The sequence below is a fragment of the Kitasatospora sp. YST-16 genome, assembly GCF_026802215.1.
Lineage (GTDB): Bacteria > Actinomycetota > Actinomycetes > Streptomycetales > Streptomycetaceae > Kitasatospora > Kitasatospora cineracea.
Genome location: NZ_CP113837.1, coordinates 1,076,786 through 1,134,456, shown reverse-complemented (window position 1 = coordinate 1,134,456; position 57,671 = coordinate 1,076,786). Strand labels below are relative to the sequence as shown.

Sequence of the window (57,671 nt, the reverse complement as noted above, 5' to 3'; positions counted from 1 at the left end):
CTTCGCCCTGACCGGATGGTCCAAGGGCGAGCTGGCCCGGCTGGTCAACCGGCGGGGTGCCGCGCTGGGCGAGCAGCAGCTGTCCACCGACACCTCCCGGGTGCGGCGCTGGATCGAGCACGGCGAGATCCCGCGCGACCCGGTGCCGAGGGTGCTGGCCGCCGTGTTCACGGAGCGGCTCGGCCGTGTCGTCACCACCGAGGACCTCGGTCTCGAACGACACCGGCCCACCAGGCACGGCAGCAGCAGCGCAGCACCGCCGAAGGAGCCCTGGGCACCGGATCGGACGGCCGCGGTCCTCACCGAGTTCACGGGAATGGACCTCATGCTGAACAGACGCGGACTGGTCGGCGCCTCGGCCGCCCTCGCGGCGGGCGCGGTCATCGCCGACAACCTGCACGACTGGCTCACCGGCGGCGCGGTCGCCGAGGCGGCCGCCCGCCCGGGCCCCCGCCCCGTCCTGGTGCAGGGCGGGGCGCACCCCGTCCTGGACGTCTACGAACCCGGACCGGTCGGCAACGACGAGGTCGCCGCCCTCGAACGCGCCGTCGACGTGTTCCGGGCCTGGGACGCCTCGCGCGGCGGCGGACTCCAGCGCAAGGCCGTGGTCGGCCAGCTCAACGAGGTCGGCGGCCTGCTCACCCACGGCCACCCGCCCGCGCTGGAGCGCCGGTTGTGGACGGTCGCCGCCAACCTCGCCGTGCTGGCCGGCTGGATGTCCCACGACGTCGGCCTCGAACCCACCGCCCAGCGCTACTTCGTGATCGCCGCGCAGGCCGCCCGGGAGGCCGACGACCGCCCCCGGGCCGGCGAGGCGATCTCCCGCGCCGCCCGCCAGATGCTCCACCTCGGCCGGGCCGACGACGCCCTCGAACTCATGCAGCTCGCTAACGCCAGCGCCGGTCCCCGCGACGGCACCCAGCCGCGCACCCGGGCCATGCTGCACACCGTCGAAGCCTGGGCGCAGGCCTCGCTCGGCCGCTCCGAGGCCACCCACCGGGCGCTCGGCGAGGCCGAGGAGCTGTTCGTCCAGGACAGCCCCGAACCCCCGCCCAGCTGGATGCAGCTGTTCAACGAGGCCGAACTGCACGGCATGCAGGCCCTGGTCTACCGCACCCTCGCCGAGCACGACCCCGGCGCCGTCCCGCTCGCCCTCCGGCACGCCCGGGAGGCGATCCGGCTGCGCCAGACGACCGGCCGGGAGCGGTCCGCGCTGCTCGACCGGATCACCCTGGCCTCCGTCCACTGGATCTCCGGCGAACCCGACGAGGCCCAGGTGCAGGCCAAACTCGCCCTCGCCTCGATCAACGACACCTCCTCCAAGCGCACCTGGGACCGGCTGCGCGAGATGTACCGGCTCTCCACCCGCTACCGCGGACTGCCCGAGGTGGCCGAACTCCGCGACCGGATCCACGCCGTGCTGCCCGCACCCCGCGGACCCCGCCCGATCTGACCCGGTCCGATCCGACCCCGTCCGATCCGACCCTGCCCGATCCGACCCGGTCCGCACCGGCTCCGTCCGCACCGGCTCCGGACACCTCCGGCCGGGGGTGTCCGAATGCCGAACAACGGGCTGATTCGCGCCCGAACGCACCGCACATTCCGGAAGGGGTCGATCCGGTACGGACGGACCCGGTTTGGCGCGGTCACCGGGCGGAAATCCGTTGCCCTGTGTGCGGATCGGCCACCCAGGCGGTAACCTTCGGTGATTCCGGCGCCCGGGCGCCTGAGCTGTGCCAACCGACCCCGGCGACGGAAATCCCGTTGCCACGACGACCGCCGCAACGGATGCTGACCTCATGTTCGAGCCAGTGATAGCGCCCAGCGCCAGCCTCCTCGGCCTCCTCCAGAGAGGCCGCGGAGACGGGCAGCTGCATGCGTTGGCCGCAGACCGCGACGAGGCGATCGCCGCCGTCGAGACCTGCGTCACCAACGACCCCCGCGCCGACTGGCAGGTCGAGAACCGCTCCTTGTACTACGCCCGCCTCTACATGGAGCTCGAAGCCCCCCTCACCGGCATCGAGCTCCACCTGCACTCGCCCGAGGACAGCCTCGACACCGACGAGGCCCGCACCGGCCTCGCCCTCGCCGTCCTGGGCCACCTCGCCGGCTACGGCCGCCGCGACGCCCTCGACCTGCTGCGCGCCTACACCACCACCGGAACCAACTGGGCCTGGGCCCTCGACGAACTCGCCCTGCGCGACACCGACGAGGCCCTGCTCGCCCTCGCCCCCGCCGTCCTCGACCGCTTCCCGGCCGACCCGGAGGGCGACGCCGACCTGCGCGAGACCATCCGCGCCGCCTACGAGCCGCGAGTATGGCGGCTGTGGGCCCCGCACCACCCCAGGGTGGCCGCCGCCACCGAGCAGTCACCGTTCGACCTGTGGCAACGGCAGCTCAACCGCCCCGGCGTCACCCCCGGCTGGTCCACCGCCGACGTGCTCGCCTGGGCCGACCAGGGCGAGGGCACCGCGCCCGACGCCCTCGCCCGCCGCGCCGCCGCGGCCGCCCGCTGCCTCACCGCCGTGGTCCGCCCCGAGGACGTCCCGCTGCTGCACGACGCCGCCGCGCACGGCCCGGCCGGCGCCCGCTGCGCCGCGCTGCGCCACCTCGTCGAACAGCGCGACCCGGCCGCCGCCGGATTCATCGAGACCGCCGCGGCGGACCTGGACCACCGGGTGGTCCGCGCCTCGCTGGAACTGCTCGGCCGGATGCGAGGTCCCGAGGCGCTCGCGCACGCCCGCCGCTGGGCCGACCCGGCGACCGGCGGCGCGGACAGCGCCCTCGCCCAGGCCGCCGTCCGCCTGCTCGCGGACGCCGGTGAACCCTGCGACGCCCCGCTGGTCGTCGCCGCCCTGCACCAGTGGATCTCACTGAACGGCGTGGCCGGCGCCGCCCTCGGCAGCCTGGTCGACGGCGTCGGCCGGCTGCACGCCACCGCCGCCGTCCCCGCCCTGCGGCACGTCTACGGCGAGGCCGCCTCCTCCGAGCTGCGCGGCCGCGCCGCCCAGGCGCTCGCCGTCACCGACCCCAACTTCGGGGCCGGCCCCGCCGTCGAGTGCCTGTGGGACTGCGAGGAGTCCACCCGCGAGCTCGCCGCCACCCACGTCACCACCACCGGCGACGTCCGGGTCCTCGAACGCCTGCGCCGGCTCGCCGCCGACCCGGCCGAGGAGGCCGAGGTGCACGCGGCGGTCCGCGGCCGGCTGACGGCCCGCGACCGGTAGGGTTCCCGCCATGCGCCCACGACTCCGCCACCGCTCCGCCGCGCCCCTCCTCGCGCTGGGCCTGGTGCTCGGCGCGGCCGGCACCGCCGCGGCGCACGTCGAGGTCGGGTCGCCGACCGCGCAGGCGCTCGCCGTCGACGCCGAGGTCGCCTTCTCCGCCGAGGGCGAGTCCTCCACCGCGGGCATCACCGACGTCAAGGTCGTGCTGCCCGCCGGGCTGACCCCGGCCGACCTCACCCTGGCCAAGGCCCCCGCCGGCTGGACGCTCACCCCCACTGCCGAGGGCTTCACCGTGGCCGGCCCCGCGCTGGCGCCCGGCACGGCCGCCGAGTGGACCGTCCGGGTGCTCCAACTCCCGGACGCCGCCTCGCTGGTGTTCAAGACCCTGGTCGACTACTCCGACGGCCACACCGACCGCTGGATCGAACTCCCGCAGGGCGACACCAAGCCGCAGCACCCCGCGCCGGTGCTCGCCCTCACCCCGGCCGCCCCGGGCGCGAGAGCGCTGCCGACCGACGGCGTGACGCTGTTCGCCTCCGCGTCCGCGTCCCCGCCTGCGTCCGCGTCCGGGTCTCCGTCCGCGACCCCGTCCGGGTCCGCGTCCGCTCCCACGGTCGCTGCCGGGGGCGGCGAGGACGGCGGCGGCACCACCGCGGTGGTGCTCGGCGGCGTCGCGGGCGTCGCGGTCCTCGCCGCGCTGGTCGTGCTGGTGCTGCGCCGCCGCAAGTCGGCCTCTTAGCGCGGTAGTTCGTCGCCCCCGCGCTCGTTCCGGCCCGGCCGGGGCGGGCGCGGGGGCTTCGTCGTGCCGGGGGTGTCCGGGTCAGGCCGGGACGGGGGCCGGGGTCTCGGGCCGGTGCGGGAGGTGGCGGACGGTGGGGGAGAGCAGGGGGAGCAGGGTGAGTGCGGCCTGGGCGAGGGCGGCGGTGGCGGCGAGGGCGGGGGCGCCGAGGCGGGTGGTGAGCGGGGCGCAGGCCAACTGGCCGAGGGGGATGGCGAGGTAGGAGAGGGCGTCGGCGTTGGCGGAGACCCGGGAGAGGACGTCGTGCGGGAGGTGTTCCTGGACGGAGGTGTTCCAGGCGGTGGCGGAGAGGGCGAGGCCCAGGCCGGAGGCGAGGGCGGCGGCGAACAGCCAGGGGACGGGGGCGCGGAGGCCGAGGGCGAGCAGCGGGAGCGGCAGGAGCAGGCCGGCGAGTTGGCCGGTGGCGAGCAGGCGGCGGGGGGCCAGCCGGTAGGCGGCGGTGTCGGCGAGCAGCAGCCCGGCGCCGCGGGCGGCGAGCAGGGTGCCCCAGAGGGCGGGCCCGGCGAGTTGCGGGCCGAGGATCTGCCAGGGGCCGACCAGCAGCAGGTTGGTGGCGCAGAACGACCAGGTGGTCCACCAGACCCAGCGGGTGCGGCGGAACATCGTCCAGCCCTCGCGCAGGTCGGTGCGGAGGGCGGCGCGGAGGGCGGTCGGGCGGCTGCGGGCGGGTCCGGCGGGCAGCCGGGCGAGCAGGTACGCGGCGGGCAGGTAGCTGAGGGCGTCGAGGGCGACCGCCCAGCCGGGGCCGACGCCGGCCACCAGCAGGCCGGCCAGCGGCGGGCCGAACAGCTTGCTGCCGTTCGCGGCCATGCCCAGCAGGGCGTTGGCGGGCCGGAGCCGGTCGTTCGGGACGAGTTCGGGGAGCACGCCGCGCAGGGCGGGCGAGGTGAACGCGGTGAGTGCCCCGTTGAGGAACTCCAGGGCGGCGAACGGGCCGAGCGCGTAGTGGCCGGTGAGCAGCAGGGTGGCGGCGGCGCCCTGGCTGAGGCCCGCGCCGAGGTGGGTGGTGAGCAGGACGGTGCGCCGGGGCAGCCGGTCGGCGACCGCGCCGCCGAGCAGCAGCAGGGCGAGCAGCGGGAGCATCCGGACGGCGAGGACGGTGCCCAGGTCGGCGGCCCGGCCGTGGGCGGCGTCGAGGACGGCGAAGGCGAGCGCGACGGGGGCCATCGAGCTGCCGAGCAGGGAGATCGCCCGGCCGGTGAAGAAGCGGCGGAAGCCGGAGTGGTGAAGGAGTGGTGGAAGCACCCGCAGAGTGTGCGAGCGGTCGTGCCGGGGCCTCTATCGTTTCGGGTTCCACCGAAAGGTCACCGGAGGGAGGGCGGCGCGTGGTCGTGCTGCGTCTGGATTCGCTCGCGCTGTCGCGGTCCCGGTTCGCGCTGTCGCCGTTCGCCGAGACGCTGGCGGCGATCGTCCAACTGGCCCGCCCGTACAGCGAACCGTGGGCGGTGCCCTGGCGGGAGCGGCACCGGCCGGCGTTCCTGGCGCGGCTGGCGGAGGACGGGTACGCGCGCGGGCTGGTGGAGCTGATCTCGGCGACCAAGTACCTGCCGGGGCACCTGACGCTGCCGCCGGGCGGCGGGATGGAGACCGCGCTGGAGGCGGAGCTCGCCGAGGTGGCCCGGGTGCCGGACGAGGTCGCGGTGGCGGGGCTGCGCACCGCGCAGGAGCACGCCTGGGCGGGCCAGCGGCTGGACTGGCTGGGCGGCCGCGGCCACGGGGCGCGGGCGGCCGCGCTGTTCCGCGAGGTCTGGGACGCGCACCTGGCCGCGGACTGGCCGGCCCGGCGGGCGGGCCTCCAGCGCGACGTCACCTACCGGGCCGGGCTGCTGGCCGCGCACGGCTGGCCGCGGGCGCTGCACCTGATGAACCGGACCAGCGCCTGGGTCGGCACGGACGCGATCCGGTTCAGCGACCGCCCGGGCCCGGACCGGCTGGTCGGGTCGGACGGCCTGCTGTTCGTCCCGGTCACGGCGCAGCGCAGTTCCTGGCTGTGCGAGGCGCCGGGCCGCCCGTTCGCGATGGTGTACGCGGCGCGCGGCTCCGGCGGCGGGACGGGCGGGAGCGGTGACGGGCGGGCGCTGGCCCGGCTGCTCGGCGGCGGGCGGGCGCAGATCCTGGGCCAGTTGGAGACGCCCGCCACCACCAGCGAACTCGCCCTGCTGCTGGGGCAGTCGGTGGGTACGGTCGGCGGCCACCTGGCGATCCTCCGGGACACCGGCCTGGTCGACCGGACCAGGGTGGGCCGCCGGGTGCTCTACCACCGCACCGAGCTGGGCGACCGGTTGGCGGCGGGGCCGGGCCCCGGCTGAGCCCGGCACCGGTTGGGCCGGGCACCGGCTGGGCCCGGCCGCCGGTTGGGCCCGGAACCGGCTGGGTCCGGCGCTGGCTGAGCCCGGCACCGGTTGGGTCCGGAACCGGCTGGGTCCGGCTCCGGTTGGGTCCGGCCGCCGGTCAGGCGACGCAGAACTCGTTGCCCTCGGGGTCGCGCATCACCCACCAGTGGCCGGCCGGGCCCTGCTGCTGCTCCTCGATCCGGGTGGCGCCGAGCCCCTCCAACCGGGCGACCACGGCGTCGAGTTCGCCGCCGGAGTGGACGTCGAGGTGCAGCCGGTTCTTGCCCTGCTTGGCCTCGGGGACGTCCTGGAAGAGGATCCGGCGGCCCTGGCCGATGCCGCTCACCGGGTCGTACGGGTCCTCGGGGTGGCGGACGGCCGAGTAGCCGCGGAACAGCTTGCGGCCGCCGCGTTCCAGGACCGCGGCGGCGGGGAGCCGGCCGGCGGCGAGCAGGCCGTCGATCAGTGCGGTCGGGTCCTCGACCTCGTACCCGAGGGCGGCGGCCCAGAACTCGGCGAGTGCGGCGGCGTCCCGGCTGTCCACGACCAGTTTCCAAGTGAGCGTCATGCCAAGGGATTCAATCGCACGTCAGATCGAGCGGCAACGATCTCCGGGGGGTCGGTGCGTCGCCCGACGAGGGGCGGGGACGGTCGGCCGGGGGCTCCGGCGGACCGTCCCCGCGGGACGTCGGCGGCGTCAGTGCACGGCGCCCGCGTCCGGGGCCAGGGTGCCCGCGGTGACCAGGGCGATGATGGTGATGCCGAGCAGGATCCGGTAGACCACGAACGGCGTGAAGCTGTTGTGCGAGATGTACTTCAGGAACCAGGCGATCGCCGCGTAGCCGACCGCGAAGGCGATCAGGGTGGCCAGGATCGTCGGCCCCCAGGCGGGCGCCGGGCCCTCGCCGATCTTGAGCAGTTCGAGGCCGCCGGAGGCCAGTACGGCGGGGATGGCGAGCAGGAAGGAGTAGCGGGCGGCCGCCTCCCGGCTGTAGCCGAGGAACAGGCCCGCGCTGATCGTGCCGCCGGAGCGGGAGACGCCCGGGATCAGGGCGAGTGACTGGGCGGCGCCGTAGATCAGGGCGTGCCTGAAGTTCAGCGACTCGATGCTGCGGGCGTTGCGGACGGCGCGGGAGCGGTCGGCGACGGCCAGGACCACGCCGAACAGGATCAGCGTGGTGCCGATCAGCCGCAGGTCGCGCAGGGTGGTCTCGATGGTGTCCTGGAACAGCTTGCCGAGGATGCCGATCGGCAGCGTGCCGATGATCACGTACCAGCCGAGCCTGGCGTTCTGGTCGTGCCGCCACTCGGCCCGGAACAGCGAGAGCGTCCACGCCTTGATGATCGCGCCGATGTCCTTGCGGAAGTAGATCAGCACCGCGGACTCGGTGCCCAGCTGCGTCACCGCGGTGAACGCCGCGCCCGGGTCGTCCCAGCCGGCCAGGGCGGAGAAGACCCGCAGGTGGGCGCTGGAGGAGACCGGCAGGAACTCGGTCAGCCCCTGCACCAGGCCGAGCACGGCCGCGTGGAACCAGTTGATCACCGGACACCCGCCGCGGATATCTCTCGGAGGTTCGGCATGGCGGTTTCCTGTTCGCTCGTGGGTGGTCCGGCGGCCGGGGAGCGGTCCGGTGCGGGCAGATGATAGGGGCTCCGGATGTACTGAAGATCGCAATGGGGCGGATGGGGACGAACCGGACCACCCGGACCGTTCGCACCGGCGGGCGTCAGGGCGTTCGCCCCGGCGGGCGTCAGAGCGCGGCGGCGGCCCACTCGGCGCGGGTCAGCGCGTACACCACGTCGCCGTGCTCGCTGCCCGGGATCGGGTCCGGCCAGTCGGCGGAGAACGTCCGGACGTGGCGCAGTCCGGCCCGCTCCAGGACGCGCCGGGAGGCCGTGTTCACCGCCATGGTGGTGGCCGCCACCCGCTCGGCCCGCAGCTCCTCGAACGCGGCGCGGACCAGGGCGGCCGCCGCCTCGGTCGCGTACCCGCGGCCCCGGGCGGCGGGCAGCAGGCGGTAGCCCAGCTCCAGGCCGTCCGCCGGGTCCAGGCCGACCGAGGACGGCGGGCGCAGCGCCGCCCAGCCGAGGAAGCGCCCGTCCGCCTCCAGCGCCCAGCAGCCCAGCCCGTCCGGCAGTTCGGCGTACTCGCGCAGCAGGCCGGGCAGCAGCTCGTCCGCGACCCGGGCGGGCGGGACGGGGCGGCCGTCGTCGATGTACCGCATCACCTCGGGGTCGCCGCACAGGGCGGTGACGGCGGGCAGGTCGGCGGGGGTGAGACGGCGCAGGGCGAGCCGTTCGGTGCGCAGGCGGACGTGCGGGGGAGGGGTGCTCGTCGGGGGAGGGGTGCTCATCGGGCGAGCAGAGCACCGGGGGCGGCGGTGCGGCAAGCGGGTTTCGGGGCGGCCGGAGAGCGGTGGGCGGGGGAGCGGTGGGCGGGGGAGGAGCGGGCGGCGGGGAGCGGTGGGCGGTGACGGGAATGCCCCGCCAGATCACTGTGTTGCTCTGCTCGATTCATTCTGTTGTACCGTTGTGGTTGTTCCGGCCTACTGATGGGGAAGTGCCATGATCGCCCTGCTGCTCGCCCTCGGCAGCTCCCTCGCCTACGGCTGCGCCGACTTCCTCGGCGGCCTCGGCGCCCGCCGCGCGCACGTGCTGCGCACCGTGCTGGTCGCCGCGCCCGCCAGCCTGGCCGTCGAGCTGCTGCTCTGGCCGCTGCTCGGCGCGCGGTTCGAGGCCGGGGCGGTCGGCTGGGGCGCGGCCTCCGGGGTGGCCTCGGCGGCGGCGTTCGCGCTGCTGTACCGGACGCTGGCGATCGGCCCGATGAACGTGCTGTCGCCCGTGACGGCGCTGATCTCCGCGATGCTGCCGGTGGCCGTCGGCCTGCTGCAGGGCGAACACCTGGGCGCCGCGGGGCTGTTGGGCCTGCCGCTGGCACTGGTCGCGGTGGTGCTGGTGAGCGCCGGGACGGCCGACGGCCGGGCCCGGGTGACGCGGCCCGCGCTGCTGCTGGCGTTCGGCGCGGGCGCCGCGATCGCCGTCCAGCTGGTCTGCCTGCACCAGGCCCCGTCCGGCAGCGGCGTCGCCCCGCTGATCGTCGGCCGGGCCGTCACCTCCGCGCTCACCCTCACCGCCACCGCCCTGTGGCGCCGCCGCCTCGGCCCCGAGCGCCCCGCGTACGGCCTGGCGGCCGCCGCCGGGGTGCTCGACTCGGCCGCCGGGGTGCTCTTCCTGCTGGCCGCCCGCAGCGGCGACCTGGCGGTGGTCGCGGTGATCACCGCGCTCTACCCGGCCGGCACGGTGCTGCTGGCCCGCGCCGTCCTGGCCGAACGCATCCACCGCGGCCAGCTCGCCGGCCTCGGCACGGCCGCCCTCGCGGTCGGCCTGCTGGCCCTGACCTGACCCTCCCGTTCGAAAGGACCCCCGTTGACCGTCCCGCACCTGCACCCCGACGTCGCCGCGGCCTTCCCCGCCGCCCGGATCGCCGTCCTCACCGCCCGCGGCGTCCGCGGCACCGAACCGTGGCCCGCCACCGCCGCCGCGCTGGCCCGGCTGGAGGCCCGCACCGCCGAGGGCGAGTGGCGCCCCGCCGACGAGCACGACCCGCGGATCGCCGCCTGGCACGCCGCCTACCGCGCCTTCGGCACCAACCCGCGCCGGATCCGCCCCAGCGTGGACGCGCTCGGCCGCCGCCTCGCCAAGCGGGGCGCGCTGCCCCGGATCAACCCCGCCGTCGACTCCTACAACGCGGTCTCCGTCCGGCACGCCCTCCCCGCCGGGGCGTTCGACCTGGCGGCGGTCGACGGCCCCGTCGAGATCCGGTTCGCCGACGGCAGCGAGCACTTCACCCCGCTCGGCGAACCCGACACCACCGAGCACCCCGAGCCCGGCGAGGTCGTCTACGCGGACGCGTCCGGCGTCCTCACCCGCCACTGGAACCACCGCGACGCCCACCGCACCCGCGTCACCGAGCACGCCACCGACGTGCTGTTCGTGCTGGAGACCATGGACGGCGCCGAACTCACCGAAGCGGCAGGCGAGTTGCAGGCCCTGCTGGCACCGCACAGTGCCGAGGTGACGGTGCGCTACCTGGGCTGAGCCGGTCAGTCCCGCCCGGCGTGCCAGGCCTCCACCGCGTGCCGGACGGCCGCTGCGACACAGGGGCGGACGGCGCCGTTGTCGAGCCGGCGGCGGGTGGCGCCGTTGAACTCCGGGGCGTCGAGCTTCACCGAGACGACGGCCGTCAGCCCGGCGGGCAGCTCGGACCGGCCCAGGGCGGCGGCCAGGCCGTCCCGGACGCCCAGGAGGTGGGTGCTGTGCTGCTCGTCCGTGCGGCGGCTGTTGGCGTAGCCGTGGAGGCCGCCGCCACCGGTCCAGCTGAGGGCGAGGTCGAGGGTGCCGCCCATCCGCTCGTCGGTGGCCTCGACGGTGAGGGTGGCGGCGGGGTCACCGCCGAGGCGGGTGGTGAAGTCGATCAGTCCGGCGGGGTGGTGCAGGCGCTCGGTGCGGTGCGGGGTGGTGCGCTCGTCGGTGAGGGTGAAGTCCAGGGTGCGGTTCAGCAGGGCGAGTTCGCGCAGGTGGTCGACCAGCGCACCGGCGTCGAGCGCCGTCGTCCCGAAAACCTCCGGGTCCGGGTGGAAAACGACCGTGGTGCCGGTGCGATCGGTGGGGCCGGTCACGGTGGGCGGGGTGAGCAGCCGGCCGCGAGCGTACTCCTGACGGTGCGTCACGCCGTCCCGGTGCTCCTCCGCGACCAGCCGGACGGAGAGCGCGTTGACCACGGCCAGGCAGGAGGCGGCCCAGGCCAGGAGCTTCCGCCCGGCGGGGTCGTCCCAGCAGGTCGGCAGGACGGTCAACGCGCGGGCCAGATCGGCCTGCTGGACGCCGTCGTGGCTCACCCGCACACCGCCGTCTGCCGTCAGCACGACCTCGACGCGGCTCGCGCGGCCGGACAGCACCTCGTTCGCGGCGCCCTCCAGCACCTGGATGCGTGCAGCGTCGTACTCGCTCACGGCGGTCCCCACTGACGGTCTCCTGTGGTGTTGCCAACCCTAGGGGAAAATCAGGAAAATGCCAGGTCAGGGGCCATTTGGTGAAGCCGCGTACGGCCCGCGGCGGGGGGTTTCCGGGCGGCCAGGGGAATGGGAATCCGGGGGCGTGACGGGGCGTCGGGCGGGCTCAGGTGAAGGCTTCGACGCGGACGCCCGCGGAGGCGAGGGCGCCGCGGATCCGCCAGGCGAGTTGGGCGGCGCCGGGGGTGTCGCCGTGGACGCAGAGGGAACGGGCCCGGACGCTGATGGGCTCGCCGCCGACGGCGGTGGCGGTGCCGTCCCGGGCGATGCCGACGGCGCGGGCGATGACCGCCTCGGGGTCGTGCACGACGGCGTTCGGTTCGCGGCGCGGGACGAGGGTGCCGGCCCAGGTGTAGGCGCGGTCGGCGAACGCCTCGGTGACCACGGGCAGTCCGACGCCCTCGGCCACCGCGAGCAGCCGGGAGCCGGGCAGGCCGAGCAGCGGCAGCGGGCCGTCGCAGACCGCGCCGGCCCGCAGCACGCCCGAGACCACCGCCTCCGCCTGCTCGTTGTCCTGCACCACCCGGTTGTAGAGCGCGCCGTGCGGCTTGACGTAGGAGACCCGGGAGCCGGCCGCCCGGGCGAACACCTGGAGCGCGCCGATCTGGTAGGCGATCTCGTCGGCGAGTTCCTCCGGCGGGACGTCCATGGCGCGGCGGCCGAACCCGGCGAGGTCGCGGTAGGAGACCTGGGCGCCGATCCGCACCCCGCGCTCGGCCGCCAGCGAGCAGACCCGGCGCATCGTGGACGGGTCGCCGGCGTGGAAGCCGCAGGCGACGTTGGCGCTGGTGACCACCGAGAGCAGGGCGTCGTCGTCGGTCAGGCTCCAGCGTCCGAAGCCCTCGCCGAGGTCCGCATTGAGGTCGATCACCGCGTCGGCCACTTTTTTCCTCGTCCGCCCTTCCGCGCGGGCCGATCCGGGCCCGGGGTCCGCTCCTGGGGGTGATCGTAGGGCCTGATCGTTTCGGCCGGGGCGGGGGTCGCGGTCCGGGCGGCAGGTTTTACCCGCCAGGTCGCGCGGGGGCGTCCGGACGGCCACCCGCTCGGCGCAACGCCGGTGGTCGGCGGGCTTGCGGTCGGCCACGCGGCCAGGGGTCTGCGGTCAGCCGCGCGGCCAGGGGCGGCCCTGGATGCGTTCGATGTCGCGGTTGAAGCGTTCGAGCACCTCGGCGAAGTCGGCCAGGTCCGCGGCGGTCCAGTCGGTGACCACCCGGGACAGGCCCTGGATCGACCAGTCGCGGTCCTGGCGCAGGCGGCGCAGGCCCTCCTCGGTGATCCGCAGCTTGCGGGCCACCCCGCCGTCCGGGTCGGGGATGCGGTCGACCAGCCCGGCCCGGAGCATCGCGGCGCTCTGCCGGTTGACGGTGGAGGTGTCCAGCCCGAACGCCTCGGCGAGTTGGCCGATGGTGAGCGGGCCCTCGGTCTCGATCCGGCTGAGCAGGGTGTAGGCGCTGCGCTCCAGGGCGTCGGGGCCGCCGTTGGTGCGGGCGGTGGCGAGCACCTGATGGCGGGCGAGCAGCATCATTTCCCGTTCGATCAGGGCGAGTTCCTTGTCGCGCCGCATGCTCCTCCGTCCCTTGCGTCACTTTTCGGCAGCATATCCCGCGAGGGGGCTATATGTATGGTACACATTGTGTGCATCATGCATATCTAGCTGAAGAGATGAGAAGTACCCCATGAGTCAGGCACGCACCGGCCCCATCGTCGGAGTGCTCGCCGGCGCGGGCATCGTGGTCTCGCTGATGCAGACCCTGGTCGTCCCGCTGATCCCGGACCTGCCGAACCTGCTCCACACCACGGCCGCCAACGCGTCCTGGGCGATCACCGCCACCCTGCTGGCCGGTGCCGTCGCCACCCCGGTGCTCGGCCGACTCGGCGACATGTACGGCAAGCGCCGCATCCTGCTCGCCAGCCTCACCATGCTCGTCATCGGCTCGCTGATCTGCGGCTTCAGCAGCTCGCTCGCCCCGATGGTGATCGGCCGCGCGCTCCAGGGCGTCGGCGCCGGCGTCATCCCGCTCGGCATCAGCATCATGCGCGACGAACTCCCGCCGCAGAAGCTCGGCTCCTCGATGGCGCTGATGAGCTCCTCGCTCGGCATCGGCGGCGCGTTCGGCCTGCCGCTGTCCGCCGTCATCGCCCAGAACGCCAGCTGGCACGCGCTGTTCTGGATCTCCGCCGCGCTCGGCCTGCTGGTCGCCGTCGCCGTGTTCTTCCTCGTCCCCGAGTCCCCGGTCCGCTCCGGCGGCCGCTTCGACGTGGTCGGCGCGATCGGACTCACCATCGGACTCGTCGCCCTGCTGCTCGCCATCTCCAAGGGCAGCGACTGGGGTTGGGGCTCCGGCACCACCCTGGGCATGCTCGCCGCCGCCGTCGTGGTGCTCCCGGTCTGGGGCTGGTGGGAGCTGCGCACCCAGCAGCCGCTGGTCGACCTGCGCACCAGCGTCCGCCGCCAGGTGCTGATGACCAACCTGGCCTCCGTGGTGATCGGCTTCGCGATGTACGCGATGAGCCTGGTCTCCCCGCAGCTGCTCCAGATGCCCACCGCCACCGGCTACGGCCTCGGCCAGTCGATGGTCGCCGCCGGCCTCTGGATGGCCCCCGCCGGCCTGGTCATGATGCTGCTCTCGCCGATCTCCGCCAAGCTCTCCCGGGCCAAGGGCCCCAAGGTCTCGCTGCTGGTCGGCGCCGTCATCATCACCGCGGGCTACCTCTCCGCGCTCGCCCTGATGGGCCACGCCTGGGGCGTGCTGCTCTTCTCCTGCCTGATCAGCGGCGGCATCGCGTTCGCCTACGCGGCCATGCCCGCCCTGATCATGGGCGCCGTCCCGGTCTCCGAGACCGCCGCCGCCAACGGCCTCAACACCCTGATGCGCTCCATCGGCACCTCCAGCTCCTCCGCCGTCATCGGCGTGGTGCTGGCCCACATGACCACCGACTTCCACGGGCACACCCTGCCCTCGGAGGGCGGCTTCCGCACCGCCTTCCTGATCGGCGCCGGCGCGGCCGTTGCCGCCGCGCTGGTCACCCTCGCCATCCCCGGCATCCGCCGCGCGGTGGCGGGCGGCGCGACCGGTCCGAAGGACGGACCGCAGCTGTCCGTCGTCACCGAAGGCGTCACCGACGGCGCGACCGCCAAGTAGCCCCCGCGCCCGCCCGGGTGGGCCGTTCGTCCCCGCGGGGAGGAACGGCCCACCGCCGTTTCCGGGCGGAGGGACTGGTCTGCGCGCGGACGAACGCTCCGCGGGGCCCTCCGGGTCGGCGGTTCATCCGTGCGCAGATGAACGCCCCGCGGGGTCCTCGGGCGGGCAGTTCCTCTACGCGTAGACGAATACGCGTAGACGAACGTCCGGCGGCGTTCCCGGGCGGAGGGTTCGTCCCTGCGCGGAGGAACGGCGGCCGGGCGTCGTCGGGCCATGGCTTTCGCGCAGGTCACGGCAGTAGGGTGCGCGGATGGCGACCCACGAGCGAGAGATCACCGGCCCCGTCGACCTGTGCGGCCCCGACGGGCGGCTGCACCGCGGGGCCGTCGGCTGGTCGCGCACCCCGCTGCACCGCGGCAACCTGCGCGGCTGGGGGCGCACCAAGCGGTGGGAGTACTGGTGCGTCACCACGCCCACCCACCTGCTCGCGCTCACCGTCAGCGACCTCGACTTCCTCACCCTCGACACCGTGTACTTCCTCTCCTGGGACGAGCACGGCGTCCTCGAGGACCACGAGCGCACCGCGATCGCCCCCGGCCTGCCGCTGCGCCCCACCGCCTTCCCCGCGGGCATCGCGGGCTCCGGCGGCCCGCACGGCGCCGACCTCACCGTCGGGCCGGAGCGCCCCGGCCGCCGCCGGGTCCGGATCTCGATCACCCACGAGCCCGGCGGTACCCGGCTGCGCGCCCGCGCCCTCACCGCCGACCTGCGCCCGCTGGAGGCCGACCTGCTGGTCGCGCTGCCCGACGGCCACGAGACCCTGTCGGTGGTCGTCCCCTGGGACGACAAGCGCTTCCAGTACACCTCCAAGCACACCGCCCGCCCCGCCACCGGCACCGTCCGGCTCGGCGACCGCACGTACGAATTCGGGGACGACGCCTGGGGCGTGCTCGACCACGGGCGCGGGCGCTGGCCGCGCTCGCTCGGCTGGAACTGGGGCGCCGCGTCCGGCCGCACCGACGGGCACACCGTGGGCCTGCAGTTCGGCGGGCAGTGGACGGTCGGCACCGGCAGCACCGAGAACGCGCTGTGCGTGGACGGCCGGCTCAGCAAGATCGGCACCGAACTGGCCTGGCACTACGACCCCGCCGACCCGCTCGCCCCCTGGCGGATCACCACCCCCGGCAGCGATCAGGTCGACCTCGCCTTCCACCCCTTCCACGACCGCCGCACCCGCACCGAGGCGGGCCTGATCGCCAACCGCACCGACCAGTGCTTCGGCCACTACCGCGGCACCATCCGCACCGACGACGGCCTGCGCGTCGCGGTGGACGGCCTGCTCGGCTGGGCCGAGGACGTCCGGATGCGCTGGTGACCACGCCCACCGGTCCCGCCGCGCCCGCCGCGCCCCCGATGTGCCCCGCGCACGGGCCCGGCCCCGACCTCGCCGCGCTGGTCGGCCGCCGGCTGACCGGCGTGGTCGCGTCCTGGTACAGCCACGAGGGCGAACGCGCGGCCGACCCCGTGGTGGTCTGGCTGCGCGACGACCGCGGCGGCTGCACCTTCGTCGGCACCGGCAGCGACTGGTGCCTGATCGTCGCCGAGGACCGGCCGCACGCCGACGTCGACCTGGGCGAGTGGGGCCGCCTCGACGTCCGCGACGCCCCGCACGACACCCCCTTCGCCCCGCATCTCGGCCACCCCGTCCTGGCCGCCCGCGAGGAGCACACCCCGCTCACCGGCCGCACCGCCCTCGAACTCGACTTCCCGGGCGGCACCGTCCGCTGCGAGTCCTGGGACGGCGACCTGCGACTGACCGCGACCGGAGACCCGCGATGACCGAACTCCCGCACCACCGGGCCCTGCTGGCGGCCGTGGACTGGCCGTCGCTGGAGGTCCCGCACCCGACGGAGCGGCTGGACGCGGCGCTGCTGGCCCGGATGACGGACCCCGATCCGGCGGAGCGGGCCCGGGCCCTCGACCGGGTGTTCCACCTGGTCGACCACCAGAACACCATCTACGGCGCGACGCCGCCGGTGGCCCGCTACCTGGCCGCGATCCTCGGCGAGTTCGCGGACGCGCCACGGCTGCGGTTGCGGTTGCTGACGTGGCTGGAGGCGATGGCGTACGACGCGGACGACGCCCGCGTGGCAGCCATGCGGCGATGGCTGGGCCAGGGCCCCCACCCGCCCCTGCGGGAGTTCCGCGCCCTGCGGCCCGACCTGTTCGCCGCCGTCCGCCCGTTCCTCACCGACGCGGACCAGGACGTCCGGGAGGCCGCCCTGATCGCGGCGCTCCCGCTGTCCGAGCACCCCGACCTGGCCGACCTGCGCCCCGAACTGGCCGGCCACGCCGAGCGCCTGCTCGCCACCTCCACCGACCGCCGCCGCCGCGACCGGGCCCTCGACGCCCTACGCGGTTGGGGCCGGGACACCGCCGCGCTGGAGAACGCCGAGGACCGGGCGGCCCAGGAGCGCTACGCCCGGCTGCGGGCCGAACGGGAGCGGGGTGACGGCGAGCGGGGTGACGGCGAGCGGGCCGGGTGGGGCAGCGCCGAGTACTCCGAGCAGCCGCCGTTCTGACCGTCCGGCCGGGCTGTCCGCCACCGGCGGTAGCGTGTCCCGCATGGACGACACCCAGCTCGACGCGCTGACCCTGGCCTGTGCCGACGTGCTGCCCTACCCGGGGGAGTGGCGGCGGGCGCCGTACGAGGAGTGGGAGGTGGACGGGGCGCGTTACCACCTGGTCGCCGTCGATCCGGGGGTGAGCGCGCTCGGGGTGCGGGTCGACGGCGGGCCGGTGATGGTGCTGCCGGAGGAGGAGGGCGAGCCCGGGCTGCTGAACTCCGGTCCGGGGCAACTGCTCGCGTTCCTGGAGCTGTACCGGGAGGCGGCGGCGGAGGCCGAGCGGTACGAGGCGGGCGAGGAGCCGGACGAGTCGCTGGCCGCGGCGGAGGAGCTGACGGACGCGCTGCTGGCCCGGTTCGCGGCGGTGGACCCGGCGGCGGTGGCGGACGAGAACGCGTACTGGTGCATCGCCGCGGAGGAGTTGGGCTACGGCATGGAGTGCTGAGCCTCCCCCCGAAGGCTCAGCACTCCCGTTCCGGGCCGGAGACCCGTTTCCCCGATCTGTGGCACCGGCCGGGATCCGGCCCAGGCCGGATGCCCGGCTCCCGGCCCCCGGTGGGTCAGGGGGAGGGGACGACGCGGGCGAAGTCGTGGTGGGTGCGCAGGGCCTGCTGCCACTCCAGGGTGCGGATCAGGCGGTGGACGATCAGCAGCGGGACGACGCCGAGCACGCCGAACGACATGTCGATGAATCGCCAGAACAGCGGGATGTCGCGCAGCGGGCCGCAGATCAGGGCGAGCGGGATGACGCCGCCGCAGGCGAGCATCGCCCAGCGGATCACCCAGACGTTGCGGACCGGGTCGCGCAGCGGGCCCCAGAAGGCGGCGGCGATCACCAGGTGGGCGAAGGCCAGCCAGTCGGTGCCGTAGGCGAGGAACGGGTGGTCGCCGTAGCCGTCGGCGACGCCCTCGCGGACCCGGTGGACCCAGGCGTCGAGGGCGGGGAGCAGGGAGTCCAGGCCGGTGGCGTCGACCAGGTGGGCCAGCAGCGAGGTCTCGCTCTGGAGCGGGAAGGCGGTCAGGCCGCTGAGCACCAGGCAGGTGATGAACAGCCAGAGCCAGCGCCTGATCCGGCGGCGGACGAGCGCGGTGTCGGCGGTGGGTGCGGAATCCGGGCCGGCGGTGGTGGAACCGGCGGGGACGGTGGCGATGTCGGACATGGGGAACCCCCCTCATGGCGCGGGTGCCGGAGACGGCACGCGGTGTCGCGCCTTGGACTCTAGACCTGAATTTGAACGTGTTCAACACGCCGGGACAGGCCGCCCGAAAGGGGCTTTTCGGACCTGTCCGCGGAAAGCCCTAATCTTGTCCACCGTGACCGCCATCGCAGACCAGCCCACCCGGCCCGCCCCCGGCCCGGCCGCCGACGAGGGACTCGCCCGCCGGCTCAAGGCGCTGGCATGCACCGCCCCGCTGCACGACCTGGACAGCCGGAAGGTCAACCTGGCCGGCGAGTACGCCTCGTACGCCATGGCCGAGGTCGGCCTCGCCGCGATCGACCTGGTCACCCTCAACATGGACTTCGACACCGGCGCCGACCGGGACATAGTGCTCGCCCGCCTGCTGCCCCGGATCGCCGCCCAGAACCCGCGGCGCACCGCCGCCGAGCACGAGCGGGTCGCCCGCTGGGTGCTGGAGTCGCTGATCAACGTCGGCAGCGTCGACCGCGGCTTCCGCGCCGTCTACGGCACCTTCGGCCCGGACGGCGAGTACACCCGCCGCGACTACGACTTCAAGCTGATCGAGGAGGTCCCCGGCCAGGACGGCGGGGTCTACCTGCGCACCACCGACGAGGCCGTCAACGTGCTGGTCGGCGCCCTCGACACCGACGTGACCAGCGCCCAGATCGCCGCCGAGGTCAAGCTGGAGGTGCTGATCCGGCGCGGCCGCCTCGCCGACGCCCAGCTCGCCGCCGAACAGGCCCGCTACCGCACCGTCCAGTACGCCGAGACGCTGCGCCGCGCCCTGGAGGCCACCCGGCGCAACGTCCGCGCGGTCGACTGGATGGAGACCGTCCCCGACCTGATCGACGAGGCGCTCGACCACATCGCCGACCGCTACCGGCACGAGAACGCGATCCTCACCAACATCCGCAAGGCCCGCGACGAGAGCACCGACGGCGAGCACAAGCGCCGCGCCGCCGAACTCGTCGACATCGTCAAGGACTGCATCCGCCGCCACACCCAGCTGCAGACCCGCCTGCTGGAGGCCGGCCCGCTGTTCCGCGCCGAACAGGACCGGCAGGCGTTCGCCGCGCCCACCGCGCGCAGCGGCATCGACCTGTACGGCCAACTGCTCGCCCCCGTGCTCACCCTGCCGCTCGGCGACGCCACCCGGCCCACCGACGCGTTCTTCGCCCGCGCCACCGGCCTGCGCACGCCCGTCTCGGTCCGGGTCGCCGACCTGGTCGACCTGCTGCTCACCCCGCCCGTCGAACGCGAGCACCTCGGCGCCGAGCTCCCCGAACCCGACCTGGTCGCCACCCCCGACGACAGCCGGTTCTCCGAGGCCCAGCTGGAAGCCGCCCTCGACCTGCTCGACCTGCCCGCCGACGCCCCCCGTCGGCTCTCCGGCCTGCTCGCCGACGCCCGTGCCCGCGGCACCGGCCCCGGCGGGGACGGCGACGGCGAGGAACTCGCCTACCTGGTCGCCCTGCTGGCCGTGCACGCGGCCAGCCCGCCGGTCGGCACCGCGTACCGGCAGGGCGAGGAGCGGCTGCTGTTCGCGGTCGACGACGGCACCCGGCTGGACGACCCCGGCTTCGGCGGCGCCGACCTGATCGTCGGCAGCGCGCTGCTGGACGCGGTGGGCATGGCCGCCGACCGCAAGGACGCCGTGTGACCGGCAACCCCCCTCCTGCTCGCACCGCCCGCACCACTCGTAGCACGTGCACCGCCCATACCGCCTGCACCACCCGCACCACCCGTACCGCCCGCACCGAAGGAGCCCTCGGATGACCACCACCAGCGAGGCGTGGACACCGCCCGAGAGCGAACCGGCCGCCGCCCCCGCGCCGATCAGTCCGGCGGACGTCGCCGAGGCCGCCCGGCTGGTCTCCTTCGGCCTGCAGGCCAAGCTGCTGCCCGGCCGGGACGCCGAGTACGGCGAACTGGTGCGCCGCTACCGGGAGGACCCGCCGTTCGGCCGGCTCGCCGACGCCGTCGCCACCGGCATGGGCCTGGTGGTGCTGGAGGTCTCCGCCCGGGCCGGGATGGCGGTGGCCGCCGCCGGGGACTCGGTGTTCGCGGTCCGGATGGGCGACTACTCGCGGCGCGCCGCCTCCGAGTCCACCGACCGCTTCCTGCACGGCCTGGCGCACCTCGCGGTCGCCGCGCTGGCCTTCCCCCGCCCCGAGGACCTGGCCGACGACGGCTACCTCGGCCGGGTCACTGTCAACGGCGTGGACGCGTTCGTCCGGCAGGCCTGCCGCCGCCTGGAGGAGCGCGCCGAGGCCGAGGGCGCCAACACCGACCCGGCCAGCGACGCCCCCGGCCTGGAGGCCGCCTGGCGGGTCTGGGCCCGCCGCTCCGCGACCGGCGCCACCAAGGACGCCCGCCGGCTGGCCGGCTCCACCACCGGCATCGTCTCCAAGGCGGTGTCCTTCCTGGTCGACTCCGGCTTCCTGCAGAAGACCTCCGACGACTCCGGCGGCACCTACCGCACCACCGCCCGCTACCAGTTGCAGGTCCGCGACCTGGCCGGCGGCGCCGCGATGGCCGAACTCCTCGACCTGGGCGTCGTCCCGGTCAGCGACGGCACCCCCACCCTCGCCCCGCCCGACGAGAGCGACGAACTGGTGGCCGACGCCGGCCTCCCGTTCCACGCCCTCTGACCCACCCACGGCACCGCCGCAACCGCTCCAGGAGAACCACCGCACATGTACGAGCTGAACCGGGTCCGCCTGTACTCGATCGGACCGGCCGGTGCCCGCTACGCCGACACGGTGCTCGACCTGCGCGGAGTCGGCGAGCCGGTCCCCGAGCCGCAGCCGCAGCAGATTGGCCTGTTCGGCGAGGAGCCCGAGGGCCCGCAGCGCCGCCCCGCGCCCGCCGGCGTGCTGTTCCTGGAGAACGGCGGCGGCAAGTCCGTGCTGCTCAAGCTGATCTTCTCGGTGATGCTGCCCGGCCACCGCAACACCCTGGGCGGCGCCTCCTCCGGCGTGCTGCGCAAGTTCCTGCTCGCCGACGACTGCGGCCACGTCGCCCTGGAGTGGCAGCACACCGTCACCGGCGAACTCATCGTGGTCGGCAAGGTCAGCGAGTGGCGCGGCCGCCAGGTCTCCTCCGACCCGCGGAAGTTCGCCGAACTCTGGTACTCCTTCCGGCCCGGCCCCGGCCTCACCCTGGACGGCCTGCCGGTCGCCGAACGCCCCGCCCTCACCGGCGACCAGCAGACCCGCGGCCGCCGCCGCACCATGAAGGGCTTCCGCGACGCCCTCACCGAGGCCGGCAAGGCCCAGCCGCACCTCGACGTCACCTTCGAGGAGATCCACGACCGCTGGATCGAACACCTCGGCGCCCTCGGCCTCGACCCCGAACTCTTCCGCTACCAGCGCGAGATGAACGCCGACGAGGGCGAGGCGGCCGGCCTGTTCGCGGTCCGCAACGACGCCGACTTCACCGACCTGCTGCTGCGCGCCGTCACCGACACCCGCGACACCGACGGCCTCGCCGACCTCGTCCACGGCTTCGCCGCCAAGCTCGGCCGCCGCTCCGAACTCGCCGCCGAACGCGACTTCACCGCCGGCTCGGTCGACCTGCTGCAGCGCATCGTCGACGCCACCGCCGCCCGCGAGACCGTCCGCGAGGGCCACCGCGCCGCCGAACGCCGCACCCGCAAGCTCGCGCTGTCGCTCGCCGCCCGCTCCGCCGTCGAACGCGACCGGGTCCACGACCTGGCCGTCGAGGTCGCCGCCGCCGCGAGCGCCGTCACCGCCGCCGAGACCGACCGCACCCGGCACTCGCTGATCGTCTCCGAACTGACCTACCGGCACGCCACGTTGGGCCTGGAGGCGGCCACCGCGGGCGCCGCCCGGCTGCGCCGCGAACTCACCGACGCCCGCGCCCAGTTCGCCGCCTGGCAGGCCGCCGAGGCGGTCCTGCGGCACCGCGCCGCCGCCGACCGGGCGGCCCGGGTCGCCGCCGCCATCCGGGAGGCCGAACTCGACGCCGCCCCCGCCCTCGCCGCCCGCGACCGGGCCGCCGGCGCCCTCGCCCGCGCCCTGGAAGCCGCCGCCGCCTCCGCCGAGACCCGCGCCGACCAGGAGGAGCTGCGGGCGGCGAACTCCAGGAGGACGGCGCCGCTGCCCAGTCCGAGGCCACCGCCGCCGCCACCGCCGCCCAGAAGGCCCGCTCCGAGGCCGAGCACCTGCGCCAGCGCCTCGGCGAGGTCGAGCAGGAGACCGCCGCCGCCGTTGCGGCCGGCTGGATCGACGACCCCGGCGCCGAAGCCGACCCGGCCCGCGCCGCCCTCCAGGCCGCCGACGCCGGAGCCACCGCCACCGAAGCCCTCGACCGGGCCCGCACCGCCGCCGACCAGGCCGCCGCCCGGGCCCGCGAAGCCGCCGCCGCCGAAGCCCGCGCCGACCTCGCCGCCGCCCGCGCCAGCGACGCCCGCGCCGCCGCCGACCGCGCCCTGGCCGCCGAACAGCGCACCGCCGCCCAGCTCGCCGCCGAACCCCGGCTCGCCGAACTGCTCTCCCTGACGCCCTACCAGGACGGCGCCCAGGAGTCCGAAGGCTTCCTGACGCCCCGTCAGCTCGACGCCTCCGCCGAGGACCTGCGCGAACTGCTCGACCAGTCGGTGGCCACCGCCGAACGCACCCTGTTCGACCTGCGCACCGCCGCCGCCGACGACTCCCGGATCCTCGCCGCCCTCGGCGACGGCGGCCTGCTGCCGCCCGGCCCCGACGTCCTCGCCACCGTCGAACACCTCGGCGAGCAGGGCATCCCGGCCCTCCCCGGCTGGCGCTACCTCGCCCAGTCCGTCGACCCCGCCGACCACGAGGCCATCCTCGCCGCCCGCCCCGAACTCGTCGACGGCGTCGTGGTCACCGACCCCGCCTCGCTCGACCGGGCCCGCGAAGCGCTCGCCGCCGCCGCCCTGCTGCCCCGCTCCACCGTCGCCGTCGGCACCGCCGCCGCCCTGATCGCCCCGATCGAGGGCGAACCGGCCTACTTCCTGGTGCCGCCGAACCCGGCCATGCACAACGAGACCGCCGCCGACGACGAACGCCGCGAACTGCGCACCCGCGCCACCGCCCGCGAGGAGCACATCCGCGAACTCGCCGCCCGCCTCGGCGGCGACCGCGCCCTCGCCGCCCGGCTCGCCTCCTGGCACGCCAGCTGCCCGCCCGGCACCCTCGCCGAACTCGCCGAGAACGCCGCCGCGGCCGCCCTGCACGCCGAGACCACCGCCGCCGAACTCGCCACCCTGCGCGCGGAGCGCGCCGACGCCGACACCGAGCACCAGGCCGCCGCCGCCCGCCACGAGGAGTGCCGGGACGCCGCCCAGCGCGCCCGCCGCCGCGCCGACGCCCTCGAAGGACTCGCCTTCCGGCTGCGCGAACGCCCCAACTGGACCCGCCGGCTGCGCGAACTCGCCGACGACGTCGCCGAGTGCGAACGCCGCCAGACCCAGTGCGCCGAACGCGCCCGCACCTGCGACGAGGACCGCCGCGCCGCCCAGCGCGCCGCCGACGACGCCCGCCGCACCGCCCGCACCCTGCGCGGCGAACGCGCCGAGATCGCCGCCGTCGGCGCCGGTGCCGAACCCGACACCGCCGTCGCCCCCGCCTCGCTGCCCGCCCTGCGCGAGGCGTACCGGGCCGCCGCCCAGCTCTACGAGAAGGTCGGCGTCGGCGCCGACCTGCGCGCCGAACAGGCCCGCGCCGAGAGCGACGAGACCGCCTCCGCCGCCGAGCTCGACCGCCTCAGCAACAAGGTCAAGGCCCGCGCCGAGGAACTCCTCGCCAGCCCCGACGGCGCCGACGGCCCCGCCCGGCAGGCCGCCGCCGCCCGCGCCGAGGAACTCGTCACCCTGATCGAGGCCCGCTCCGGCGCCGCCTCCGAGGAGGTCGGCCGGCTGCGCGGTGACGCCGAACGCTCCGCCCCTGCGGGCGGCGAGGCGCACACCGAACTCCCCGAGGACCTGCTCCCCGCCGACCCCGAACACGCCCAGGCCCTGCTGCGCACCGCCACCGCCCTGCTCGCCGAACGCCGCGAACGCGTCGAGGCCGCCCGCGCCGAACACGGCGACCTGCAACGGACGTCCGACCAGGCGCAGGCCGCCGCGGGCGACTTCGAGGAACTCGCCGGACAGCTCCGCGACGCGCTGCGCGACAACGGCGAGGAGACCGACCCCGAGGCCGACGCCTACCTCGGCTCGCTGGCCGCCGCCCGCTCCGCCGTCACCGACACCCGGCGCGCCATGCGCACCGCCGCCACCGAACTCACCGGCGCCGAACTCGCCGTCCGGGACGCCTCCGACGCCCTCGTCCGGCACGCCAACGCGGCCCGCTACGAGGCCGTCCGCACCCCCGCCCGGCAGCAGATCCGCGAACTGCCCGCCGCCGCCCTGCCCGACCACGCCGCCGCCTGGGCCGCCGCGTTCGCGCCCCGGCTGCGCGTCCTCACCGACGAACTCGCCCAGCTGGAGCGCAACCGCTCCTCCATCGTCGACCGGCTGCGCGGCCTGGTCGAGACCTCGCTCGGCACCCTGCGCGCCGCCCAGCGCCTCTCCCGGCTCCCCGAGGGCCTCGGCGAGTGGTCGGGCCAGGAGTTCCTCCGGATCCGCTTCGAGGACCCGGACCACGCCGTCCTGGTCGAACGCCTCAGCGAGGTCATCGACGAGGCCACCCGCTCCGCCGTCAGGAAGAACTCCGACCTGCGCCGCGACGGCATGTCCCTGCTGCTGCGCGGCGTCGCCGCCGCGATCGGCCCCAAGGGCGTCTCGGTCGAGATCCTCAAGCCGGACGCGGTGCTGCGCGCCGAACGCGTCTCGGTCGGCCAGATGTCGGACGTCTTCTCCGGCGGCCAGCTGCTCACCGCGGCCATCGCCCTGTACTGCACGATGGCCGCGCTGCGCGCCAACGACCGCGGCCAGTCCCAGCTGCGGCACGCCGGCACGCTGTTCCTGGACAACCCGATCGGCCGCGCCAACGCCACCTACCTGCTGGAGCTGCAGCGCGCCGTCGCCGACGCGCTCGGCGTCCAACTCATCTACACCACCGGCCTGTTCGACACCACCGCACTCGCCGAGTTCCCGCTCGTCATCCGGCTGCGCAACGACGCCGACCTGCGGGCCGGCCTCAAGTACATCTCGGTCGAGGAGCACCTGCGCCCCGGCCTCCCGGCCCCGCAGGGCCCGGACGGGCCGACCGTCCACGGCGAGATCACCGCGACCAGGGTGTTCCGCAAGCCGGAGTAGCCGGACACGCGCCGGGGCCGCGGTACCGGACGGATCCGTCCGGTACCGCGGCCCCGCGGGTTCGTCAGCCCTTCGTCGAGACGGTGACCGAGGCGACCTTCATCGGGTGGCCCGGTTCCGTCGCCTCCGTGGGCGAACTGCCGTACGCGGCCGGGAGGTTGCCGCCGATGGCGACGTTCAGGATCAGGAAGATCCCGTGGTGGACGGCCTGGTCCCAGGCGGCCGGGTCGACCTGGTCGGCGGTGACCTCGAAGTACTCCCGGCCGTCGCGCAGCCAGCGGACCCGTTCGGGGCTGGTGGAGCGGTCGACCTCGACGGTGTAGGTGTGGAAGGCGCCCCAGCAGTCCGCGCAGGGCTGCTCGCCCGAGCCCAGGCCGTTCGGTTCCTTGCACGGCCCGCCGGGGGTGGTGCCGCAGTGCAGGGTGCCGAACACGCCGCGCCCGCCGACGGATTCGAGCACGTCCAGCTCGCCGACGCCGGGCCAGCCGGTGTACCCGTCGCGGAGCTTGCCGCCGAGCGCCCAGAACGCGGGCCAGTACCCGGCCGCGGCCTTGCCGTTGACGGCGGGGAGCGCCAACTCGGCCTCCACCCGCAGGACTCCGCCCGCGGGGGCGGCGAGGTCGGCCCGCCTGGACTCGATCCGCCCGGAGGACCAGCGGCCGGCCGGGTCCCGGGTCGGGGTGATCTCCAGCGCGCCCCTGCCATCCAGGCGGACGTTCTCGGCGGAGTCGGTCATGGTCTCGACCTCGCCGGTGCCCCACTGGGCGGCCGGGCAGCCGGGGTAGCAGGTGCCCAGGTCGTACTGCCAGGTGGCGGGGTCGGGCTTGGCGCCGGCCGGGCCGTCGAACCCGTCGTGCAGCAGGGTGGTCCACCCGGTGCCGAACACGCCCGCGTCGGTGAGGAGTTGGTCCAGTCGCGGGGTGAGGACCACGGCCGCGGCGTTGGTCAGGTGCGAGTCGTCGCGGTACAGCAGTACGTGCTCCAGGACGGCCGGGCAGCTGCGCCCACTGCCCGGGCAGAGCACCGAGTTGACCTCGACGGCCTTGACGCCGGGGAACCTCCCGGCGGCGATCTCCTCGGCCAGCGGGTCGGCGTACAGGCCCTCGGTGCGCGGGAAGTCGCAGGCGGAGGTGGTGTCGGGGTGCCCGGAGACGCAGGCCGGGACGTCCAGGCCGGGGTTCGGGGTGTCCTGCAGGTAGACGATCGGGACGCCCAGCTCCCGCAGCGGGGTGAGGGTCCGCTCCCAGCCGTGCAGCAGGGCGGCCCGGTCGGCGGTGTAGCGGTTGAGCGTGGAGACCACGATCAGCTTGGGCCTCGGGCCGTCCTTGAGCCGGGTCAGGGCGTTCGCCCGCCAGGTGTCGCACTCGTGGTAGGTGTGTCCCAACTGCGGGTTGGTGACGGTGAGTTCGGGCAGCGGGCAGCCCTGCTTGACCAGCTCCTCGACCGACAGGCGGTGCTGGGCGGCGATGCCGAGCAGCGAGGAGAACCACTGGCCGGCGTGCGAGTCGCCGAGCAGCACGATCCGGTCGTCGCCGGTGCCGAAGCGGCACGGCGGGCTGGTGGTGCCGGCCGGGTCCACCTCGCAGGCGCCGTCCGGCGGGAAGTCCTGCCGGGCCTGGACGGGGTTGGGCACGGTCGGCGCGTGCGGGGGCGGCGCGGCGGCCAGCAGGCTGCCGCCGGTGCGGGCGCCCGGCGGCAGGCCGGACGGGTCCGGGGGAGTGGCCGGGCCCAGGTTGCGGATGGTGCCGGAGCCGACGACCAGCGCCAGCAGCACCGGGAAGACCACCGCGGTCAGGCCCAGCGACAGCCCGCGGCGCGGGATCTCGCCGAGCACCGCGCTGCGGCGCAGCGGCTGCTCCAGCCAGCGCAGCGCGGCGTACGCGGGCAGTGCGGCGGCGGCGGTGAGCGCGGCCTTGACGCCCCAGTGCAGGGCGCCCCAGTGGGCCTCGGCGAGCACCAGCACCGGCCAGTGCCACAGGTACAGGTTGTAGGAGAGCCGGCCGATCGCGCGCGGCGCGCCGAGCGACAGCGCCCGCCCGACCAGGTGGGTGCCGCCGGAGCCGGCCAGGACGATCGCGGCGGTGGCGGCGGTCGGCAGTAGCGCGGCGTAGCCGGGGTAGGGGGTGCGGGCGTCGAACAGCAGCACCGCGGCGAGCACCCCGGCCAGGCCGCCGAGGCCCATCAACTCCCGTGCAACCCTGGGTATTTGATTGATCGGCAGCAGGGCGATGACGGCACCGGCGGCGAACTGCCAGGCCCGGGTGGGCGTGGAGAGGTAGGCGCCGGCGCTCCAGTGCAGGGAGAGCCAGAAGGAGCCGGCGCCGAGCAGCAGGGTCAGGCCGAGCAGGGTGCGCCGCCGCCAGGCCCAGCGGGCGGCGAGGGCCAGCAGCGGGGCCCAGAGCAGGTAGAACTGCTCCTCGACGGCGAGCGACCAGAAGTGCAGCAGGGCGCTCGGGTCGCGGCCGGCCGCCAGGTAGTCGGTCTGTTCGGCGACGAAGCGCCAGTTGGCGACGGACAGCGCGGAGGCGAGGACGTCGCGCTCCAGGTCGGCGCGGCGCAGCGGCGCGGTGAGCAGGGCGCCGAGCACGGCGGTGGCGGCCAGCACGACGGCGGCCGAGGGCAGCAGCCGGCGGGCCCGGCGGGAGTAGAACTCGGCGAGCCGGACGCGTCCGCTGCGCGCGGTCTCGGTGCGCAGCAGGCCGGTGATCAGGTAGCCGGAGACGACGAAGAAGACGTCGACGCCGACGAAGCCGCCGGCCAGGCCGGGTACGGCGGCGTGGAAGGCCAGCACGGCGAGGACGGCGACGGCCCGCAGGCCCTCGATGTCGGGTCGGAACTTCGGCCGCTCGACCGGTGCTTGGCTCAGCACGACGGTGAGCGGGGCGGTACTCGGGGCGGTACTGGTGGACACGGGAGCGTGGACCTTTCAGCCCAGCCAGGGCAGCATCGGGGCCGCCCAGCCGGAGGCGAGCAGGGCGATCAGGGCGAGCGTGCTCGTGACGGCGAGGGCCTCGGGCCAGCGCCGCGGACGCATCGCGGGGTGGGCCCCGGAGTCGGCGGATGCGGTGGGCTCGGCGGACTCGGTTGCGCGGGGCCGGAGTTCGGCGTACAGGTCGCGGATCAGCGGCACGCCGAGGTGCAGTTGCACGGCCAGGTACAGGGCCAGGCCCCAGGTGGTGTTCCAGCCGTGCAGCCAGGTGGCGGCGGCGACGCCGATGCCGGTGGCGAGCAGGGTGCCGGCCGTCCAGAGCAGCGAGACCAGCAGCACCTTGCGGGCCATGCCGCCGGAGCGGCCGGGCTTGGCGACGCCGGTGGGCACCCAGGCGGCGCTGCGGCCGCGGGCGGTGTGCCAGTAGGCGGTGGCGGCGGCGAAGCTCATCAGCACGTTGGCGCGCAGCACTTCGGAGCGCCAGCGGGTGCGGCTGACCCGGGGCAGCAGCACGTGCCACAGCCACAGCAGGGAGAGCATCGGCAGCACGTACCAGGCGCGGACCTCGCCGGGGAAGGCGAACAGCATGACCAGCGGCGGCAGCGGGGCGGTGAGCACGTTCACGGCGGCGGCCAGGTAGCCGACGATGCCCTCGTCGAAGCAGCGGCGCATCCGCCAGGTCATCGCCTTGCGGGTGGCCCGGTCGCCGATCAGGTGCAGGTTGCCCATCGTCCAGCGGTACTGCTGGTTGACGAAGCTGGTGGTGGAGTCCGGCGAGGTGCCCTTGGCGACCAGCACCGGCACGTACCGGGTGGTGTAGCCCTTCTGGTGCAGGGCGAGGCCGGTGTACATGTCCTCGCTGTGGTCGAGCCGGGCGAAGCCGCCCGCGGCGTCGATCGCGGCGCGCCGGTAGACGGCGTTGGAGCCGCAGCAGATGGCGGCGTCGGAGGCGTCCCGGCTGGGCTGCACCCAGCGGAAGAACCACTCCTGGGCGGAGCCGGCGGCGCGCTGCACCCAGCCCATCGAGGCGTCGGTGTCGAAGCACTGCGGGCTCTGCACGATGCCGACCTTCGGGTCGCCGAAGTACGGCAGCAGGTGCTGGAGCAGGTCGGCGCGGGGCGCGAAGTCGGCGTCCAGGATGGCCACGTACTCGCCGCGGCTGAGCGTCAGCGCGTGGTTGAGGTTGCCGGCCTTCTTGAACTCGCCGCGGTTCGGCCGCACCACGTAGTGGTAACCGAACTCCTGCGCCAGTCCGGCGACTTCGGGCCGGTCGGCGTCGTCGAGCACCCACACGTCGAGCTGTCCCGGGTAGTCGTTGCGGGCGACGGCGCGGTAGGCGTTGGCCAGGATGTCGAGCGGTTCGCCGCAGGTCGGCAGGTACAGGTCGACGGACGGCGGTTCGGCGGGCTGCCAGGCGGCGACCAGCAGTTCGTGGCCGCCCCGGGTGAAGCGGCGGCGGCGCAGGCCGTTCAGGCAGGTCAGGGCGAGTGCGACGGCGTTGACGCCGAGGACGGCGAGGAACGGCCACAGGGCCGGGGTGCGCAGCGAGAAGCTGAGCATGGTGCCCGCGCTGAGCGTGAAGGCGAGCGCGGAGAGCAGCGGGACCCAGCGGCGCTGAGGCCCGAAATACCAATAGAGCTCCTGATCGGAAGGTGGTGACGGAAGGTGATTGGCAGTCATTGGGCCCCCCACGGCCAGACATTGACACCTGTCGTCGGTCAGATTACCCGATTGGTATAGACCAAATGACCACAGGGGATGAACAGTGGCTCAACTCCGGTGAAGGGTGCGTGACCAGGCATGACCGTGTCACGAACGGGCGTCGCACCGGTGCGCGCGGGGCCTCCGGGGCGGGTGACGTGCAGAGTGGCGCCCCGGTTCCGATCATGGAGTGGCGGGCGTTCGCCGAACGGGGTGGCGTGATTCCGCCGGGAGTTGACGGCCAGTCAGATGGCGCTCGGTAGTCGCCGCGGCCGGGTCAGCGCGCGGCGGGCGCGGCGCTCTCGGCGCTCGCGGCGGGCGTCGCGGCGTTCGTCGGGGCGGCGTTCGGGCAGGCGCGCGCGGCGGCCAGCACCGCGTCCAGCAGGCCCGGGAAGCGGGCGGCCAGGTCGTCCTCGCGCAGGGTGTTCATCTTCGAGGTGCCGCGCCGGTGCTGCCGGATCACTCCGGCCTCCCGCAGCACCCGGAAGTGGTGCGTCATCGTCGACTTGGTGACCGGCAGCTCGAACGCCAGGCAGTTCAGCTCGCTGCCCCCCGCGCACGCCAGCTCGGCGACGATCCGCAGTCGGATCGGGTCCGCCAGTGCGTGCAGCACGCAGACCAGCCGGAGCTCCGCGGTGGCGGGCTCGGGCAGCAGGCCGGGGCAGTCCCGGTCGTGGTCGATGGTCACGCCGCCATAGTACGACACCTCTCGTAGTTTGACAGATGTCGTAGTACGGTGAGTATCGTACGAAGCGAAGCACGCGAAAGCACCCCGACTCCGGACCACAGGAAGGACAGGCAGCCGTGAGCGCCCTGTTCGAGCCCCTCACCCTCCGCTCGCTGACCATCCCCAACCGGATCTGGCTCAGCCCGATGTGCATGTACTCGGCCGCTCCCGAGGGGCCCGACACCGGCGCCGCCACCGACTTCCACCTCGCCCACCTCGGCTCCCGCGCCGCCGGCGGCGCCGGACTGGTGATGGTCGAGGCCACCGGCGTCCGCCCCGACGGCCGGATCTCCCCGTGGGACCTCGGCCTGTGGAACGACCGCCAGCAGGAGCAGCTCGCCCGCGTCGCCGCGCTGATCACCCAGCACGGCTCCGTCCCGGCGATCCAGCTCGCCCACGCCGGGCGCAAGGCGTCCAGCAACCACCCGAGCAAGCGCGGCGGCCCGCTCCCGGTCGAGGAGGGCGGCTGGCAGGTGGTCGCCCCGTCCCCGATCCCGTTCGACGAGGGCCACCCCGTCCCGGCCGAGCTGACGGAGGCCCAGATCGCCGAACTGGTCGAGGACTTCGCCGCCTCCGCGCGCCGCGCCCTGGCGGCCGGGTTCCAGGTCGTCGAGGTGCACGGCGCCCACGGCTACCTCACCCACCAGTTCCTCTCCCCGGTCTCCAACCACCGCACCGACGGCTACGGCGGCGACTTCGCCGGGCGCAGCCGCTTCGCCCGCGAGGTCGCGGCCGCGGTCCGGGCCGTCTGGCCCGCCGAACTCCCGGTGTTCTTCCGGATCTCGGCCACCGACTGGCTCCCCGAGGAGCCCAGCTGGACGGTCGAGGAGTCCGTGCTGCTGGCCAAGGAGCTGCAGGCCATCGGCGTCGACCTGGTCGACGTCTCCACCGGCGGCAACGTCCCGCACGCGAAGATCGCCGTCGAGCCCGGCTACCAGGTCCCGTTCGCCGAGACCGTCCGCCGCGAGTCCGGCCTGCCGGTCAACGCGGTCGGCCTGATCACCGACGCCGCCCAGGCCGAGCAGATCGTCGCCGAGGGCCGCGCCGACGCCGTCATGCTCGGCCGCGAGCTGCTCCGCGACCCCTACTGGCCGCTGCACGCCGCCCGCGAACTCGACGTCCCGCGCAACTGGCCCGCCCAGTACGGCTACGCGGTCGGCCCGCGCGGCTGACCCCGTCGCGGCCGACCCCCGCCACGGCGGAACGGGCCACGGCGGGACGGGCGGCGGCGGGGTGCACCTCGGGGGTGTGCACCCCGCCGCCCGGCCGTTCCGCCCGGGTTCCGAACACCCCGCTCAGGCGACCAGTTCGGCCTCCGGGGCCGGGTCGTCGTCGTCCGCCGCGTCCGTCCAGCGGCCCGGCTCGACCATGAACGCGCCGAGCGCCACGCCCAGCAGCGGGATCGCGGGCAGCACGGTCAACACGCCCTGCGGGCCGTGCTGCTGGGCGATCAGCCCGAACAGCGGCGCGATCAGGCCGCCGATGCTGACGGCCAGGCCCAGGGTGACGCCGGCCGCGGTGCCGGGGCGGTTGGGCAGGTAGTCCTGGCCCAGCTTGACCAGGACGGCGAACGGCAGGTTCAGCGCCGCGCCCGCCAGCACCGCGAACAGCAGCGGCGCCCACGCGCCGGGCGTCACCCGCAGCAGGACCAGCATCGGGACGGTCAGCGCGGTGCCCCACTGCGCGGTGCGGACCATGCCGATCCGGTCCGCGAGCCGCCCGCCGCCCAGGGTGCCCGCGACGCCGCCGAGCAGGAAGCAGGTCAGCGCGGCCCCGGCCAGCAGGTGCGAGGCGCCCAACTGCCGCAGCCAGTACAGCTCGATGAAGGTGCTGACGCCGAAGAACACCACCGAGCGGACCACCTCCACCCCGGTCAGCACCAGGAACGGCCGCCAGCGGTCCTTCCCGGCCCGCTTCGCCCCGCCCTCGGCGTGCGGGTACGTCCGGTGCCGGGCCCGGAACAGCACCGCCGCCATCAGCAGCGCCGGCAGCACGAACACCGCCGTCGCCCGCACGCCCCACGCCGCCAGCAGCGGCGTGGCCAGCACCGGCGCCAGGAAGAACCCGACGCTGCCGCCCGCCGCGAAGACGCTCATCGCACTGGTGGAGTCGCCCGCCGCCTCCCGGGCCGCCCGCCCCGCCGCCGGGTGGAACGCCGCCACCCCGAGGCCGGAGAGCAGCACCAGCAGCCACACCAGCGCGTACCCGTCGGCCAGCCCGCTCAGCCCCACGCCCAGCCCGGCCAGCGCCAGCCCCGCCGCCGACAGCCAGGGCAGCGGACGCCGGTCCACCAGCAGGCCGACCAGCGGCTGCGGGACGGCGCTGCCCAGCGTCGCCGCCAGCGTCAGCCCGCCCGCCGCCACGTACCCGTAGCCGCGCTCCAGCACGAAGTACGGCACCACCGCGGGCACCAGCCCCTGGTACAGGTCGTCCACGGCGTGCGCCGCGCCCCACATCCGCATCCGGCGCCACACACCGGCCAGTTCGCTCGTCATGCGCACCAGCCTGGCGGCCGGGGCGCCGTGCGGGCTTCCGGTACTCTGCCAATCCATGTCGCCAACCCGCCAACCTGCCCCGGACGGCCCGGACGCCGCAGCAGCGCGGGCCGCCGCAGCAGTACGAGCCGCGCCCGCCGCCGCCCACGCGTCCGCCGCCGCCCACGCGTCCGCCGCGCACCAGAAGGAGACCGGCCCCAGCCGCCACCCGCTGGCCCACCGGGAGCGGATCGACTGGCACTGGCACGACGTCAACCAGCTGATCACCCCCGGCCGCGGCGCCCTGGAGGTGCGCACCCCGTACGGGCAGTGGGTCGTCCCGCCGCACCGCGCGGTGTGGCTGCCCGCCGGGGTGCCGCACACCCACCGGGCGCACGGGCCGAGCGAGTTGCGCTGCCTGGTCTACCCGGCCGGCACGAACCCGCTGCGGCTCGCCGCGCCCGCCGTGCTCGCCGCCACCCCGCTGCTGCGCGAGATCATCGCCCACCTGACCGGCCCCGACGCCCCCACCGGACGCCCCGCCCGGACGCTCGAACAGGCCGCGCTGGACCAGCTCGCGCACGCCCCCGAACTCCCGCTCGGCCTGCCCAGCCCCACCGACCCCCGGCTGCGCGACCTGGCCGACCTGCTCGCCGCCGACCCCGCCGACGACCGCTCACTGGCCGAACTCGGCCGCGCCGTCGGCGCCGCCGAACGCACCCTCAGCCGCCTGTTCCGCCGCGAACTCGGCCTCGGCTTTCCGCAGTGGCGCACCCAACTGCGCCTCCAGCACGCCCTGGTGCTGCTCGCCGAGGGCCGCTCGGTCACCGCGACCGCCGCCGCCTGCGGCTTCCGCTCGCCCAGCGCGTTCATCGAGGCGTTCCGGCACGCCTTCGGCACCACCCCCGGTCGCCACCAGCAGAGCTGACGGCCCGTCAGTACCCCCGGGCCCGCTCGCCGTTCCGGTGCTCGCGCGAACCGTCCAGCGGGGCAGCCGAGTTGGGGGCCCGGCGGCGGGAGGCGGCGACCTGGCGGGAGACCACCACGTCGATCAGGCACCAGGCGGTGAGGAAGACGCCCAGCGCCATCAGCGCCAACGCCGGTGTCAGCAGGCCGGTGTGGGCCCAGGAGGCGAGCAGCGCCACCACGAACGCCACCACCGTGAACGCGAACGACATCCCGGCCCGGACCGCGGCCGCCCGCACCTCGTCCGGCAGCCGGCCGCGCCGACGAACGGCCATCGCCCACCCCCTGTCGGTCGCGCACCCGCCCGGGCGCGCCAGGACCAGCCCTGCCCCCACCCGGACAAGGCTATTCCGCCGACCGGGCCGATCCAGCCGACAGTGGGCGTGTCGCGCCGACACCGCCCCGACTCCCCGTCAGGATCGTATTCCGCCCCGCAAGAGCGCCGTTCCGGCCGTTCGGCCACTCCGGGCCGGTCACGCCGGTCGGGGCCGGTCAGGGCGGTCGGGGGCGGTCAGTCCGGCAGGGTGGCGTCCAACTCCTCCAGCGCGCCGACCACGATGGTCCGCATCGCCCGTTCCGCCAGCTCCGGGTCGCCCGCGCAGATCGCCTGCGCGACGTCCCGGTGCAGCTGCACCGCGTACTCGCGCGGCCGGTGCGGCATCAGCCGGTGCTCGGTGCGGCCGGTGAGGACCGCGCCCACGGTGTCCTTCAGGTGCGCGAACATCTCGTTCCCGGAGGCCCGCAGCACCGCCGCGTGGAAGGCGATGTCGTGCGCGAGGAAGGCGTCCAGGTCGGCCGCCCGGGCGGTGACGGTCAGCTCGACGGCCAGCGCGCTCAGCTCGCGGCGGTCGTCGTCCCCCGCGCACCGGGCCGCCAGCGCCGCCGCGGCCGGCTCCACCGCGACCCGCAGCGAGCCCAGCGAGCGCAGCTGCGCGGAGCGGTCCGCGCCGGCCAGCCGCCAGCGGATCACCAGCGGGTCGAACACGTCCCAGTCGGCCTTCGGCCGCACGGTGGTCCCGACCCGCCGCCGCGGCTCGACCAGCCGCATCGACTCCAGGATCCGCACCGCCTCCCGGACCACCGTCCGGGACACCCCGTGCTGCTGCTCCAGCTCCTCCGCCCGCAGCACCGTCCCCTCCGGCAGCTCGCCGGAGGCAATGGCGGGGCCGAGGACGGCGAGCAGGCGGCCGGGCAGACCCTGGATCTCCATCCGGCCAGCTTATCGGCGCCCTCCCGGGGAAGGCGGCCCCCGTCTCACCGCCCTTCACCAGCGCGAACGCCAAAAAGTATGACGATTGGGTTTCGGGCGCTTGAATAAGTCATACCTTTGCGTCAAGGTTGCCCACGCAAGCAGGCAAGGACAGGAGCACCACCCATGGCTCTCAGCGCCGAGAACCAGCAGCCGCCCGTCGTCGTGGTGATGGGCGTCTCCGGAGTCGGGAAGACCACCGTCGCCCGACTGCTCGCCGACCGCCTCGACCTCCCGTACGCGGAGGCCGACGACTTCCACCCCGCCGCCAACATCGCCAAGATGAGCGCCGGGATCCCGCTCGACGACCGCGACCGCCTGCCCTGGCTGCAGGCCCTCGGCGGCTGGCTGGGCGAACGGGCCGCGGCGGGCAGCGGGGGAGTGGTCACCTGCTCCGCGCTCAAACGCCGCTACCGCGACGTGCTGCGCGCCGCCTGCCCGGACGCGTTCTTCCTGCACCTGTCCGGCAGCCACGACCTGGTCGGTGACCGGATGGCGCACCGCACCGGCCACTTCATGCCGACCTCGCTGCTGGACTCCCAGTACGCCGCCCTCGAACCGCTGCAGGCGGACGAGAACGGCACCGTGCTGGACGTCGGCGCCGACCCCGACACGCTCGTCGGCCGCGCCGCCGCCGCCCTGGCGCAGCGGAACGGCTGACCCCCACCCCCCCCACGTCACACCCCCGCCACCGGCCGCCCGACAGCCGGACGGTGACGGCCCGTCAATGGAGACCCCCGTGACCCCCACCCTGCTGGCGGCCGGCGCACCGGCGCTGCCGCACACGGCGAGCAACGGACAACTGCTGCTCGCGGTGCTGCTCAGCATCGGCGCGATCGTGCTGCTGATCACCCGGTTCAAGCTGCACCCGTTCCTGGCCCTCACCCTCGGCTCCGGGCTGCTCGCCGCCGTCGCGGGCGCGCCCTTCGACAAGCTGCTGGCCAGCTTCTCCACCGGCTTCGGCTCCACCGTCGCCTCGGTCGGCCTGCTGATCGGCCTGGGCGCGATGCTCGGCAAGCTGCTCGCCGACTCCGGCGGCGCCAACACCATCGCGGACACCGTGCTGGCCCGCACCGGCCCCAAGCTGCTGCCCTGGGCGATGGCGCTGATCGCCGCCGTGCTCGGCCTGCCGCTGTTCTTCGAGGTCGGCGTGGTGCTGCTGGTGCCGATCGTGCTGCTGGTGGCCCGGCGCGGCAACGCCCCGCTGATCGGCATCGGCATCCCCGCCCTGGCCGGCCTCTCGGTGCTGCACGGCCTCGTCCCGCCGCACCCCGGCCCGCTGGTCGCCGTCGACGCCCTGCACGCCGACCTCGGCGTCACCCTGGCGCTCGGCCTGCTGATCGCCGTCCCCACCCTGATCGTGGCCGGCCCGCTGTTCGGCCGCCTCGCCCAGCGCTGGGTCGGGCCCCTGGAACTCCCCGCCGACACCGCCCCGGTCGACACCGTCAAGCGCGAGCGCACCCCCAGGTTCGGCGCCGTGCTGGCCACCATCCTGCTGCCGGTCGTGCTGATGCTCGGCAAGGCGCTGGCCGACGTGGTGATCGACGACCCGAAGGCCACCGGCCAGCGGATCTTCGACTTCATCGGCTCCCCGCTGATCGCCCTGCTCGCCGCGACCCTGCTGGCCATGCTGACCCTCGGCCGCGCGGCCGGCTTCGACAAGGGCAAGATCTCCGACACGGTCGGCTCGGCGCTCGGCCCGATCGCCGGGATCGTGTTCATCGTCGGCGCGGGCGGCGGCTTCAAGCAGACCCTGATCGACGTCGGCGTCGGCCAGGCCGTCAGCGAGTGGTCCGGCAAGTGGCACATCTCCGCGCTGCTGCTCGGCTGGCTGATCGCGGTGCTGATCCGCCTCGCCACCGGCTCCGCGACGGTCGCCACCATCACCGCCGCCGGCATCGTCGGCCCGCTGGCCGCCGGCATGTCCACCAGCCACGCCGCCCTGCTGGTGCTGGCCATCGGCGCCGGTTCGCTGTTCCTGTCGCACGTCAACGACGCCGGGTTCTGGCTGGTGAAGGAGTACTTCGGGATGAGCGTCGGCCAGACGCTGAAGTCCTGGTCGGTGATGGAGACGATCATCTCGGTGGTCGCCATCGCCCTGATCCTGCCGCTCAGCCTGATCATCTGACCGACCCGAACCGCTGCCGTACCCACCCGGCCCCCGAGACCGCGACGCCCTCCGGATTTCCCGCTTCTCCCGGAGGGCGTCGCCTCTTTCCGTCCCGCCGCTACCCCTGGAGCAGCTCCGCGGTGCGCTTGCGCACCTCCGCACTGTCCAGCCCGCGCACCGTCAGCGTGGTGCGCCGCCGCAGCACGTCGTCCACCGTGTACGCCCACTCCTGCCCGGCCGCGTACACCACCTGCGCCCACACGTCCGGCCCGTCCGGGTGCACCCGCTCGCCCAGCTCCGGGCGCTCCGCGATCAGGCGGGCGATCTCGAACGAGAGCGTCCCGTAGTGGGTGGCCAGGTGGCGGGCCACCAGCGGATCCATCCGGGAGCCCGGCTCGCGGTCGACCAGCAGGCGGCGGGCGACGGCGCCCGGGGCGCCGATGCCGGGGAGCGGGACGGTGGCCGGGATCGGCGAGACGTCCTCGGCCAGACCCACGCCCGGAGCGTGCTTGAGCCTCTCCAGGATCACCCGGCCGATGTGCCGGTAGGTCGTCCACTTGCCGCCCGCCACCGACAGCATCCCGGCCCGGCCCACGGTCACCACCGTCTCCCGCTTCGCCGCCGCCGTCGTCCCCGGCCCGCCCGGCAGCACCCGCAGGCCCGCGAAGGAGTAGGTGATGTCCTCGCGCCGCAGGTGCTCGCCCCGCACCGCGTGCCCCGCCTCGAACAGGATCTGGTCGACGTCCGCGTCGGTGGCCCGGACGTCCAGCGGGTCGCCGGTGTACTCCTCGTCGGTGGTGCCGAGCAGGACGTGGTCCTCCCACGGAATGGCGAACGACACCCGGTAGTGGTCGATCGGGATGGTCAGCGCGGCCCGCCACGGCGCCTGCCGCCGCAGCACCACGTGCGCCCCCTTGGACAGCCGGATCGACGGCTCCGCGCCCGCGTGCTCCATCCGCCGCAGGTGGTCCACCCACGGGCCGGTGGCGTTCAGCACCAACCGGGCGTCCACCCCGAACTCGCTGCCGTCCAGGCGGTCGAGCACCTCCGCGCCGGTGACCCGGCCGCGGGTGAAGCGCAGGCCGGTGACCTCGGCGTGGTTGAGCACCACCGCACCCGCGTCCACCGCCGCCCGGACCGTCATCACGGCCATCCGGGCGTCGTTCATCTGGTGGTCGCCGTACACCGCGACCCGCCGCAGCCCCTCGGTGCGCAGCCCCGGCACGGCACGCGCCGCCACCGCGGGGGAGACCACCCGGCCCAGGCCGTCGCGGAACGCGGACAGCGCCGAGTACAGGAAGACGCCCGCGCCGAGCTTGGGGGCGGAGTGCGGGCCGCCCTTGTAGACGGGGACGAAGAAGGTCAGCGGGTTGACCAGGTGCGGGGCCACGTCGGTGGCCAGTGCCCGGCGCTCCTTGTGGTTCTCGGCGACGAGCTTGACGGCGCCGGTCTGCAGGTAGCGCAGGCCGCCGTGGACCAGCTTGGAGGAGGCGGAGGAGGTGGCGCCCGCAAAGTCCCCGGCGTCGACCATGGCGACCTTCAGTCCGGCCTGGGCGGCGGTCCACGCGGTGGCGGTGCCCAGGATGCCGCCGCCGATCACCAGCAGGTCGTAGCGGGCCCGGCCGAGCAGCTCACGGGTCTCGGCCCGGGAGGCGACGCGGCCGGCGGCGCGCTCGGCGCCCAGGGTCGGGATGGTTGCCATGGTGTGTGGTGGGCGGCCCGGCGCACGGCCGGTCCGCGTCTCCTTCCGATCGGTGCGGTCCTGACGGGCCCGGGTCACAGTTCCGGCCGCTCGTCCTGGTCGATCCAGCCCATGGTGCGCTCCACGGCCTTCAACCAGTTGCGCCGCTCGCGCTCGCGCGTGTCGGCGTCCATCTTGGGCGTCCACTCGGCGGCGCGGTGCCAGTTGGCGCGCAGGGTGTCCAGGTCGTCCCAGAACCCGACCGCCAGACCGGCCGCGTAGGCCGCGCCGAGCGCGGTGGTCTCGGCCACGTACGGGCGCTCCACCGGGGCGTCCAGGACGTCCGCGATGTTCTGCATCAGCAGGTTGTTGGACGTCATGCCGCCGTCGACCTTCAGGGCGGTGAGGGTGACGCCGGAGTCCTTCTGCATCGCGTCCACCACCTCGCGGGTCTGCCACGCGGTGGCCTCCAGCACCGCCCGCGCCAGATGCCCCTTGGTCACATACCGGGTCAGACCCGCGATCACCCCCCGGGCGTCCGAGCGCCAGTACGGGGCGAACAGCCCCGAGAACGCCGGCACGAAATACGCACCGCCGTTGTCCTCGACCGTACTGGCCAGCGTCTCGATCTCCGCCGCGGTGGAGATGATCCCCAACTGGTCGCGCAACCACTGCACCAGCGACCCGGTCACCGCGATCGAACCCTCCAGCGCATAGACCGGCTTCTGGTCGCCGATCCGGTAGCCGACCGTGGTCAGCAGCCCGTGATACGAGTTGACGATCTTCTCACCCGTGTTCAGCAGCAGGAACGTCCCCGTCCCGTACGTGGATTTGGCCTCGCCCTCGTCGAAGCAGGTCTGCCCGAACAGCGCCGCCTGCTGGTCCCCCAGCGCCGAGGCCACCGGCACCCCCGCCAGATCGCCCACCGCCTCGCCGTACACCTCCGCCGAGGAGCGGATCTCCGGCAGCACCGCCAGCGGCACCCCCATCGACTCCGCGATCTTCTCGTCCCACTGCAACGTGTGCAGGTTCATCAGCATCGTCCGCGACGCGTTCGTCACATCCGTCACATGCCGACCGCCGTCCACACCACCCGTCAGGTTCCAGATCACCCAGGTGTCCATCGTCCCGAACAGGATGTCCCCCGCCTCGGCCCGCTCCCGCAACCCCTCCACGTTGTCCAGCAACCAGCGGATCTTCGGCCCCGCGAAATACGACGCCAACGGCAGACCCGTCTCCCGCCGGAACCGGTCCTGACCCACATTGCGCCCCAACTCCCGACACAACGCCTCGGTCCGCGTGTCCTGCCACACCAGCGCGTTGTGCACCGGCACACCCGTGTGCCGGTCCCACAGCACCGTCGTCTCACGCTGATTGGTGATCCCCACCGCCCGGATGTCCTCCCGGGACAGCCCGGCCTTCTCCAGCGCACCGCGCACCACCGACCGCACCCGGGTCCAGATCTCGGCGGCATCGTGCTCCACCCACCCCGGCTGCGGGAAGATCTGCGCGTGCTCCTGCTGGTCCACGGACACGATCCGGCCGTCCGCACCGAAAACGATGCACCGGCTCGACGTGGTGCCCTGATCGATCGCGGCAATGTAATTGGCAGTCATACGGGGATCCTCGGCTCCGGGCGTCGACGGGCGGTGGTGACCATTCGTCAGTCCCCGTGCGCGCGGGTCCGGCAAACCAGGCGGGCTCGCGGACCACCGGAGCCTTCGGCCGGGGCGTTCAGCAGTGTTCGACCATATCGAACACCACTCGGGAGCCGACCGCAGCCGGATGCCCCTGCTCACGGATCGGTGCGCCCTCCGCATCCCCCCGACCTGCCAGAAGCGGGACGACGCGCCCCCGAAGACCGTATGACCCGGCCACCGCGCCGTCCCGCCCCTGCCCCCGCCCTCGCCCCTGCCCCCCGCCCTCGCCCCTGCCCCCCGCCCCCGCCGCGGCCGCTACGCCCGGCAGCGCAGCATCGTCAGCGGCGGATTCGCGGCCAGGTCCGCCCAGAACTCCGCGCCGAACGCCCGCAGGCCCTCCGCCGACACCTCCAGCGGCACCCACTCCAGGTCACGGAACCCGGCCGCCCGCAGGCAGGACTCGTACACCTCGCGCGACGGCGGATTCGCCAGGAACGAGATCGGCGGCTCCAACAGCGCCGTCACCCGCACCCGCGGCCCGACCTCCGAATCCGCGCCCGCCCGCTCGCACCGGAAGCCGTACCGGTCCAGCGGCGGCCCGTCGAACCGGAAGTCCGGACTCTGCCCGAACACGAAGAACCCGCCGCCCGGCACCAGGCTCCGGTGGATCCGACGGCACATCCGCTCCACCGTCGCCACGTCCGGCGCGTAGTTGAACGCCTGCACCGCCACCGCGAGGTCGAACGGCTCCCCGAACTCCCGCAACTCCGCGATGTCACCCACCTCGTACTCCACCCCCAGCGGCTCCCGCTCCTCCGCCGCCAGAGCCGCATCCACCATCGCCGAGGAGATGTCCACCCCCAGCACCCGCGACGCCCCCCGGCGCCGCAACTCCCGGCTGTAGAACCCCGTCCCCGACGCCAGGTCCAGCACCGACCGCCCCCGCACGTCCCCCACCAGGCCCAGGAACCCCGGCACCTCGCCGTACCGCGCCAACGGCAGCGTCTTGAACCCCTCGAACGCCTCCCCGATCCCGTCGTACAGCTGACCAACCATCAGTCCGGTCCCCTCCGTCCATGGCGTCGGCCCCAGCCGCGGCCCCTACCCGAAATCCTCCCGCCGCCCCACCCGCCCCCCGTACTGGCCGAACCCACGAACCCCCGCCCCCCGCCACCCCGCCCACCCCACCGAACCCACCAACCCGCCTCGGATCCTTTCGCCCCGCCAGGGGCGCGGGGAGCCGCGCGGTCAACCACGACGAAGCCGCCCGCCGGCAACGCCCGCCGCCCGCCGTGCCTCCCGGTTCGCCCGCCGGCTCAGGCCCTCGAAGGCTCCGCCACCCAGCCCGCCATCAGGACCAGTCCGGTCGGCCGGTGCAGCGCCAGGAAGGCGAACGGGCGGTCGAAGCGGGCGGCGGCCACCCGGATCCGGTACTGCTGCTGCGGGGCGAACATCGCGCTGCCCGGGGCCATCACCACCGCCGTGACCGCGCCCGCCTCGAAGCCCTGCGCGGAGAACTCCGCCGTCGCGGCCTGCTGGGCCCGGGCGACCTTCAGCGGGGTGCTCCGGCTGATGCCCCGGAAGTGGTCGCCGTCCTGCGCCGCCGTTCCCAGGCCGAACAGCCGGGCCGTCGCCAGCAGGTCGTGCTCCGACTGGACCCGGAAAGCCGCCGTGTCCAGCGCGCCGAGGTGCTGCGGGACGGGCGAGTCGACGGTGGACAGCTGGAGCCCGGGCCCCTGCACCCCGTCCGGCAGGGCCGACACCGGCGTCCGCCGTGCCGCGCCCGCGACCAGTGCGAACCCGGCCGCCACCACCGCGCCCGGCGCGGCCCCCGGTTCGCCGAGCACCAGGTGGACGTCCACCTCGCCGGTGCCCGCGACCCGGACCTCCGTCACCCGTCCCGCCGGGCTCTCCGCCACCGCGATCCGCTCGAACAGCTCCGGGCCGGACACCGAGAGCTGCGCGAAGTCCCGTCCCGCCCAAGGGCCTTCGAGGACCTGGAAGCGGCCCTCCTGGAACGGCCGCAGCCACCTGGTCCGGACGGCGACCGCCGAGGCCAGCACCAGTAGCGCGCCCGCCGGGTCGACCGGCATCCGCGGCACCAGCCCGCCGGTCCACTCCCGGGCCCAACGGTCCAACACCGCACGGTCCTTGGCCGGATCGCCGGACAGCCGCCCCCACAGCGGGGCGCCCAACTCGGCCACCCAGCCCGGCTCCACCGCGACGCCGTCGGCCGTCCACAGCCCGAGCGCCGCCGCGCAGCCCGGCACCGCCCGCACCTGCGCCAGCAACTCCCGTGCCGCTGCCGGGGCTTGCTCGGCCGGAACGCCCAACGCCCGCTCCAGCTCCGCCCGGGCCGGCCCGTTGGCGCCCGCCGCCAGCATCGCCAGCAACGGCCACACCCCCAGGGCCGTCCACACCTGACCGCCCCCGAACCCCAACTCCCGCCCCCAGCAAGCCCCCAACGCATTCACCCGCTCAACCGCACCCGCACCCGTACCCGCACCCGTGTCCACTACGCCCCCTCCCGTCGCGCTCCCAGAACCTGGGGGCAACCTCCGCCACCCAGCCCGCCATCAGTACCAGACCGCAGGGCGACCCGCCGCCGAGAAACCGGACGAACGGACGAGCGGGCGGGTCGACGCAGGCAACTCCGTTCAGCGCGACGGAGCTTGCACCACCGCCGCCAGCTCGGCGATCGCGGCCGGCCCCACCCGGCAGCAGCCGCCGACCAGCCGGGCCCCGGCGGCCACCCAGTCCGCCGCCAGGCCGGGGTCGAAGGCCGCCGCGCCGGTCCAGTCCCGGGCCGCCGCGTCCCAGCCCTCTCCGCTGTTGGGGTACGCGACCCCGGGCAGGCCCGTCACCTCGGCGGCCAGTGCCACCGCCGACGTCACCTCCTCCGGGGCGCAGCAGTTGACCCCCACCGCGACCGCCTCGGGCACCTCCGATACCAGCGCGAACACCTCCGAGAGCGGCTCCCCGCCCCGGGTCAGCCCGTCCGCCGCACTGAACGAGAACCACACCGGCACGCCCAGCCCCCGGACGCAGTCCGCCAGGACGGCTGCCTCCAGCAGGTCCGGCACAGTCTCCACCGCCAGCACGTCGGGCCCGGCGGCGGCCAGCACCTCCAGCCGGGGCCGGTGGAACTCCGCCAACTCCGAGGCGGACAGGCCGTAGTGGCCCCGGTACTCGGAGCCGTCCGCGAGGACCGCCCCGTACGGGCCCACCGAGGCCGCCACCCAGCGCGGGCGGCCGTCGCCGAGCTCCGCCGACACCTCCTCGGCGGCCAGCCGGGCCACCTCCACGCTCAGCGCCAGCAGCCGGTCGGCCTTCCCCGCGTCCACTCCGCGGGCGGCGAAACCCGGGCGGCTCGCCTGGTAACTCGCCGTGGTCGCCACCTGGGCGCCCGCCTCGAAGTACGCCCGGTGCGCCGCCACCAGCTGCCGGGGTTCGTCCAGCAGCAGCCGGGCCGACCACAGGGCGTCGGACAAGTCGCAGCCCTGGTCGGCGAGTTGGTTCGACAGCCCGCCGTCGAGCAGCACCGGACCGGCCGCCAGCGCCGACGCCAGGGCCAGGCCGCCCGGGGAGCCGTCGAAGCCGGAGGGGGAGCCGCCGAAGCCGGAGGGGGAGCCGCCGGGTCGGGGAGGGGAACTGCCGGAGTCCGTCGCCATCCCTCCAGCCTGCACCCGGCGCCGGTTTCCGGCGAACCGGCCCGCGGCGGCGGCGCCGGAGCCCTCCGGACGGCCCCCGGGGGCGGCCCTCGCGAGCACCTCGCCGCGAGCACCTCACCGCGGGCATCCCGGGCATCCCGCGCGGGGCATCCTTCGAGCGTAACGGCGGTCCGGGGCCCGGTCGGGGCGGTCGGTGCCCGGATCACCCGCCCGGGAGGCGACCGCCGAAACAGTTGACGGTGTCCCCAAATCGTGGTGGGGGAGGGCCCGTTCAAGGGCCGCCGATCTGACGGAGCGTCAACGAACCGGGAGAGTCACCCGGTTGGCCGCACGTGTGCGATCCGTCGCTCACCGTGCCGGTAGTGTGACGTTCCGTTGCCGCACCGATTGTGTGACGGCTCATTCGAAAGCCCCGCCGGGCGACACCCAGCCGACCCTGTCCCTGGGGCGGCCGCCGCCCGCACCGGACCCACACTGGAGAACTCCGCGATGACCACTTCCGTGCAGCTCGACCGTGCCCAGAAGCGCTTCGACCTCTGGGACGTCAACGGCGACGGCCAGATCGACCGCGCCGACTGGGAGGCCGAGGCCAAGCGCATCCTGCAGGCCTTCGGCGAGGCCCCCACCTCCCCGGCCGCGCGCCAGCTCTCCGACGCCTACCTCGGCATGTGGAGCTTCTTCGCCGACAAGGCGGGCATCGACGAGCACACCGGTGCGCTCACCCCCGAGCAGTTCAACCACATCGCCGAGGAGCACGTCCTCGAGAACGGCGGCGCCGGCTTCGGCCGCGTCGTCAAGCCGACCATCCAGGCCATGGTCGAGCTGGTCGACGTGGACGGCGACGGCCAGGTCAACCCGGCCGAGTTCAAGTCCTGGCTGGACGCGATCGGCGTTTCCAGCGTCGACCCGTCCGAGGCCTTCCGCCAGATCGACGCCAACGGCGACGGCCAGCTCTCCGTGGAGGAGCTGGTCCAGGCCGTGCGCGCCTACCACCTGGGCGAGATCGACGTCCCGCTGCTGGGCCGCTGAGCCACCGGCACGGCGACGGCGACGGTGACCGGCGCGGCCGGCAGGACGACTGCCGCTGACGGCCGCTGACGGCTACCGACGGTCGAAGGGCCCGGAACGGGGATGGCGCCCCCCGCTCCGGGCCCTCTCGTCGTCGCCCAGCTCCCCGGCCGGCCGGACCTTCGGCCGGACCTCCGGGGGGCTCAGCCTTCGGCCGGGACGAACCGCACCGGCAGCTCCGGGCGCAGGTCCAGCTTCTCGCCGGTCAGCAGGTGGTCGGCCGCGATCAGCACGTTGTAGTGGTTCGGGAAGTGGCAGGCGTCGAAGCCCAGCACGGTGCCCACCCGGTGCTCGCCGACGAACACCTCGTCGCCCCGGTCCAGCACCCCCGCCACCGCGACCTCCGCGAACCCCAGGAACCCCACCCGGTCGATCCGGGCCCCCGCCGCGGTGTCCCGCTGGTCGGTGGTCACCAGCTCGTGCACCTCGCCTGCCCGGACGCACCGGCTGGCGAACGGTTCCAGGCTCATCCCGCGCTCCGTCCGGCTGTGCAGCAGCACCTTCACCAGCGTGCCGGTCACCGTCCGCTTCGGCCCGTTCTCGCGCACCGGCACCGGCACCGGCAGCTCCGCCACCCGCTCCCGGCTCATCCGCGCACCTCCGCCCGCGTACCCGCACCCGCACCCGTGCCCATGACCGTGCCCGCGCCCGTGTTCGCGTCCGTCCGTCCGCCCGGCCGACCCGGCCCCGGTGGCTCCGGACTCGGCCCGGTACGCCGCCTCGACCACCCGCAGCGCGTCCACCCCGTCCGGGCCCCGCTCCGCCGGGCCGGCCGCCGCCGCACCGCCGCTGCCGTCTCCGCCGCCGCTGTCGTCGCCGCCCAGCAGCCCGGCGAACTCGCCGACGATGCCCTCGTACTCGTGCCAGAGCGACTGCTTGAAGCCCTGGTGCCCGGCCAGCAGGTCCGCCCGCAGCACCGTGCCGTCCGCCAACTCCACCGCGACGTCCTTGAGTTCGCCGGGGTACGACCAGTCCAGCTCGATCCGTCCGCGCACCCCGCCGGGGCCCGCCAGCTCCAGCACCGCGTACCGGTCGACCCCGCCGCCGTCGCGCACCACCTCCGCGCCGGTCAGCTCCATCCGGCCCGCGAGCAGCCGGAGCAGGTCGTACGCGTTCGGGCCGTTGTCGGCCACGCAGCCGCCGCCGCACCGCTCCGGGTCCAGGTACCAGCGGTCCCGGCCGACGTGCTCCTCGATCAGTTCGAAGTAGCGGATCGTCACCGACCGTACGGGCAAGGGCTGTTCGGCGACCGCCGTGCACAACTCCCGCACCGCCGCGTTGTACCGACGGTGGAAGGCGGTGAACAGCGGCACCCGCCGTTCGGCCGCCAGGGCCGCCAACTCCTCGCCCTCCGCGGCCCGCAGGGCCAGCGGCTTCTCCACGCACACCGGCAGGCCCGCCCGCAGCGCGTCCCGGCAGATCGCCAGGTGCAGGTCGTTCGGGACGGTCACCACGACGGCGTCCAGCCCGCCCGCGGCCAGCAGCTCCCGGTGGTCGGTGAAGCACGCGACCCGGTCGCCGAACGGCTCCAGCACCGCCGCGTCCCGGTCGCACACCGCCGCCAGCCGCACGCCCGGCACCCGCTCCAGCGCGGCCAGGTAGAACCGCGAGATCACCCCGAGCCCGATCACCCCGAACCGCAGCCCGCTCACCGCCCGGCCTCCGTCCCCGCCACCGGGCGGATGCCGAACTGCTCGGCGATGACCGCCAGTTCGGCCAGCAGCGGGGCGGCCAGCGGCACCCCGTCGCGGTGCGACTCGGCGGTCCGCCGGGCCTCGTGCCAGCCCGGGTACGCCACCGGGTCCGAACTCCCCACCGAGGGCGGGCAGTCCAGCACCGTCCCGAACAAGGTCCGGGCGTCCAGGGCCACTTGCTCGGCGTCCCGCAGCGTCGCCGGGGCGATCGCCAGCGCGAAGATGCCGATGTCGTCGTCCCGCCCGGACGGCCGGCCGTCGCCGTCCAGCGCGGCCGGCTCCGGGCCCAGGCCTGCTCCCGGCAGCAGCGCGGCCAGCACCTCCACCATCAGGCCCAGCCCGAAGCCCTTGAACTCGCCGCCCGAACCGGACCCCAGCCACAGCAGGTGCGCCTCGCCCCGGTCGAACGCGCCCGGATCGGTCACCGGCCGTCCGTCCGGCCCCGCCAGCCACCCCTCCGGGATCGACCGGCCCGCCCGCTCGGCCGCCCGGACCCGGCCGGTCGGCACCGCCGTGGTGCTCATGTCCAGGACGTACGGCGGCAGTTCACCCGCCGGAGCGGCCACGCTCCACGGGTTCGTGCCCAGCAGCGCCACCGCACCGCCCGGCGGCCGGGCGATCCGCTGCCGGCCGCAGTTCGACGCCAGCAGCCCGATCATCCCGCGGCCGGTCACCCGCGCCGCGTGGTGCCCCGCACAGCCGAAGTGGGTGGCCCGGCGCACCGACACCAGCCCGATCCCGTGCCGCTCGGCCCGTTCCGCGGCCAGCTCCATCGCCGCCCCGGCCTGCCACAGCCCGAGCGCCCCGCCCGCGTCCACCAGCACCGCCGCGCCCCGGTCCGCCACCACCTCCGGCTCCGCCAGCGGATCGGCCCGGCCCTCCGCCAGCAGCGGCAGGTAGAGCCGCCCCAGGTTGGCCAGCCCGTGCGAGTCCATCCCGGCGGCGTCGCCGTAGCACAGCGCCTCCGCCGCCGCCCGGGCCCGCTCGGGCGGCAACCGGTGCGCGGTGAACACCTCGGTGGTGAAACGGATCAGATCGGCGTACGGGACGCGGACGGTGCCGGCGGCACTGGGCGCGGACGCCACGGTGGTCACGGGGAACAGCCTCCAGACAGGGACTTCGGACGACGAAAGGACGGGGGATCGGGGGGATCAGGGGCGGCGACGGTGGCGGGCGAAGGCCACCAGCAGCCGGGCCACCGCCGAGGCGAAGGCGTCGAGCTGGGCCGCCTCGGCGAACTCGCCTGCCGCGTGCGCCCGGTTGGCGCCCAGGTCGCCGGGGCCGAGCACCACGGTGAACGCGTCGTCCGGCAGACCGGCCGTCCAGATCGCGTCGCAGGTGAACGCCGGTTCCGCGTCCGGCATCCGGGGGATGCCGGCCCGCCGGGACAGCAGGTCCTCGAACTCCGGATGCCGGTTGTCCAGGACGGGCAGGCCGCGCTTGGGCCAGTCCAGCCGGGTGATCCGGGCGCAGTCGGCGGCCGTCCGGGCGAACTCCGGCAGCTCGGCGAACTCGCGGCGGAACGCGTCCAGCCCGGAACGGACCGCCGCCTCCACCTCGGCCGCCGCCCGGCGGCCCGAACCCGCGTCCCGGTAGGGGAGGTTGAGCAGCAGCTCGCCACTGCCGTAGACCCGGTTGTGCAGCGGGCCGGTGCCCAGGCCCGCCACGCAGACCGGGTCGCGCGGACCGGGTCGGCGGCCCAACTCCCGGGCCAGGTACTGGGCGAGGAAGCCGAGCAGCACCGTCGCGTTGTGGCCCGCGCCCGGGCAGTCGTCGATCGCGTCCTCGCCGCGCACCCGCAGCCGGGCGGTGGCGGCGGCGGTGGCCCGGGGCAGGTAGCGCAGGCCGGTCGGCTCGCAGAACACGTTCAGCGCGCCCACGTACCCGGCCCCGACCAGCGGACGGGTGCCGAACACGCCCATCGCGCCGCCCTCCTCGCCGGACACCGCCTGCACCAGCACCCCGACCTCGCGGCCCACCCGGGGTTCCGCCGCCACCGCCGCCCGGATCCCGGCCAGCAGCGCCACCGCCGGGCCCTTGGCGTCGATCGCGCCCCGCCCGGTGAACCGCCGCCCGTCGAACCCCACCGGCTCCGGCCCGGCCACCGTGTCCAGGTGCACGTTGAACATCACCGTCGCCGCCCGGGGCAGCTCCGGTCCCAGCCGCAGCACCAGGCTCGGCTGGCACTCCAGGAACCCGGGCACCTCGTCCACGGCCTGACGTACCGTCAACGGCGCGTCTTCGCCTGCCAGTTCGCCCATCCCGGGCGCACCGCGGTACAACTCCACCAGCCCGCGACCGGCCGCCGCCCGCGCATACACGTCCAGCGCCTCGGGCAGCAGCGGCAACGGCGCGCCGGGGCCGGTCTCCAGCGGGCCGGCGGTGGGCAGGCGCAGCAGTTCGAGCAGCAACTCTCGCTCGCCTGAAAAGAGTTCGGCCACCGGTAGCTCGCTCGCCGGGAGCCCGGCCGCCGCTTGCGCTTCGTCCGGCGCCTGCGCGCACTCCACCGTCCCGGCCCCGGACGCCACCGCCTCACCGGGCATCGGACACCGCCTCCTCCCGAGCCGCCCCCACGTCCGTGCCCACCGGTCGGGACGCCGATCGGGACGCCGGTCGGGACGCCGGAAGGTCCAGCGCCAGCCCGCCCGGGACGAGGCGCCAGCCGGGGGAGTGCGGCAGCACCTCGCGCTCCACCAGGGCGGTCAACGCCCGCCCGGCGGCGACGAATCCGCTGTCGGTGCGGCCGTCCGCCGCCAGGCCCTCGTGCGGCCGGGTGGCCAGGTGCGGCTCCAGCGACCACACCCCGCGCCAGCCGCGTGCGGTCAACAGCCGCAGGGACTCGGCGAGTCGGGCGTCGCCGGTGCCGGGCAGCACGTACCGGGTGTCGGGGCCGCTGCCGACGGCGTCCTTGACGTGCACGTGGTCGACGTGTCCGGCGGTCCGGCGCAGCAGCTCGAACCCGTCGTAGCCGTACGCGATCCCGTTGCCGGTGTCGTGCAGCAGGCGCAGCCCGGGGCTGTCCACCGAGGCGATCAGGTCGAGCGCCTTCTCGGCCGAACTCCCGGCCCAGCCCGCGCAGTTCTCGTGCAGCGCGAGCCGCCCGCCGCGGTGCGCACCGGCGGCGACGCCGCGCAGCCGGGCCAGCACCCGGCGGCGCCACTCGGGCTCCGGCAGGCCGGTGCCGTTGGGGTAGGACATCACCCGGATCCGGGTGGTGCCGAGCACCGCGGCGCGCAGGGCGAGCGCGTCGAGCTCCAGGTCCTCCCGGCGGTGGTCACCGGTGATGTCGGAGGCCCAGTTGCCGACCCGGGAGGCGATGCCGCAGACCCGGACGCCCCGCCGGCGCAGGGTGCGGGCGAGGGCGGTGACCTGCCGGACCGGCAGATCGGCGATCCAGACGCCGTCCACCGTCCGCAACTCCAGTTCGTGCCAGCCGAGTTGCTCCAGCGCGTCGAGCTGTCCGGCCAGGTCGGGCGCGGCCTCGTCGCCGATCCCGCCGAACCGGACGGCCGCCCCGCCGAACTGGCCGGCCGTCCCGCCGGACCGTTCGGCCGGCCGCCGGGCCACCGGCGTCCGGTTCGCCCGCCGCCGCCTGGTCCGGCCGCCCTTGCGGAGGGCGCTCACCGGCTCATCACCGCCCGCAGCACCCCGGCCGCGCCGCCCCCTGCCGCACCACCGCCTACGCCACCACTGCTGCCACCACCACCGTCACCATTACCACCGGCCGCGATCGCCTTGGCCCGGTCGAGCAGGCGCACCACCTCGGTGTTGACCGCCAGGTCGGGGTGCGCGCCGCGCCGCCCGCCGTCCGCCGCGTAGTACCCGTAGATGTGCTCCAGGAAGCCGCCCAGCGCGTCGTCGTGCAGCAGTTCGGTGCTCTCGCCGTCGCGGTCGATGACGGTCAGCCGGGCGTACGCGTCGGCCTCGCTGCCGGGGAAGTGGCCGATCAGGGTGCCGCGGGCGAGCTCCAGGGTGACCCGGCGCTCGCGGACCGGCGAGGTGAGGTCGGAGCGGATCCGGGTCCACGCGCCGCCGCGGTGCTGGAGGTTGAGCCAGGCGGTGCCGAGCCGGGGCAGCACCTGCCCGTCGACCACCATGTCGGTGCCGCCCGCGCCGGTCACCTCGCCGGGCCCGGCGAGGGCGAGGCAGAGGCCGAGCGAGTGCGGCAGCTCGATGTCGAAGGCGGTGGGATGGCCGCCCCCGGCCAGCGAGCGGGAGAACCGCGGCTTGCGCTGGACGACGTGGATGGTGCGCAGCGGCCCGTACGCGTCCTGGGCGAGCAGCGCGCGCAGCCGGCCGGTGAGGCGGCTGCCCAGCCACTGGGCGACCACCGCCAGGTCCAGCCCGTACCGGTCGCGCAGCGCGAGCAACTCGTCCAGGCCGCGGCTGTCGGCGGCCACCGGCTTCTCCAGCAGCACCCGCCGGTAGCCCAGCCGGCCAAGGGTGTCCAGGGCGGCGACCCGCTCGGTGGGCGGGGTGCACAGGTGGACGACGGTGCGCTCCGGGTCGAGCAGCCGGGGCGCCTCGGCGAGGGTGGTCGGGCGCAGGTCGGCGGCCGCCCGGGGGCGCCGGTACGGGTCGACGGCGAGGATCGGCGCGGCGGCGAACAGGCGCGCGGTGCCGGGCGCGCCGCGCAGGCGGCGCAGCACCGGGAGGTGGAGTCCGTCTCCGGCCCGTCCCATTCCGACGAGTAAGGTCCCGAGTCCGTTCGGCATGGCGGGGTGTCATTCCTTCCGGGTCGCGGCGGTGCGGTCGGTGCCGCGGTCGGCGCTGCTTCGCCCGGTATTCAATCAGCACTTCGGCGGCAATCCGATCGGGCGTCAAATCGCTTTTCCGGCAGGCCATTCGAAGGAGTGAACCCGCTTGCCGGCCGGGGTGGACGGGGGTGCGGTCGGCATAGATTCGGGTGCCCGGCAGATTCGGGCACGGACCTTTCGATCCGCCTGATCCATACCATCCGATGAGGGATTTATGGGTGCCACCACCTCCCCGGGCGTCTCCTTCTTCACCCAGGCCGAGACCTTCGAATCGCTCTGGCCCACCACCCGGCGCTACCTCGACGAACTCATGGACCGCGGCAAGTACTCGCACGGCCCGAAGGTCGAAGAACTCGAGGCCGCCCTCGCCGCTTGGACCGGCGCCCGGCACGTGATCGGCGTCAACAGCGGCACCGACGCCCTGGTCCTGCTGCTGCGCGCGGCCGGCCTGCGTCCCGGCGACGAGGTGATCGTCCCCGCCTACTCCTTCGTCGCCTCCGCGACCTCGGTGGTGCTGGCCGGCGGCCGCCCGGTCTTCGCCGACATCGACCCGGTCACGTACAGCCTCGACCCGGCGAGCGTCGAAGCCGTCCGCACCGACCGCACCCGGATGGTCATGCCGGTCCACCTGTTCCACCAACTCGCCGACCTGCGCGCCCTGCTGGCCGTCGCCGACCGGCACGGCCTGACCGTCGTCGAGGACAGCGCCGAGGCGTTCGGCATGCGCTGGGACGGCGTCCACGCCGGGCTGCACGGCGCCGGCGGCGTGCTCTCCTTCTTCCCCACCAAGACCCTCGGTGCGATCGGCGACGCCGGCGCCGTCCTCACCGACGACCCCGCCCTCGCCGAAGCCGTCTCCGCGATGCGCCACCACGGCCGCACCGGCCGCACCCTGGACGACTTCCCCACCATCAACCGCCCCACCGAACTCCTCGGCACCAACAGCAAGATGGACGACATCCAGGCCGCCGTCCTGCTCGCCAAACTCGGCCGCGCCGACCAGGACATCGCCCGCCGCGCCACCCTCGCCGCCCGCTACACCGAACGCCTGACCGGCACCCCCGGCCTCACCCTGCCCACCGTCGTCGACCGCGGCGCCGCCACCGACCCCGTCTGGTACGTCTACCTGGTCGAGTCCGACCACCGCGACGCACTCGCCGACCACCTCGCCCGGCACGGCGTCCAGACCGAGACCTACTACCCGACGCCGCTGCACCTCCAGCCCTGCTTCGCCGAACTCGGCCACCGCCCGGGCGAGTTCCCGCACGCCGAAGCCGCCTGCGGCCGCGCCCTCGCCCTCCCGCTCTACCCCGACCTCGCCGACCACCAACTGGACCTGGTCAGCGACCTGGTCCGCGACTTCCAGCACGGAAAGCAGCGCTGACCCGCCGATGACCACCACGACCGCCGCCACCACCACCATCCCGTTCTTCCCGCCCGACCTCTTCGAGGACGACCGCGACCTGCTGCTCGACACCGTCCGCGAGATCGCCACCGACCCCGCCCAGCGCTTCATCCTCGGCGAACGCACCGCCCGCTTCGAGGAGTTGCTGCGCACCGACCTCGGCGCCGGAGACGTCATCGCCTGCGGCAGCGGCACCACCGCCCTCACCCTGATCCTGCGCGCCATGGGCATCACCGCCGGCGACGAGGTGATCGTCCCGGCCTTCGGCTGTGCCCCGCTCGCCAACACCGTCCTCGGCGTCGGCGCCACCCCGGTCTTCGCCGACATCGACCCGCACACCCTGGTCATCGACCCGGACGCGGCCGAGGCCCTGATCACCCCCCGCACCAAGGCCCTGATGCCCGCCCACATGTTCTCCGTGATGGCCGACATGCCACGCCTGCGCGCCCTCGCCACCCGGCACGGCCTCCGCCTGATCGAAGACTCCGCCGTCGCCCAGGGCGCCGTCCTGGACGGCCGCCCGGCCGGCACCTGGGGCGACGCCGGGGTCTTCTCCTTCGTCCAGGTGAAGTCCTTCGGCGGCCCCGGCGAAGGCGGCGTCGTCGTCACATCCGACCCCGAACTCGCCCGCACCGTACGGATGCTGCGCAACCACGGCCAGGACGGCACGCACCGCTTCCGCCACCACCTGGTCGGCCTCAACAGCCGCTTCGACGAGATCCTGGCCGCCTTCCAACTCCGCCGCCACCCCGGCCTGGCCGCCCGCCTCGCCCGCCGCGCCGAGATCGCCGCCCACTACACCCGGCACTTCACCCCCCTCGCCACCCGCGGCATCCTCCCGCCCCCGCCCGGCACCAACGGACGCTGCTACTACGTCTACACCCTGCTTGCCGAGCGCCGCGACGACCTCCACCGCCACCTCGCCGCCCACCAGGTCGACGGCCACGTCTACTACCCCCAACCCCTGCCCCACCAGCCCGCGTTCGCCCACGCCGCCGCCCCCGGCGGCCACTGGCCGAACGCCGAACGGGCGGCCCGCCAGTGCCTCTCCCTGCCGGTCTACCCGCACCTGACGGACGCCGAGGTCGAGCGGATCACCACCGCGGTCCTCACCTTCCCCACCTGATCCCGCCGACGGGCGCCCCGCGAGCCACGGGGCGCCCCACCGGCCTTGCCGAGCTGCAACTGCCGCCCGCCCGGCGCTCTCAGCCCACCGCCTCCACCGTCTCCACTGCCTCCGTTCCCACCGCCTCCCGCCCGGCCGCCGCCGCCAGCTCCGCGATCACCCGCCGGTCCGGCTTCCCCGACGCGCCCACCGGCAGCTGCTCCAGCAGCACCAGCCGCTCCGGCAGCTTGTACCGCTCCAGGCCGCACAACTCGGCCAGGAACACCGTCAGTTCGCCGAGCACCAGCCTGTCCCCGCGCGGCACCGCGCAGACGCACATCCGTTCGCCGAGGTCCGGGTCCGGCACCGGCACGCACACCGCCTCCACCACTTCCGGGTGCCCCTCCAGCAGCCGTTCCACCTCCGCCGTGGAGATCGACACCCCGCCCCGGTTCACCGTCTGCTTGATCCGGGCCAGCACCCGCAGCGAACCGTCCGGCTCCAGCACCCCCCGGTCGCCCGAGCGGACCCAGCCCCCGTCGACCCGTAGCCGGGCGTCCAACTCGGGCTCCCCGACGTGGCACAGCGGCGTCATCGGCCCGCGCGCCTGCAACTCGCCCGGCACTCCCGCCGGCACCGGCCGCCCGTCCGGCCCGCACACCCGGAACTCCGCCACCGTCGGATCCGGCCGGCCCACCCGCAGCACGTCACCGTCCGGATCCGTCCACCGCGCATGGCAGTTGAGCCCGTCGCTGGCCCCGTACACGTTCACCACCGGGCACCCGAACCGCCGCAGGGCCGCACCCAGCACCGCCGGAGACAGCGCCGCCGCGCTCGACACCACCGCCTGCAACGAGGACAAGTCCTCACCCGGCACCGGCAGTTGCTCCGCCATCCGGCGCAACATGGTCGGCACCGCCGCCAGGTGGGTCGGCCGCCACCGCCCCACGGCCGCCAGCGCCTCCGCCGGATCGAACCGGTCCCCGCCCGGCAGCAGCACGGTCGCCCCGCACCGCACCAGCGCCACCACCGCCAGCGAACCGTACGCCGTCGCCGGGCTCACCAGCAGCAGCGCCCGCGGCGGCGCACCGTCCTCCGTCCCCAACACCCGCTCCACGTACCGCCCGCGCCCCCCGGCCAGCGCATTGTGCGAGTACGCGATCAGCTTCGGCACGGCCTCCGAACCCGAGGACAGCAGGATCCGGGCCGGCGCCTCCGCGTCCACCACCGCCGGTGCCCACCCCGACTGCTCCGGCCACGGCTCCGCCCCCAGCACCACCACCTCGTGCAGATCCGGCAACTCCGGCCGCAACCCGTCCACCAGCGCCTTCCACTCCGGCACCGTCACCACCGCATCCACCCGCGCCGTCCCCCACACCGCCAGCAGGTCCCGCCGCCCGTGCCCCGGCGTGCACGGCAACACCACCGCCCCCAGCGCCGCCACCGCCAGATCCACCGCCAACGCCCGCCGATCGGCCGGCACCTTCACCCCCACCACCGACCCCGGCCGCACCCCCCGCGCCGCCAACCCGGCCGCCAACCCCCTTACCTGCCGCCCGAGTTCCGCGTACGAGAGCTCCCCGCCCCCGTCGACCACCGCCACCCGCCCGCCGTGCGCCGCCACCCGCTCCTCGAACAACTCGTACAGCCCCCGCCCCGGACACCACCCCCGCCGCACCCACTCCTTCCGCAGCCCCCGCCCCACCCGGTCGGGAAACTCCACCCCAGCCACCGAAACCCACGTCACAGCCACCACTCCCGTCATCCGTCGATCCGCCGAACCCATCGCCAACCCGCGCCCCGTCACCGCGGCGCCGTCACCGCCCGCTCACGCCCCGAACTCCCACGGCGCGCGGACGAACGCACACCCGTCCGCCCCGAACTCCAGCGCCGCCGCCACCCGCGGGTCCCGCGCCAGGACGGCCAGATCCGTGCACACCGCCGCCCCGCCGTCACCGCCCACCCCACCCGCCGCGTTCGCCCCGCCCGCCCGGTTCGCCGCCCCGCACAGCAGCCGCGCCGCCGACAGCAGCGAGGACTCGACGTGCTGCGCCCGCCCGGTCCGCTCACGAGCCTCCAGGGCCGCCACCGTCCCCGCCGCGCAGACCAGCCCGCCCAGCACGTCGCAGACGGTCAGCAGGGTGGGCCGCGGCGGCAGCCCGTCCGGCGCCAGCAGCGCGGCCAGACCGGAGTGCGCCTGCACGGGGTAGTCGGTGCTCAGCCCGGGCCCGCCGCCGCTGGCCTGGGCGTACACCAGGCCGGGGCGCAGCGCGGCGACCGCCGCGGCGTCCAGCCCCAGTCCGGCGACCTTCGCGGGCGCCAGGCTGTGCAGCAGCACGTCCGCCCCCCGCACCAACTCCCGTACCGCAGACCGCCCTTCCGTACTGCGCAGGTCCGCCTCCAGCACCCCCTTGCCGCGGTTGAGCGCCGCGAACCGCGCCGACACCGCCACCCCGCCGCCACCCGATACCGTCATCGGCGGCACCCCGCGCAGCGGGTCCCCGCCCACCGGCTCGACCCGCACGACCTCGGCCCCCAGCAGTGCCAACACCCGCCCGGCCACCGGCCCTTGGACCCGCCGGGCGATCTCCACCACCCGGACCCCGCTCAACGGCCCCTTCCCGAACCCGAATTCGGGCTCCCGGACCGGCCCCGCGACCCCGCCCGCCCGCAGCCGCCACGGCAGCCCGCCCAGCACGGCCGGCCGCGCCGCCGCCACCGTCAACTCCACCCCGCACCCGGCCGCGATCCGCACCAGCCGCCGGTAGCCGACCGCCCGCGTCGCCGCGAACAGCTCCTCGGGCAGCGGGCAGGAAGCCGTCCCGTACCGGGCCTGGAACGGCAGCCAGGCCCGGCCCACCACCCG

At 75.1% G+C, this 57,671-nt stretch carries 46 protein-coding genes and 1 pseudogene (2 of these 47 running past the window's edge); 21 read left to right on the top strand and 26 right to left on the bottom strand.

All coding sequences use genetic code 11. From position 1 onward, the window contains the following. The 3 genes from OU787_RS05185 to OU787_RS05175 form a co-directional block, all read left to right on the top strand. On the top strand, positions 1-1,453 hold the 3' portion of the coding sequence (locus tag OU787_RS05185) for a DNA-binding protein NsdB (RefSeq protein WP_268658680.1). 35 nt of this gene lie to the left of the window's left edge; only the last 1,453 of its 1,488 coding nucleotides appear in the window; its start codon lies off the left edge, out of view; its stop codon occupies positions 1,451-1,453. A gap of 346 nt (positions 1,454-1,799) precedes the next feature. Continuing rightward, positions 1,800-3,227, top strand: coding sequence for a hypothetical protein (locus OU787_RS05180; RefSeq protein WP_030460191.1), 1,428 nt, complete (start codon positions 1,800-1,802; stop codon positions 3,225-3,227). 10 nt (positions 3,228-3,237) lie between these two features. Beyond that, a complete protein-coding gene (locus tag OU787_RS05175) occupies positions 3,238-3,966 on the top strand; it encodes a DUF1775 domain-containing protein (protein ID WP_268658679.1) in 729 nt (242 codons plus the stop codon). A gap of 81 nt (positions 3,967-4,047) precedes the next feature. Here OU787_RS05175 and OU787_RS05170 read toward each other — a convergent pair whose 3' ends face one another. Further along, positions 4,048-5,271 (bottom strand): MFS transporter, encoded by a 1,224-nt coding sequence (locus OU787_RS05170; protein ID WP_268658678.1) that lies wholly within the window; start codon positions 5,269-5,271, stop codon positions 4,048-4,050. 80 nt (positions 5,272-5,351) lie between these two features. On the opposite strand from OU787_RS05170, the gene OU787_RS05165 reads away from it, so the two are divergent. Continuing rightward, complete coding sequence (locus tag OU787_RS05165) at positions 5,352-6,335, top strand: ArsR/SmtB family transcription factor (RefSeq protein ID WP_268658677.1); 984 nt, start codon at positions 5,352-5,354, stop codon at positions 6,333-6,335. Between the two features lie 142 nt (positions 6,336-6,477). On the opposite strand, the gene OU787_RS05160 is transcribed toward OU787_RS05165, so the two are convergent. The 3 genes from OU787_RS05160 to OU787_RS05150 form a co-directional block, all read right to left on the bottom strand. Further along, entirely contained in the window at positions 6,478-6,927 is a 450-nt protein-coding gene (locus tag OU787_RS05160; RefSeq protein WP_030460195.1) for a VOC family protein, read from the bottom strand. Positions 6,928-7,056: 129 nt separating this feature from the next. Then, positions 7,057-7,899 (bottom strand): undecaprenyl-diphosphate phosphatase, encoded by an 843-nt coding sequence (locus OU787_RS05155; RefSeq protein ID WP_268661808.1) that lies wholly within the window; start codon positions 7,897-7,899, stop codon positions 7,057-7,059. A gap of 211 nt (positions 7,900-8,110) precedes the next feature. Beyond that, positions 8,111-8,713 (bottom strand): GNAT family N-acetyltransferase, encoded by a 603-nt coding sequence (locus OU787_RS05150; RefSeq protein ID WP_268658676.1) that lies wholly within the window; start codon positions 8,711-8,713, stop codon positions 8,111-8,113. A gap of 211 nt (positions 8,714-8,924) precedes the next feature. On the opposite strand from OU787_RS05150, the gene OU787_RS05145 reads away from it, so the two are divergent. Both OU787_RS05145 and OU787_RS05140 read left to right on the top strand, forming a co-directional pair. Beyond that, complete coding sequence (locus tag OU787_RS05145) at positions 8,925-9,761, top strand: EamA family transporter (RefSeq protein WP_030460198.1); 837 nt, start codon at positions 8,925-8,927, stop codon at positions 9,759-9,761. Between the two features lie 24 nt (positions 9,762-9,785). Continuing rightward, entirely contained in the window at positions 9,786-10,457 is a 672-nt protein-coding gene (locus OU787_RS05140; protein WP_268658675.1) for a B3/B4 domain-containing protein, read from the top strand. Positions 10,458-10,462: 5 nt separating this feature from the next. Here OU787_RS05140 and OU787_RS05135 read toward each other — a convergent pair whose 3' ends face one another. From OU787_RS05135 to OU787_RS05125, 3 genes are all read right to left on the bottom strand, one after another. Beyond that, complete coding sequence (locus tag OU787_RS05135; RefSeq protein WP_268658674.1) at positions 10,463-11,383, bottom strand: hypothetical protein; 921 nt, start codon at positions 11,381-11,383, stop codon at positions 10,463-10,465. Positions 11,384-11,537: 154 nt separating this feature from the next. Continuing rightward, a complete protein-coding gene (locus OU787_RS05130; RefSeq protein WP_268658673.1) occupies positions 11,538-12,314 on the bottom strand; it encodes a LamB/YcsF family protein in 777 nt (258 codons plus the stop codon). A gap of 219 nt (positions 12,315-12,533) precedes the next feature. Further along, on the bottom strand, positions 12,534-12,995 hold the full coding sequence (locus tag OU787_RS05125; protein ID WP_030460202.1) for a MarR family winged helix-turn-helix transcriptional regulator: 462 nt from the start codon (positions 12,993-12,995) through the stop codon (positions 12,534-12,536). Between the two features lie 112 nt (positions 12,996-13,107). Here OU787_RS05125 and OU787_RS05120 point away from each other — a divergent pair, with 112 nt between their 5' ends. From OU787_RS05120 to OU787_RS05100, 5 genes are all read left to right on the top strand, one after another. After that, entirely contained in the window at positions 13,108-14,574 is a 1,467-nt protein-coding gene (locus OU787_RS05120; RefSeq protein WP_268658672.1) for an MFS transporter, read from the top strand. A 310-nt stretch (positions 14,575-14,884) separates the two neighbouring features. Next, complete coding sequence (locus tag OU787_RS05115) at positions 14,885-15,949, top strand: DUF2804 domain-containing protein (RefSeq protein ID WP_030460204.1); 1,065 nt, start codon at positions 14,885-14,887, stop codon at positions 15,947-15,949. Beyond that, entirely contained in the window at positions 15,946-16,413 is a 468-nt protein-coding gene (locus OU787_RS05110) for a hypothetical protein (RefSeq protein WP_268658671.1), read from the top strand. The genes OU787_RS05115 and OU787_RS05110 overlap by 4 nt, the downstream gene beginning before the upstream one ends. Continuing rightward, positions 16,410-17,156, top strand: a complete 747-nt coding sequence (locus OU787_RS05105) for a hypothetical protein (RefSeq protein ID WP_268658670.1) — start codon at positions 16,410-16,412, stop codon at positions 17,154-17,156. Before OU787_RS05110 ends, OU787_RS05105 begins: the two co-directional genes overlap by 4 nt. Positions 17,157-17,199: 43 nt before the next feature. Next, positions 17,200-17,646, top strand: coding sequence for an SUKH-4 family immunity protein (locus OU787_RS05100; RefSeq protein ID WP_030460207.1), 447 nt, complete (start codon positions 17,200-17,202; stop codon positions 17,644-17,646). Positions 17,647-17,761: 115 nt separating this feature from the next. On the opposite strand, the gene OU787_RS05095 is transcribed toward OU787_RS05100, so the two are convergent. Continuing rightward, positions 17,762-18,361 (bottom strand): hypothetical protein, encoded by a 600-nt coding sequence (locus tag OU787_RS05095; protein ID WP_030460208.1) that lies wholly within the window; start codon positions 18,359-18,361, stop codon positions 17,762-17,764. A gap of 154 nt (positions 18,362-18,515) precedes the next feature. Between OU787_RS05095 and OU787_RS05090 the strand changes: the two genes are divergently transcribed. The 3 genes and pseudogenes from OU787_RS05090 to OU787_RS05080 all read left to right on the top strand — a co-directional run bounded on the left by OU787_RS05090 (position 18,516) and on the right by OU787_RS05080 (position 25,628). Then, on the top strand, positions 18,516-20,042 hold the full coding sequence (locus OU787_RS05090; protein WP_030460209.1) for a hypothetical protein: 1,527 nt from the start codon (positions 18,516-18,518) through the stop codon (positions 20,040-20,042). 112 nt (positions 20,043-20,154) lie between these two features. Beyond that, a complete protein-coding gene (locus OU787_RS05085; protein WP_268658669.1) occupies positions 20,155-21,033 on the top strand; it encodes a hypothetical protein in 879 nt (292 codons plus the stop codon). 45 nt (positions 21,034-21,078) lie between these two features. Next, positions 21,079-25,628: pseudogene (locus OU787_RS05080) on the top strand (hypothetical protein). 64 nt (positions 25,629-25,692) lie between these two features. Here OU787_RS05080 and OU787_RS05075 read toward each other — a convergent pair. From OU787_RS05075 to OU787_RS05065, 3 genes are all read right to left on the bottom strand, one after another. Continuing rightward, entirely contained in the window at positions 25,693-28,539 is a 2,847-nt protein-coding gene (locus OU787_RS05075) for an acyltransferase family protein (protein WP_442788422.1), read from the bottom strand. A gap of 15 nt (positions 28,540-28,554) precedes the next feature. Then, a complete protein-coding gene (locus OU787_RS05070; RefSeq protein WP_268658668.1) occupies positions 28,555-30,237 on the bottom strand; it encodes a glycosyltransferase family 2 protein in 1,683 nt (560 codons plus the stop codon). Positions 30,238-30,535: 298 nt separating this feature from the next. Further along, complete coding sequence (locus OU787_RS05065; RefSeq protein WP_268658667.1) at positions 30,536-30,946, bottom strand: ArsR/SmtB family transcription factor; 411 nt, start codon at positions 30,944-30,946, stop codon at positions 30,536-30,538. A gap of 116 nt (positions 30,947-31,062) precedes the next feature. On the opposite strand from OU787_RS05065, the gene OU787_RS05060 reads away from it, so the two are divergent. Continuing rightward, positions 31,063-32,157 (top strand): NADH:flavin oxidoreductase/NADH oxidase, encoded by a 1,095-nt coding sequence (locus tag OU787_RS05060; RefSeq protein WP_268658666.1) that lies wholly within the window; start codon positions 31,063-31,065, stop codon positions 32,155-32,157. Positions 32,158-32,280: 123 nt separating this feature from the next. Here the strand turns inward: OU787_RS05060 and OU787_RS05055 are convergent, their stop codons facing one another. After that, the gene (locus OU787_RS05055; protein ID WP_268658665.1) at positions 32,281-33,480 is read right to left on the bottom strand and encodes an MFS transporter; all 1,200 of its coding nucleotides are present in this window, start codon (positions 33,478-33,480) and stop codon (positions 32,281-32,283) included. Positions 33,481-33,535: 55 nt separating this feature from the next. Here OU787_RS05055 and OU787_RS05050 point away from each other — a divergent pair, with 55 nt between their 5' ends. Further along, a complete protein-coding gene (locus OU787_RS05050; RefSeq protein WP_268658664.1) occupies positions 33,536-34,387 on the top strand; it encodes a helix-turn-helix transcriptional regulator in 852 nt (283 codons plus the stop codon). 7 nt (positions 34,388-34,394) lie between these two features. Here the strand turns inward: OU787_RS05050 and OU787_RS05045 are convergent, their stop codons facing one another. Beyond that, positions 34,395-34,700 carry a hypothetical protein gene (locus tag OU787_RS05045; RefSeq protein WP_051816946.1) on the bottom strand — a complete coding sequence of 102 codons (306 nt, stop codon included), beginning with the start codon at positions 34,698-34,700 and terminating at the stop codon, positions 34,395-34,397. 236 nt (positions 34,701-34,936) lie between these two features. Continuing rightward, the gene (locus OU787_RS05040) at positions 34,937-35,635 is read right to left on the bottom strand and encodes a FadR/GntR family transcriptional regulator (protein ID WP_030460219.1); all 699 of its coding nucleotides are present in this window, start codon (positions 35,633-35,635) and stop codon (positions 34,937-34,939) included. A 165-nt stretch (positions 35,636-35,800) separates the two neighbouring features. On the opposite strand from OU787_RS05040, the gene OU787_RS05035 reads away from it, so the two are divergent. Beyond that, the gene (locus tag OU787_RS05035; RefSeq protein ID WP_268658663.1) at positions 35,801-36,334 is read left to right on the top strand and encodes a gluconokinase; all 534 of its coding nucleotides are present in this window, start codon (positions 35,801-35,803) and stop codon (positions 36,332-36,334) included. Between the two features lie 67 nt (positions 36,335-36,401). Beyond that, the gene (locus OU787_RS05030; protein WP_268658662.1) at positions 36,402-37,802 is read left to right on the top strand and encodes a GntT/GntP/DsdX family permease; all 1,401 of its coding nucleotides are present in this window, start codon (positions 36,402-36,404) and stop codon (positions 37,800-37,802) included. A gap of 100 nt (positions 37,803-37,902) precedes the next feature. On the opposite strand, the gene OU787_RS05025 is transcribed toward OU787_RS05030, so the two are convergent. The 5 genes from OU787_RS05025 to mmuM all read right to left on the bottom strand — a co-directional run bounded on the left by OU787_RS05025 (position 37,903) and on the right by mmuM (position 44,776). Next, complete coding sequence (locus OU787_RS05025) at positions 37,903-39,486, bottom strand: glycerol-3-phosphate dehydrogenase/oxidase (RefSeq protein WP_268658661.1); 1,584 nt, start codon at positions 39,484-39,486, stop codon at positions 37,903-37,905. Between the two features lie 74 nt (positions 39,487-39,560). Then, positions 39,561-41,081, bottom strand: a complete 1,521-nt coding sequence (gene glpK, locus OU787_RS05020) for a glycerol kinase GlpK (protein ID WP_268661806.1) — start codon at positions 41,079-41,081, stop codon at positions 39,561-39,563. A gap of 339 nt (positions 41,082-41,420) precedes the next feature. After that, on the bottom strand, positions 41,421-42,161 hold the full coding sequence (locus tag OU787_RS05015) for a class I SAM-dependent methyltransferase (protein WP_030464748.1): 741 nt from the start codon (positions 42,159-42,161) through the stop codon (positions 41,421-41,423). Positions 42,162-42,421: 260 nt separating this feature from the next. Beyond that, positions 42,422-43,525 (bottom strand): serpin family protein, encoded by a 1,104-nt coding sequence (locus tag OU787_RS05010; protein ID WP_268658660.1) that lies wholly within the window; start codon positions 43,523-43,525, stop codon positions 42,422-42,424. A 237-nt stretch (positions 43,526-43,762) separates the two neighbouring features. After that, positions 43,763-44,776: a homocysteine S-methyltransferase gene (gene mmuM, locus OU787_RS05005; RefSeq protein ID WP_268658659.1), complete on the bottom strand. Its 1,014-nt coding sequence runs from the start codon at positions 44,774-44,776 to the stop codon at positions 43,763-43,765. Between the two features lie 489 nt (positions 44,777-45,265). Between mmuM and OU787_RS05000 the strand changes: the two genes are divergently transcribed. Then, positions 45,266-45,805: an EF-hand domain-containing protein gene (locus OU787_RS05000; RefSeq protein ID WP_030463931.1), complete on the top strand. Its 540-nt coding sequence runs from the start codon at positions 45,266-45,268 to the stop codon at positions 45,803-45,805. A gap of 182 nt (positions 45,806-45,987) precedes the next feature. Here the strand turns inward: OU787_RS05000 and OU787_RS04995 are convergent, their stop codons facing one another. From OU787_RS04995 to OU787_RS04975, 5 genes are read right to left on the bottom strand one after another with little or no spacing between them, the layout of a single operon-like run. Continuing rightward, positions 45,988-47,496, bottom strand: a complete 1,509-nt coding sequence (locus tag OU787_RS04995; protein WP_268658658.1) for a Gfo/Idh/MocA family protein — start codon at positions 47,494-47,496, stop codon at positions 45,988-45,990. Then, positions 47,493-48,632, bottom strand: coding sequence for an Ldh family oxidoreductase (locus OU787_RS04990; protein WP_268658657.1), 1,140 nt, complete (start codon positions 48,630-48,632; stop codon positions 47,493-47,495). Before OU787_RS04990 ends, OU787_RS04995 begins: the two co-directional genes overlap by 4 nt. A 57-nt stretch (positions 48,633-48,689) precedes the next feature. Beyond that, a complete protein-coding gene (locus OU787_RS04985) occupies positions 48,690-50,081 on the bottom strand; it encodes a M20/M25/M40 family metallo-hydrolase (protein ID WP_268658656.1) in 1,392 nt (463 codons plus the stop codon). After that, positions 50,071-51,162, bottom strand: coding sequence for a sugar phosphate isomerase/epimerase family protein (locus tag OU787_RS04980; protein WP_268658655.1), 1,092 nt, complete (start codon positions 51,160-51,162; stop codon positions 50,071-50,073). Before OU787_RS04980 ends, OU787_RS04985 begins: the two co-directional genes overlap by 11 nt. After that, positions 51,159-52,220 (bottom strand): hypothetical protein, encoded by a 1,062-nt coding sequence (locus OU787_RS04975; protein ID WP_268658654.1) that lies wholly within the window; start codon positions 52,218-52,220, stop codon positions 51,159-51,161. The genes OU787_RS04980 and OU787_RS04975 overlap by 4 nt, the downstream gene beginning before the upstream one ends. Positions 52,221-52,509: 289 nt before the next feature. On the opposite strand from OU787_RS04975, the gene OU787_RS04970 reads away from it, so the two are divergent. After that, positions 52,510-53,679 (top strand): DegT/DnrJ/EryC1/StrS family aminotransferase, encoded by a 1,170-nt coding sequence (locus tag OU787_RS04970; RefSeq protein ID WP_268658653.1) that lies wholly within the window; start codon positions 52,510-52,512, stop codon positions 53,677-53,679. 7 nt (positions 53,680-53,686) lie between these two features. Beyond that, entirely contained in the window at positions 53,687-54,826 is a 1,140-nt protein-coding gene (locus OU787_RS04965; protein ID WP_268658652.1) for a DegT/DnrJ/EryC1/StrS family aminotransferase, read from the top strand. Between the two features lie 79 nt (positions 54,827-54,905). Here OU787_RS04965 and OU787_RS04960 read toward each other — a convergent pair whose 3' ends face one another. Next, a complete protein-coding gene (locus OU787_RS04960; RefSeq protein WP_268658651.1) occupies positions 54,906-56,528 on the bottom strand; it encodes a class I adenylate-forming enzyme family protein in 1,623 nt (540 codons plus the stop codon). Positions 56,529-56,633: 105 nt separating this feature from the next. Continuing rightward, positions 56,634-57,671, bottom strand: partial view of a CoA transferase gene (locus OU787_RS04955; protein WP_268661805.1) — the 3' portion only. It continues 462 nt past the right edge of the window; 1,038 of the gene's 1,500 nt are visible here — the last part of the coding sequence; its start codon lies beyond the right edge, outside the window; it ends in the stop codon at positions 56,634-56,636.

Coding starts and splice junctions, on each gene's coding strand:
- OU787_RS05035 (WP_268658663.1), top strand. CDS start 35,801: ATGGCTCTCAGCGCCGAGAACCAGCAGCCGCCCGTCGTCGTGGTGATG.
- mmuM (WP_268658659.1), bottom strand. CDS start 44,776: ATGGCGACGGACTCCGGCAGTTCCCCTCCCCGACCCGGCGGCTCCCCC.
- OU787_RS05145 (WP_030460198.1), top strand. CDS start 8,925: ATGATCGCCCTGCTGCTCGCCCTCGGCAGCTCCCTCGCCTACGGCTGC.
- OU787_RS05095 (WP_030460208.1), bottom strand. CDS start 18,361: ATGTCCGACATCGCCACCGTCCCCGCCGGTTCCACCACCGCCGGCCCG.
- OU787_RS05100 (WP_030460207.1), top strand. CDS start 17,200: ATGGACGACACCCAGCTCGACGCGCTGACCCTGGCCTGTGCCGACGTG.
- OU787_RS05180 (WP_030460191.1), top strand. CDS start 1,800: ATGTTCGAGCCAGTGATAGCGCCCAGCGCCAGCCTCCTCGGCCTCCTC.
- OU787_RS05025 (WP_268658661.1), bottom strand. CDS start 39,486: ATGGCAACCATCCCGACCCTGGGCGCCGAGCGCGCCGCCGGCCGCGTC.
- OU787_RS04965 (WP_268658652.1), top strand. CDS start 53,687: ATGACCACCACGACCGCCGCCACCACCACCATCCCGTTCTTCCCGCCC.
- OU787_RS05105 (WP_268658670.1), top strand. CDS start 16,410: ATGACCGAACTCCCGCACCACCGGGCCCTGCTGGCGGCCGTGGACTGG.
- OU787_RS05125 (WP_030460202.1), bottom strand. CDS start 12,995: ATGCGGCGCGACAAGGAACTCGCCCTGATCGAACGGGAAATGATGCTG.
- OU787_RS04985 (WP_268658656.1), bottom strand. CDS start 50,081: ATGCCCGGTGAGGCGGTGGCGTCCGGGGCCGGGACGGTGGAGTGCGCG.
- OU787_RS05070 (WP_268658668.1), bottom strand. CDS start 30,237: ATGACTGCCAATCACCTTCCGTCACCACCTTCCGATCAGGAGCTCTAT.
- OU787_RS05160 (WP_030460195.1), bottom strand. CDS start 6,927: ATGACGCTCACTTGGAAACTGGTCGTGGACAGCCGGGACGCCGCCGCA.
- OU787_RS05040 (WP_030460219.1), bottom strand. CDS start 35,635: ATGGAGATCCAGGGTCTGCCCGGCCGCCTGCTCGCCGTCCTCGGCCCC.
- OU787_RS05115 (WP_030460204.1), top strand. CDS start 14,885: ATGGCGACCCACGAGCGAGAGATCACCGGCCCCGTCGACCTGTGCGGC.
- OU787_RS05175 (WP_268658679.1), top strand. CDS start 3,238: ATGCGCCCACGACTCCGCCACCGCTCCGCCGCGCCCCTCCTCGCGCTG.
- OU787_RS05055 (WP_268658665.1), bottom strand. CDS start 33,480: ATGACGAGCGAACTGGCCGGTGTGTGGCGCCGGATGCGGATGTGGGGC.
- OU787_RS05045 (WP_051816946.1), bottom strand. CDS start 34,700: ATGGCCGTTCGTCGGCGCGGCCGGCTGCCGGACGAGGTGCGGGCGGCC.
- OU787_RS05000 (WP_030463931.1), top strand. CDS start 45,266: ATGACCACTTCCGTGCAGCTCGACCGTGCCCAGAAGCGCTTCGACCTC.
- OU787_RS05050 (WP_268658664.1), top strand. CDS start 33,536: ATGTCGCCAACCCGCCAACCTGCCCCGGACGGCCCGGACGCCGCAGCA.
- OU787_RS05085 (WP_268658669.1), top strand. CDS start 20,155: ATGACCACCACCAGCGAGGCGTGGACACCGCCCGAGAGCGAACCGGCC.
- OU787_RS05030 (WP_268658662.1), top strand. CDS start 36,402: ATGGAGACCCCCGTGACCCCCACCCTGCTGGCGGCCGGCGCACCGGCG.
- OU787_RS05120 (WP_268658672.1), top strand. CDS start 13,108: ATGAGTCAGGCACGCACCGGCCCCATCGTCGGAGTGCTCGCCGGCGCG.
- OU787_RS05015 (WP_030464748.1), bottom strand. CDS start 42,161: ATGGTTGGTCAGCTGTACGACGGGATCGGGGAGGCGTTCGAGGGGTTC.
- OU787_RS05150 (WP_268658676.1), bottom strand. CDS start 8,713: ATGAGCACCCCTCCCCCGACGAGCACCCCTCCCCCGCACGTCCGCCTG.
- glpK (WP_268661806.1), bottom strand. CDS start 41,081: ATGACTGCCAATTACATTGCCGCGATCGATCAGGGCACCACGTCGAGC.
- OU787_RS04970 (WP_268658653.1), top strand. CDS start 52,510: ATGGGTGCCACCACCTCCCCGGGCGTCTCCTTCTTCACCCAGGCCGAG.
- OU787_RS04975 (WP_268658654.1), bottom strand. CDS start 52,220: ATGGGACGGGCCGGAGACGGACTCCACCTCCCGGTGCTGCGCCGCCTG.